A 55,405-nucleotide genomic window follows, 5' to 3' on the forward strand; every position below is an offset into this window, starting at 1 on the left:
CAGCCCCAGCCGATCGCCGCGAACAGGGCGCAGAGCCCGGCGGCCAGCGCGAGGCCCACCCCGACGAACGAGGCCGGTGTCGAGAACCCGTCCGGCCGTCCGTCCGTGCCCCAGTGGGAGGCGACCTCGGCGGGCAGCTCGTCGAACCAGGACCAGGCGACCGCCGCCGCGGCGAGGGCGAGCGCGATCCCGGCCGCCGACGCCCAGGCCACCGCCCTGCGCGCGCGGGGGCGCCAGGGTGTGGTGGTGGCGGTCGGGCGCGGGGGAGTCGTGGTCATCGGTGCATCGCCTCCTTGACGAGGGTGGTGGTGGTCTCGGGCGACAGGCCGGCGCGCCGGGCGGCGGCGACCAGGTCGGCCAGCGCCTGCTCCACGGGGCCGAGGTCCGGGCGTGCGCCGGTCACGACGGCGCCGCGGCCGCGGCGCAGCTCGATCAGCCCGTCGTCACGGAGCGCCTGGTACGCCTTGAGCACGGTGTGCACGTTGAGGTCGAGCGACGCGGCCAGCTCCCGGGCCGCGGGCAGCCGCTCGCCCGCGCGCAGCTCGCCGCGGGCCACCGCCAGGCTCACCTGGCCCACGAGCTGCGCGTAGAGCGGCTCGGCGGCGGCGGGGTCGATCCTCCAGAGCATGCCCTCATGCTAGTTGTTCTACGAGAACTAGAACAATCGACGCGACGGCCGGAACGACGACGGCCCGCGCCCCGCCGGAGCGGGGGCGCGGGCCGTCGGGCCACGGCGGGTGTCAGATGACGTACTCGAGGAGCTCGGAGGCGTCCTCGACGTGCTGCCCGTGGTCGGGCCGGTGCCCGGGGTGGCGCGCGTGGGCGGGCACGCCCACCGCCACCATCCCGGTGGGCACGTCGTGGGTGACGACGGCGTTCGCGCCGATCTGCGCGTCGTCGCCGATCCACAGCGGGCCGAGGATCTTCGCGCCGGCGCCCACCATGACACGGTCGCCCAGGGTGGGGTGCCGCTTGCCGCGCGTCATCGACCGCCCGCCCAGCGTGGAGCCGTGGAACAGCACGCAGTCGTTGCCGACCACCGCCGTCTGGCCGATGACCACGCCCATGCCGTGGTCGATGAAGAGCCGCCGCCCGATCCGCGCGCCCGGGTGGATCTCGATCCCCGTGATCCACCGCGCGGCCTGCGACAGGAGCCGGGCCGGCAGCCGCAGGCCCGGCCGGTGCCACATGCGGTGGGTCACCCGGTGCGCCCAGACGGCGTGCACGCCGGGGTACGCGAGCGCCACCTCGAAGCGCGAGCGGGCCGCCGGGTCGTGGGCGTGCGCCGCCTCGAGGTCCTCCGCGAGGATCTCGAGCAGGTGCCGCAGGCCCGGGCGGTGACCGTCCGGCATCGGGTGGTCGACCTCGCCGTCGACGTCGTGCACGTCGGCGGACGGGGCGGGAGCGGGGCGGTGGCTCGTCACGTCAGTCCAGCAGGTCCGAGTAGAGGATCGTGGACAGGTAGCGCTCGCCGAAGTCGGGGATGACCACGACGATCAGCTTCCCGGCGTTCTCGGGCCGCTTCGCGACCTCGAGCGCGCCCGCGATCGCGGCACCCGAGGAGATGCCGACCAGCAGCCCCTCCTCCTTCGCCGCGCGGCGCGCGAGCTCGACGGAGGTCTCGGCGTTGACGTCGACGACCTCGTCGTAGACGGAGGTGTCGAGGATCTCGGGCACGAAGTTCGCGCCGATGCCCTGGATCTTGTGCGGCCCGGGGGCGCCGCCGTTGAGGATCGGCGACTCCTCCGGCTCCACGGCGACGACCTGCACCGACGGCTTGCGCTCCTTGAGCACCTGGCCGACGCCCGTGATCGTGCCGCCGGTGCCGATGCCCGCCACCACGATGTCGACCGCGCCGTCGGTGTCGGCCCAGATCTCCTCGGCCGTCGTCTCGCGGTGGATCTTCGGGTTGGCCTCGTTGGCGAACTGCCGGGCGAGGATCGCGCCGGGGCGCTCGGTCGCGATCTTCTCCGCCGCGGCGACGGCGCCCTTCATGCCCTCCGCGCCCGGGGTGAGGACCAGCTCGGCGCCGTACGCGCGCAGCAGGGCGCGGCGCTCCTTCGACATCGTCTCCGGCATCGCGAGGACGACCTTGTAGCCGCGCGCGGCGCCGACCCAGGCGAGGGCGATGCCGGTGTTGCCCGACGTGCCCTCGACGATGGTGCCGCCGGGCTGGAGCTCGCCCGAGGCCTCGGCGGCGTCGATGATCGAGACGCCGATGCGGTCCTTCACGGAGTTGGCCGGGTTGTAGAACTCGAGCTTCGCGACGACCGTCGCGTCGAGGCCGGCGGCGAGACGGTTGAGCCGGACGAGCGGGGTGCGGCCGATGAGCTTCGTCGCGTCGTCGTAGATGCGTGCCATGGTGATCCTTCTCGAAGAGAGCGTGCGGGCGAGGGGTGCGGGTGTGCCGCGGCCTGCGGTCGTCGGCCCTCGGGGCCGGGGGTGCGCAGGGGTCTCGGCGGGTCGGTGCGAGCGCCGCACGATCGCCGGGGACCCGCCGTCAGGCGGGTCGGACGTGGCGTGGACGCTCTATCGACAGCATCGCGGCGTCGTCGCCGCGGCGCACGCCGGGGTGCGGAGCGTCGACACCGGCACCGTCCTGCGTGCGGACGAGGGGGCGACACGGGGGACGACGATCGTCATGCCCGGCCCTCCTCGTGATGCGTGCGGTCTGTCGCTGGGTGCGGCGCCGAGCCTAGCCAGGCGCCGACCGATCGACAAGACGCATCTCATCCATCGGCGCCGTCGATAGGTCGGGCGACGGGTGTGCCCGGGCATGGCGAGCGGGTCGGCACGGGCGCGCGCCGAGGGCGCCTCGGGAACGAGGGGAGGGTGGGGAGGGGGAGAAAGGGGAGCGGGCGACGGGAATCGAACCCGCGTAGCCAGTTTGGAAGACTGGGGCTCTACCATTGAGCTACGCCCGCACGGCCGTCCCGGGGCACTGCCGCCGGGGTCGGAACGCGGGGCTGACTCTAGCAAAAGGTGCCCGGTGCGCCGGACCTCCGTCCGTGCACGTCGTGGCGTTCCCTGGGTGGGGTCGCACTACACTGACCGAGGCCCCGCCCGGCGGGCGGGCCACGGGGTGTGGCGCAGCTTGGTAGCGCATCTGCTTTGGGAGCAGAGGGTCGCTGGTTCGAATCCAGTCACCCCGACCGTCGCCCATCTGGACCCGTCCGGTGCAGGTGGGCGGACCTGTGCCCGGCGGCGGGCGCCGCTCGCGTGCGGACCATGGTGTCGATCCCCCTGGAGGTCGAGCGCGACCCCGAGGACCCGCGGCAGGCGCTGCCCTGTCTCACGTTGTCGGTGGACGGGACGCCGTACCGTGCGCTCCTCGACTCCGGGGCGGCGCGGACCGCGCTCGCGGCTGGTCGACCATCCGCGCGCCCGGGCCGCGGTCGTCCCCCGTGAGGTGCGCGGCGCACGAGCCCGGCCCGGGGCCGGGGACGCCGCAGCGTTCAGGGGCAGCCGACGCGGTGGAAGTCGTCCGGCTCGTCGAGCGGGAACAGGTAGCAGACCGCTGCGCCGGCGTCGCCCGTGGGCTGGCCGAAGAAACCCAGCCCGGGCCTCGTGTAGCGGACGGTGACCGTCCCGGTGTCCTGCGCGACGACCGTGCCGTCCTCGACGTCGTCGACCCCACCGAGATGGAGCTCGTTGCGGTCCAGGTCCGCGAGGCGCCACGCCCAGCGCGGCGTCGCCTGCCAGACCTGGTGCGCGGCCGCCGCCACGACGACGCCGACCACCATCACGACCAGGGTCACCACCGCTACCGCGCCGCGCCTCGGCTTCGTCGACATCGGCCCAGGGTGCCACGAGCCGCGCCGGGTGGGGTGCCTCACGACGGTATCTCCGCGAGGGCCGGATGCCGTAGCATGAACGGGTTGCCCGTACGCCCGTCGTACGGTCCCCGCACCCCGCGCCGCAGCAACCAGGCCGGCTCGCGCCGGTGAGACGCGCGCGCAACGCACCCGAACCGTTGGAGACCATCGAAGTGAAGAGCGCCGTCGAGAACCTGGAGCCCACCAAGGTCAAGCTGACCGTCGAGGTGGAGTACGACGAGCTCAAGCCGAGCATCGACCACGCGTACAAGCACATCGCCGAGCAGGTGAACATCCCCGGCTTCCGCAAGGGCAAGGTTCCCCCGCGCATCATCGACCAGCGCGTCGGCTGGGGTGCGGTCGTCGAGCACGCGGTGAACGACGCGCTGTCGGGCTTCTACCGCGACGCCGTGACGTCGGAGTCGCTGCGCCCGCTGGGCCAGCCCGAGGTCGAGGTCACCGAGATCCCCGCCGCCGCCGGCGAGGGCCAGCTCGCGTTCACCGCCGAGGTCGAGGTCCGCCCGGAGATCACCCTCCCCGACCTGTCGGGCATCGAGATCACGGTCGACAGCACCGAGGTCACCGACGAGGACGTCACGGAGCGCCTGGACGCGCTGCGCGAGCGCTTCGGCACCCTCGTGGGCGTCGACCGCCCGGCCGCCGAGGGCGACTACGTCGTCATCGACCTCAAGGCCGTCATCGGCGACGAGGAGATCGACTCGGTCTCCGGCGTCTCCTACCAGATCGGCGCCGGCAACATGCTGGAGGGCCTCGACGAGGCGCTCACCGGCCTGTCGACGGACGAGACCACGACCTTCGCCACGAAGCTCGCAGGCGGCGAGCACGAGGGCGAGGAGGCGCAGGTCACCGTCACAGCCACCGCCGTCAAGGAGCGCGACCTGCCGACGCCGGACGACGACTTCGCCCAGCTCGCCTCGGAGTTCGACACCCTCGAGGAGCTGACGGCGGACCTGCGCGAGCAGGTCGCGTCGATCAAGACGTCGAACCAGGCCGTCGCCGCGCGCGACCTGCTCCTCGAGAAGCTTCTCGAGGCCGTCGAGGTCCCGGTGCCGTCGGGCGCCGTCGAGGCCGAGGTGCACCGTCACCTGGAGTCGGAGAGCCGCCTCGAGGACGACGAGCACCGCGCCGAGGTCACCGTGGACGCCACCAAGGCGCTCACGAACCAGATCCTGCTCGACACGCTGGCCGAGAAGCTCGAGGTGCAGGTCGGCCAGGGCGAGCTCGTCGAGTACCTGGTGCAGGCCTCGCAGCAGTACGGCATGGACCCGAACCAGTTCATCTCGAGCCTGGACCAGGGCGGCCAGATCCCCGCCATGGTCGGTGAGGTCGCGCGCTCGAAGGCCCTCGCGGTCGCGCTGCGCGAGATCGAGGTCAAGGACTCCGACGGCAACGTCGTCGACCTGACCGAGTTCATCGGCACCGAGGAGGAGGACGCCGCGGCCGCCGAGGTCGAGGGCTCCGTCGAGGCGGAGGCCGCCCCGGCCGAGGCGTCGGACGCGGCCGCCGAGGAGACCCCGGAGGAGACGGCCAAGGCCTGATCCCCGGAACCTCCGGACCTGACGTACCCCGACGGCCCGCATCGTCCTCACGGACGGTGCGGGCCGTCGTCGTGCGCGGTGCGTGACCGGGCGGGGGCGGGCCGGCGTGCCTCCCCGCGGATCACGGCGGCGACGCCCAGGCCGGCGAGGGCGAGGCCGGCGGACACGACGGGTCCCAGCGGCTCGCCGAAGAGCGCGGCGCCCGCCAGCGTCGTGGTCGGGACGACGAGGAACAGCAGGGCGTTGAGGGTCGTGACGTCCACGCGCCGCAGCAGCGACCAGTACAGCCGGTAGGCGGCCAGCGAGGGCACGAGCGCGAGGAAGAGGGTCGAGGCCCAGAACGCGGCGTCCGCCGGCGGCGCGGCCGTGCCCGTGGCGATCGCCAGCACGGCGAGCACGACGGCGGCGACGGACGCGTGCAGCGCGAGCATCGGACCGGGGGGCAGCGTCGCCGGCCGGCGCCGCTCCAGGAACGTCGCGGCCACGAGCGAGGCGACCGCGGCCGCGGGGAGCGCGTACGCCCACGCGGGCGCCGCCGTCACCCGCAGGTCGGCGGACACGAGCAGCGCGACGCCCGCGGACGCCGTGGCCAGCCCGGCCCACTGCAGGCGGCGCACGCGCTGCCCGAGCAGAGGCCCCACGAGCGTGGCGACCAGCACGGGCTGCACGGCGTCGACCAGCGACGTGGCGCCGGTGCTGACCCCGAGCGCGATCGCGCCGTAGACGGGGAGCACGTACCCGACCTGGGAGAGCAGCCCGACGACGACGTGGTGCCGGGCCTGGCGACCCTCGCGGCCCGGGCGGGCGAGGTGCGCGGCCACGCTGCCCGGGGAGGGTGCCGGGTCGCGGCCGCGACGCCGGGCGAGGCGCGCGCACCGTGCGACCCCGAGGACCGCCCCGAGCGCCACGACCACCACGACGTACCGCCACAGGAGCAGCGTGGGCACGGGCGCCTGCCCGGTGCCGAACCTGGCCCCCAGGAAGCCGGAGCTCCACGCGAGCACGAACGCGACCGAGGCGAGGGCGGTCACCGCCCCCGCGGGTATACCGATCTGTTTACTCATGCTCGCCAATATACAGATCTGTATAGTCGGTCGCATGACCGCGCAGACCACCCTCACCCCGGCCGCGCGCCGGATCCTCGACGCGGCCTCGCGCCTCTTCTACGCGCGGGGGCTGCACGCCGTCGGCGTCGACACCATCGCGGCCGAGGCCGGGGTCACGAAGAAGACGCTGTACGACCGCTTCGGGTCCAAGGAGGCCCTGGAGGTGGCGTACCTGCGCGAGCGCGACGCGCGCTGGGAAGCGCATCTGCGCCGGGTGCTCGACGGGCACCCCGCGGCGGGGGTCGACCGCGTGCTGGCCCTGTTCGAGGCCGCCGGGCTCTGGATGGCGGCCGAGGGCGGGCGCGGCTGCGCCGCCATCAACGCGCGCGCGGAGACCGAGGACCCGGGCCACCCGGTCGCCGTGGAGGTCGCCCGGGAGAAGGCGTGGGTGCTCGACCTGGTGGCGGGGGAGTGCCGCGCCGCCGGGCTGCGGCGCCCCGCGGACCTCGCGGCCGCCCTGGTGCTGCTCTACGACGGCGCCCTCGCGGCGTCCGGCCTCGGCGCCCCCGCGGAGCCGTTCCGCACGGCGCGGCGCGCGGCGCGCACCCTGTGCGAGGCCGCCCGGGCCTGAGCGGACGCCCCGGGCGGCCGGCGCGTGTGCGCCCGCAGCGAAAAGGGCCCGCTCCGGGACGTTTCGCCGCACCGGCGCACGTTAGGGTCGATCGACGGCGATGACGAAGGAGACGGACGTGAACGACTTGCTGCGGATGGACGGTTCGACGCCGGTGGCGCGTGCCGATGGCCCGGGCCTCGGCCTCAACGACTCCATCTACAACCGGCTCCTCAAGGAGCGCATCATCTGGCTCGGCTCGGAGGTGCGCGACGAGAACGCGAACGCCATCTGCGCCCAGATGATGCTGCTGGCCGCGGAGGACCCGGACAAGGACATCTGGCTGTACATCAACAGCCCCGGCGGCTCGATCACCGCCGGCATGGCGATCTACGACACGATGCAGTACATCCAGCCCGACGTCGCGACCATCGCGATGGGCATGGCGGCCTCGATGGGGCAGTTCCTGCTCTCGTCGGGCGCCAAGGGCAAGCGCTACATCACGCCGCACGCGCGCGTGCTGATGCACCAGCCGTCCGGCGGCGTCGGCGGGACCGCGACCGACGTGCGGATCGGCGCGCAGCTGATCATGCACATGAAGAAGGTGCTCGCGGAGCTCACGGCCGAGCAGACCGGCCAGCCGCTCGAGCAGGTCCTCAAGGACAACGACCGCGACAACTGGTTCACCGCCGAAGAGGCGCTCGAGTACGGGTTCGTCGACCACGTGGTCACCAACGCGTCCTCGGTCTCGGGCGGCGGCGGCACCGCGGCGTCCTGACGCCGCCCGCCCGCCCCGTCCCGCGAGGACATCACCGACCTTTACGTGAGGAGACCACAGTGAGCTACTCCGAGGAGTACCAGTTCGCCCTCCGGGCCCAGAACCTGGCCGGCGCCGCGGGCCGTCCCGGCGGCGTCGCGCTGCCGCACGGCGCCCCGTCGTCGCGGTACGTGCTGCCCCAGTTCGAGGAGCGCACGGCCTACGGGTTCAAGCGTCAGGACCCGTACACCAAGCTGTTCGAGGACCGCATCATCTTCATGGGCGTCCAGGTCGACGACGCGTCGGCCGACGACATCATGGCGCAGCTGCTGGTCCTGGAGAGCCAGGACCCCGACCGCGACATCATGATCTACATCAACTCCCCGGGCGGCTCGTTCACGGCGATGACCGCCCTGTACGACACGATGGAGTTCATCAAGCCGCAGATCCAGACGGTGTGCCTCGGCCAGGCCGCCTCGGCCGCGGCCGTGCTGCTGGCCGCCGGCCAGCCGGGCAAGCGCCTCGCGCTGCCGAACGCCCGCGTGCTGATCCACCAGCCCGCGATGGAGGGCGGCGGCTACGCCCAGGCGTCCGACATCGAGATCCACGCCAACGAGCTCATCCGCATGCGCGAGTGGCTCGAGGAGACGCTGGCCGTCCACACGGGCAAGTCGGTGGACCAGGTGCGCGAGGACATCGAGCGCGACAAGATCCTCACCGCCGCGCAGGCGAAGGACTACGGCCTGGTGGACCAGGTGCTCGAGAGCCGCAAGCCGGCCGCCCTCGCGGCGCGCTGACCTGCAACGTCACGGGGCCCGCGCCCTCTTCGAGGAGAGGATGCGGGCCCCGTGACACGACGCACCGGGGCACTCGGCTGACAACGACGCCCCCGTGGTGTGGAATGGACGCAGGACCAGCACTCAGGACATGGAGGCTCCCGGTGGCTCGGATCGGTGACGGCGCAGACCTGCTCAAGTGCTCGTTCTGCGGGAAGTCGCAGAAGCAGGTCAAGAAGCTGATCGCCGGACCCGGCGTGTACATCTGCGACGAGTGCATCGACCTGTGCAACGAGATCATCGAGGAGGAGCTCGGCGAGGCGGCCGAGCTGGGGCTCACCGAGCTGCCGAAGCCGCGCGAGATCTTCGACTTCCTCGAGCAGTACGTCATCGGGCAGGAGCCGGCCAAGCGGGCGCTCGCGGTGGCGGTCTACAACCACTACAAGCGGGTCCAGGCGGGCGAGGCCGCGCGCGACGGCGACGACGCCGTCGAGATCGCGAAGTCCAACATCCTGCTCATCGGCCCGACCGGCACCGGCAAGACGTACCTCGCGCAGACGCTCGCGAAGATGCTCAACGTGCCGTTCGCCATCGCCGACGCCACGGCCCTCACGGAGGCCGGCTACGTGGGCGAGGACGTCGAGAACATCCTCCTCAAGCTCATCCAGGCCGCGGACTACGACGTCAAGAAGGCCGAGACCGGGATCATCTACATCGACGAGGTCGACAAGGTGGCCCGCAAGGCCGAGAACCCGTCGATCACGCGCGACGTCTCCGGCGAGGGCGTGCAGCAGGCGCTCCTGAAGATCATCGAGGGCACGACGGCGTCGGTGCCCCCGCAGGGCGGGCGCAAGCACCCGCACCAGGAGTTCATCCAGATCGACACCACGAACGTCCTGTTCATCGTGGCGGGCGCGTTCGCCGGCCTCGACGACATCGTGGCGTCCCGCGCCCGCAAGCGCGGCATCGGGTTCAGCGCCCCCATGGAGACCGTCGCCGACGACGACCTGTTCGCCGAGGTGCGGCCCGAGGACCTGCAGAAGTACGGCCTGATCCCCGAGTTCATCGGCCGCCTGCCCGTCATCGCCTCCGTCTCGCCGCTGGACCGCGGCGCGCTGGTGCGGATCCTCACCGAGCCCCGCAACGCGCTCGTCAAGCAGTTCCAGCGGATGTTCGAGATCGACGGCGTCGAGCTCGAGTTCGAGCAGGAGGCCATCGAGGCGATCGCCGAGCAGGCGCTGCTGCGGGGCACGGGCGCGCGCGGTCTGCGGGCCATCATGGAGGAGGTCCTCCAGCAGGTGATGTTCGACGTGCCCAGCCGCGACGACGTGGAGCGGGTCGTCGTGACGCGCGAGGTCGTGCTGGAGAACGTCAACCCGACGCTGGTGCCGCGCACGTCGCCCGTGCGCCGCCGCCCCCCGCGGGAGAAGTCGGCCTGAGCCCCGCGGAGGGCGTCGGGGTCAGCGCGTGTAGAGCTCCTCGACCTCGCCCGCGAAGTCATGCAGCACGAGGTCCCGCTTCACCTTCAGCGAGGGCGTGAGGTACTCGTTCGCCTCGGTGAAGTCGCCCTCGAGCACCCGGAACTTGCGGATCGACTCCGCCCGGGAGACCGCGGTGTTCGCCTCCTCGACGGCGGCGTCCAGCGCCGCGAGCACCCGCGGGTCGGTGCGGGCGGCGCCCACGGACATCGGCGGGATGCCCTGCGTCGCCAGCCAGCCGGGCACCATCTCGGCGTCGAGGGTGATCAGGGCACCGATGAACGGGCGCGCGTCGCCGACCACCACGACCTGCGAGACCAGCGGGTGCGCGCGCACGCGGTCCTCCAGGGGCGCCGGCGCGACGTTCTTGCCGCCCGCGGTCACGATGATCTCCTTGGTGCGGCCCGTGATGCGCAGGTGCCCGTGGTCGATCGCGCCGATATCACCGGTGCGGAACCAGCCGTCCACCAGCGCCTCGGCCGTGAGGTCCGGGCGCCCGCGGTACCCGCGGAAGACGTGCGGCCCGGAGACCAGCACCGCGCCGTCGTCGTCCACGCGCACGGAGGTGCCCGGGAACGGCGGGCCCACCGTGCCGATGCGCAGGTCCGACGGCAGGTTGACCGCCGTGGGCGCCGTCGTCTCGGTGAGGCCGTAGCCCTCGAGCACGGTGAGCCCCGCCCCGCGGAAGAAGTGGCCGAGGCGGTCGCCCAGCGGGGCGCCGCCGGAGATCGCGTACCGCAGCGCGCCGCCCATCGCGGCGCGGAGCTTCGCGAGGACGAGCCGGTCCGCGACGGCGTGCTTCAGCCGCAGGCCCAGGGGGACGCGGCCGTCGTCGAGGGCGCGCGAGTACGCGCCGGACACGCGGGCGGACCAGGCGAAGACGCGGCGTCGCGAGCGGGAGCCGGCGCGCTGCTCGGCCGAGTTGTAGACCTTCTCGAACACCCGCGGGACGGCCAGGAGGAACGTCGGACGGAAGGTCCGCAGGTCGTCCGTGAGCGTCTTGACGTCCGGGAGGTGGCCGAGCACCGAGCTGCTGGCGATCACCGCGACCTGGATCAGCCGGGCGAAGACGTGCGCGAGCGGCAGGAAGAGGACCGTGCGGGCGCCGTCGGCCTCCAGCAGCTCGGGGAGCGCGAGACGGGCGTTCAGGGCGAGGTGCGCGAAGTTGCCGTGGGTGAGCTCGGCGCCCTTCGGACGGCCCGTCGAGCCGGACGTGTAGACGATGGTCGCGAGGTCGTCGCGGCGCACCGCGTCCCGGCGGGCGGCGACGTCGGCGGCGGGCACGGACGCCGCGGCCTCGCGCAGCGCGTCCACGGCACCCGTCGCGATCACCAGGACGTCCTCGAGGTCCGGCAGGTCGTCATGCACCTGCCGCACGGCGTCGGCGTGCGCCGGCGTCTCCACCACGACCAGCCGCGCACCGGAGTCGGCCAGGATCCACCGCACCTGGTCGGGGGAGGAGGTCTCGTACACGGGGACGACGACGGCGCCGACCGCCCAGGCCGCGAAGTCGAGCAGCGTCCACTCGTAGCGCGTGCGGGACATGATGGCGACGCGGTCGCCGGGCTCGATCCCGCGGGCGACGAGCCCGCGGGCCACCGTGAGCACGTCGGCCTGGAACTCGCCCGCCGTCACCGGCACCCAGGACCCGTCCGTCGCCGCGCGCCGCTCGACGAGGGGACGGTCGCCGGCCCGGGCCACCCGGTCCGCGAGGAGCGTGCTGATGCTCGTGCCCTCGGGCACCTCCACGAGGCTCGGCGTGGTCGCGACCGTCATCTGTTCTCTCTCCGTGCGTCGGGTCGGCCGTCTCAGGCCGAAGAGGGACCCTACACGCTCGCACGTCCGCGGGCTCGTAGGATCGACCCATGCCCGACACCCCCGACGAGACCACACCCGTGCCCGCGCCGGCCGGCCGCCCGGCCGACGACGGGATGCCGCAGGAGATCCTCGACCTGCGCGCGAGCATCGACAACATCGACGCCGCGCTGGTGCACCTGCTCGCCGAGCGGTTCAAGATGACCCGGCGCGTGGGAGAGCTCAAGGCCGTGGGCGGGCTCCCGCCGGCGGACCCGTCGCGCGACCGGCAGCAGGTCGACCGCCTGAAGGGGCTCGCGCAGGGCGCCGGCCTGGACCCCGAGTTCACGGAGCAGTTCCGCAACTTCATCGTCTCCGAGGTGATCCGCCACCACGAGCGCATCGCCGCGGAGCACGCCCAGGGGCGGCTCAAGGGTGAGCTGCCGCCCCTGGACACCTACGCTTGAAGGGGTGAGATCTGATCCCGGCCACGGGGTCGTGACCCTCCGGCCGACGCGGTGGCGTCGGCCGCGTTTCCGTCGCAGGCTGGAGGCCACAGCCGACGACGACATCAGGGGGATCACGGATGAAGATCGACTGGCTCAAGCCCCTCGTCGGCCGCCCCGGACCGTTCGCGACCGTCTACCTGGACGCGACGCCCTCGGCCGAGGCGGGCGACAGGGACGTCGCGAACCGTTGGCGGGCGGTACGACGTTCCCTCGAGCGGCAGTCGGCACCCACCGAGGTGCTCGACGAGCTCGAGGCCGCGGTGCTGCGGCCCACACGGGTGGCCGGCACGCACGGCAGGGTCCTCATCGCGGGGGACGGCGGCGTGGCCGTGGACCGCGTGCTGCGCAACCCGCCCGCCGTGGCGACCGGCGTCTGGCTCCCGGTGCCGGCGCTGCTGCAGGCCGCCCTCGCGGCGGACGAGACGGTCGACGCCCTCTGCGTCGCGGTCGACCGCAGCGGCGCGGACTTCTGGCCCTGCGACGCCGTCGGCCGACCCGGCGGCGCGCGGGAGACGTTCGAGGGCCCGAACGACGAGGTCAGCAAGACGTCCAGCACCGGCACGAAGCGCGCCATCATCGAGTCGCGTGCCGAGGACTCCTGGAAGCGCAACGCCGCCGCCGTGGCGGCCGAGATCGACCGGCGCGTGGCCGAGGGGCGCCCGGAGGTCGTGCTGCTCACCGGCGACGTGCGGGCGGTGAACCTCGTGCGCGCCGAGCTCGGGCAGGAGGCCGGGCGGCGGGCCGTCGAGGTGGCCGGCGGCGGGCGCGGCCCGGGGATCCGGGCGGACAGCTTCGAGGCGGGCGTCGAGGACGCCCTCGACTCCTACCGGGAGCGGCGGCGCGAGGTCGTGCTCGCCGAGTTCCGGCAGGACCAGGGGCGCGAGGAGGGAGCCGTGTCGTCGGTCGAGGACGTGGTCGCCGTCCTCGCCCGCGGGCAGGTGAAGGCGCTGGTGCTGTCCGAGCAGCTCGCCCTCGACGCCGCGGCGGTGCTCACCGCACCGAGCAACGGTGCCGGGGGAGCGGACCTGTCCGGCCTCCTCGGCGGCCGCACGTTGTGGATCGGGCCGGACCCGATGCACGTCGCCACCTCGCGCAGCGACCTGGAGGACCTCGGCGTCACGGACGGGCTCGAGGAGCTGCCCGCGCCTTCCGCCCTGCTGCGCGCCGCGATCGCGCAGGACGCCGCGCTGACGTTCGCGCCCGAGGGGTCCGTGGACCTCATGGACGGCGTCGGCGCGACGCTGCGGTGGCACGACGACGGGACGCCGAAGGAGGTCGCCGCCACGATGAGCGGTGACGGCGACCGGTTCACGACGCCGCGCTAGCACGCCGGGGGACGAGGTCGCCCGACCCGCCGGCGTGCCGGCGCGGCGTCGCGCCCGGTCAGGCCTTGGGCTTGCGCGCCGGGGGCTCGCCGAGCTCGGAGGCGGTGACGACGATGCCGCCCTGGACGTCCGGGTTGCCCTGGCCCTCGGCGGCCTCGACGACCTCGAGGGTCCCGGTGGCGCGGCCGGCGCCTCGGACGTCGTCGATCGCGGACCGGACGCCGTCGAGCAGCGCGGCTGGCACGGCCATCGACGCCGCGAGGATCGGCGTGCGCATGGAGACCTTGGCCTCCGACTTGATCTTGCGGAGCGCGGCGAGGGCGTGCCCGGCGGCCGTCAGCTGCACGGGGTCGCCGTCGCCGGCGGCCGTGCGCAGCGGGGCGGCGACGGGCCACGCGGCGTGGTGAACCGAGCCCGCGCGCCACCACGACCAGACCTCCTCGGTCGCGAACGGCAGGAACGGCGCCAGGAGGCGCAGCAGGGTGTCGACCGCGAGGGCGAGGGCCGTGCGCGCGGACTCGGTCTCGGCGGTGACCTCGGTGGCCGCGGCGCCCGCGCCGTACGCGCGGTCCTTGACCAGCTCGAGGTAGTCGTCGCAGAAGGTCCAGAAGAACGTCTCGGTGACCTCGAGCGCGCGGGTGTGGTCGTAGGCCTCGAACGCGGCCGTGGCCTGCTCGACGACCTCCGCCAGGCCCGCGAGCATCGCGCGGTCCAGCGCGACGGTGACGCGCGAGGGGTCGAGCACGATCTCGCCCGCGCCGGTCTCGGCGTCCACGCCGAAGGTCAGCGCGAACTTCGAGGCGTTGAGCACCTTGATCGCGAGGCGGCGCCCGATCTTCATCTGGCCGACCTCGAAGGCCGCGTCCGTGCCCAGGCGGGCGGCGGCGGCCCAGTAGCGCACCGCGTCCGCGCCGTGCTCCTCCAGGAGCGCCATCGGCGTGACGACGTTGCCCTTGGACTTGGACATCTTCTTGCGGTCCGGGTCGAGGATCCAGCCGCTGATCGCCGCGTGCTTCCACGGCAGCACCCCGCACTCGAGGTGCGACCGCACCACCGAGGAGAAGAGCCAGGTCCGGATGATGTCCTGGCCCTGGGGGCGCAGGTCCATCGGGTAGACGCGGGAGAACAGGTCGGCGTCCCGCTCCCAGCCGGACACGATGAGCGGCGAGAGGGACGACGTGGCCCAGGTGTCCATGACGTCGGCGTCGCCGACGAAGCCGCCGGGCGCGCCGCGCTGCGACTCGTCGAAGCCGGCCGGGGCCTGCGACGTCGGGTCGACGGGCAGCTCCGCCTCGGAGGGCACGATCGGGTGGTCGTGGTCGACGTCGCCGGCCTCGGTCACCGGGTACCAGAGCGGCACGGCCACGCCGAAGAAGCGCTGGCGCGAGATGAGCCAGTCGCCGTTGAGGCCGTTCACCCAGTTCTCGTACCGCACCCGCATGAAGTCGGGGTGGAAGTCGAGCTCCTTGCCCCGCGCGAGGAGCTCGGCCTTGAGGTCGCGGGCCTCCCAGTCGCGGCCCCCGTTGCGGATGTACCACTGGCGGGAGGTGACGATCTCGAGGGGCTTGTCGCCCTTCTCGTAGAAGTTCGTCATGCGCTGGGTGGCCGACGGCTCGCCGTCGAGGTCGCCCGACTCGCGGAGGGCGTCGACGACGGCCGTGCGGGCGGAGAACGCCGTCTTGCCGGCGAGCTCCTCGGTGTACAGGGCCTCGCCCGGGCCGCCCGCGATCCAGGCGGGCGTCTCGCGGGACAGGCGGCCGTCGCGCTGGATGACCGAGCGCGTGGCGAGCTGCAGCTCGCGCCACCACTGCACGTCGGTGAGGTCGCCGAAGGTGCAGCACATGGCGATGCCCGCGCCCTTGTCCATCGCGGCGGCCGGGTGCGCGAGCACCGGGACCTCGACGCCGAACAGGGGGGAGGCGACGGTGGTGCCGAACAGGCCCTGGTACCGCTCGTCGTCGGGGTGGGCGATGAGCGCCACCACGGCGGGGATGAGCTCGGGGCGGGTGGTCTCGATGTAGACCGGCTCGCCGCCGTCGGGGCGGTGGAACGCGACCCGGTGGTAGAACCCGGGGTACTCGCGCGCCTCGAGCTCGGCCTGCGCCACGGCGGTCTGGAACGTCACGTCCCACAGGCCGGGGGCCTCCGCCTGGTACGCCTCGCCGCGCGCGAGGTTGCGGAGGAAGGCGCGCTGCGAGGCGGCGCGGGAGGTGGCGTCGATGGTCTGGTAGTTCTGGGCCCAGTCCACGGACAGGCCGAGGCGGCGCCACAGCTCCTCGAACTGGCGCTCGTCGTCGGCGGTGAGCCGCTCGCACAGCTCGATGAAGTTGCGCCGGCTCACGGGCACCTGGTCCCCGGGCTTGACGTTCTTGCCGTCGGTGCCCTGGTGCGGCGGCTCGAAGCCCTCGACGTACGGCAGCGACGGGTCGCAGCGGACGCCGAAGTAGTTCTGCACGCGGCGCTCGGTGGGCAGGCCGTTGTCGTCCCAGCCCATCGGGTAGAAGACCTTCTTGCCGCGCATGCGCCAGAAGCGCGCGACGGTGTCGGTGTGGGTGTAGCTGAACACGTGGCCCACGTGCAGCGAGCCGGAGACCGTGGGCGGCGGGGTGTCGATCGAGTACACCTGCTCGCGCGTCGCGGTGCGGTCGAAGGCGTACGTGCCCTCGGCCGACCAGCGCTCGTCGAACCGCTGCTCCAGGCCGTCCAGGCTGACCTTGTCCGGTACCTCCCGGACCACCGCGCGCACGACGTCGCCGGCTACGGTGCCGGCGGTCGGGGTCGCTGCGGGGGTCTGCGCGGGCGCGGTCGGCGCCTCGGGGGTCGGGAAGTCGCTCATGGTCGCTCATTCTCCCAGATGCGAGGTGGCTCTCCGCCCACCCATATCTCACTTGCTGGATGCCTGTGTCATAGTATGGACGAGTGTCCGGAACGGGCCCCGAACCGTCGTATCGTGACGGCCGGCGCCCCTCGGGCGTCACCCTCGAACCGTCCGGCCGCCTCGTGCGGGCCGGACCGCACGAAGTCCCGGGAGGACGAGATGCAGGCGATGTGTTGTCGGTGTTGCCGCCACCGCTTCGCCCTGCCCGTCTGACACCCGAGGAGCTCCCATGACGCTCGACCACGCCGACGAGCTGGTCGTGCCCGAGGGGCAGCCCGCGCCCGCGGTCGGGCGCCGCACGTTCTGGCGCCGGTTCGCCCGGGACCGGTTCGCCGTCGCCGGCGCGGTCGTGGTGCTGCTGTACGTGCTGGTCGCCCTGCTCGCGCCGCTCATCATCCGCCTGGTCGGGGTCGACCCGTACACCTACGACCTGGGCGCCCTCGATGCGACGGGCGCCCCGGCGGGCTGGGGCGGCGGCGTCAGCGCCGAGCACTGGTTCGGCGTCGAGCCGCTGACGGGTCGCGACCTCTTCGCCGTCGTCCTCATGGGCTCGCGGACGTCGCTGGTCGTGGGGATCGGCGCCACGGTCGTCTCGATGCTCATCGGGACGGTCCTCGGCCTGCTGGCCGGCTACCTCGGCGGCTGGGTCGACTGGGTGGTCAGCCGCGGCGTCGACGTGATGCTGGGGCTGCCCGCGCTGATCTTCATGATCGCGATCGGCGCCGTCGTGCCCGACTCCTTCCCGCCGCTCCTGCTGCTGGTGCTCGTCATCGGGTTCTTCAGCTGGTCGTCGGTGGCGCGCGTCGTGCGCGGCCAGGCCCTCGGGCTGCGCTCGCGCGGCTTCGTGCGCGCCTCCCAGGCGCTCGGTGCCGGGCACGGGCACGTCCTGTTCCGCCAGGTGCTCCCCAACCTCGCCGCGACCGTCGTCGTCTTCGCGACCATCAGCATCCCGGGCGCGATCGGCGCCGAGGCCGCGCTGTCCTTCCTGGGCGTCGGCGTCCCGCCGCCGACGCCGTCGTGGGGCCGCTCGATCGGGGACGCCGTCACCTGGTTCAGCTCCGACCCGATGTACCTCGTCTTCCCCGGCATCGCGCTCTTCGGCATCACGCTCGCGTTCAACGCGTTCGGCGACGGCCTGCGCGACGCCCTCGACCCGCGCTCCGGAGGCCGCAAGTGAGCTCCCTGCGGTTCCTCGGCACGCGCCTCGCGAGCATGGTCTTCGTGCTGCTCGCGGTGTCCCTGCTGACCTACGCGATCTTCGTGCTGCTGCCGGCCGATCCTGCCCAGCTCGCCTGCGGGCGGCCGTGCACCCCCGAGCGGCTCGAGACGGCGCGGGCCTTCATGGGCCTCGACCAGAACTTCGTCGTGCAGTGGTGGAACTTCGTCACGGGGATCTTCACCGGCCGCACGTTCGGGTCCGCCGGCGCGCAGATCGACTGCCCGGCCCCCTGCCTCGGTTACTCCTTCGTGCTGCGCCAGCCCGTCACCGACCTCATCGTCGGGCGGCTGCCGGTCACCTTCTCGATCGCGATCGGCGCCGCCGTCCTGTGGCTGCTCGCCGGCGTGGCCGGCGGCGTGGTCGCGGCGGTGCGCCGCGGCACGGCGGTCGACCGCACCATCATGGTCGCGGCGATCACGGGCGTCTCGGCGCCCAGCTACCTCGTGGGGCTGCTCGGCATCCTGCTGTTCGGCTTCACGCTCGACATGGTGCCGGTGAACGGGTATGTCCCGTTCACCACGAGCCCCGTCGACTGGGCCTGGCACCTGGTGCTGCCGTGGTGCGTGCTCGCGTTCCTGTCCGCGGCGATCTACGCCCGGCTCACCCGCGCGCAGATGCTCGACGCCCTCGGGTCGGAGTACGTCCGGACGGCGCGGGCCAAGGGGATCACCGAGCGGCGCGTCGTGACGCGGCACGCCCTGCGCAACGTCATGGTGCCGGTCGTCACCCTCTTCGGCCTCGACCTGGGCGTGCTGCTCGGCGGCACCGTCATCACCGAGAAGGTGTTCTCGATGGCGGGGCTCGGCGCGCTGCTGCTCGACGCCGTCGGCAACACCGACGTGCCGCTCCTGGTGGGCGTCACCTTCTTCTCGGCGGCCCTCATCGTGGTCGCCAACCTGCTCGTCGACGTCGTCTACGGCGTCATGGACCCGAGGGTGCGCGCATGAGCGCCCGCCTGCACGCCGGGCGATGTCCCCGCGTGACGCGACACCCCGACCCCGACGAACTCCCCGAGAGGTACTGAGAAGACCATGACCCGCAACCTCGCCCGCCGACGCGCCGTCGGCGCCGTCTCCGCCGTCGCCGCGCTCGCGCTGGTGCTCACCGCGTGCGGCGCGAACGAGAAGGACGACAGCACCACCGGCAGCCCGACCGCCGTCCAGAAGGGCGGCACGCTGCACATCCTCACCTCGGCCCCGTCCATCAACTGGGACCCGGCGACGAGCCAGAACCTCGCCATCACGACGCTCGGCCTGGTCGAGCGCCGCCTCACGGCGTGGCAGACCAACCCGGACGGCAGCACGGAGGTCGTGCCCGACCTCGCCACCGACACCGGCACCGTGTCCGACGACGGCACGACCTGGACCTACACCCTCAAGGACGGCGTGACGTTCGAGGACGGCACCCCGATCACGTCCCAGGACGTCAAGTACTCGGTGGAGCGCTCGTTCGCCCCGGAGCTCTCGGGCGGCCTGAGCTACCACAAGAGCCTGCTCACCGGCGGCGACGACTACGCCGGACCGTACGACGGCAAGGAGCTCGCCTCGATCGAGACGCCCGACGAGAAGACCATCGTCTTCCACCTGGACAGCGCCTACGGCGACTGGCCGTGGATCGTCTCCATGCCGGCGTTCGGCGCCGTGCCCGAGGCCAAGGACGACGTCTCGACCTACACCACGACGCCGGTCGCGACCGGCCCGTACACGGTCGCCGAGACGAAGGAGGGGACCTCGGTCACCCTCGAGCGCAACGACAAGTGGGACGCGTCGACGGACGAGGTCCGCACGGCCGGCCCCGACTCCATCGTCTTCGAGCTGGGCCAGGACGAGACCGTCGTGGCGCAGCGCCTCATCGCGGACGCGGGCGACGACCAGAACGCCTTCGGCGCGACCTTCGTGCCCGCGGCGCAGCTCGCCCAGGTGCAGAACGACGCGTCCGCCAAGGAGCGCCTCGTGACCTCCGGCCCGGGGGCCCTGGCCTACCTCGCGATCAACACCGAGGCCGACGGCCTCGACGACGCGAAGGTGCGCGAGGCGATCGAGTACGCCGTCGACAAGCAGGCCTTCCTCGTCGCCTCCGGCGGCGAGATCTCCGGCGAGCTCGCCACCACCCTCATCACGCCCGGCATCCCGGGGCGCGAGGACTTCGACCTGTACCCGGCCGACGCCTCGGGCGACCCGGACAAGGCGAAGGCGCTGCTGGAGGAGGCCGGCTGGGCCGGCCGCACGCTGCGGCTCGTCGTCCCGGACGACTCGCCGACGCTGCCGAAGGCCCAGGCCATCGAGCAGGGCCTGAAGCGCGCCGGCATCACGGTGAAGATCGTGTCCCAGCCGTCGGACGTGTGGACGCAGACGGTGACGCAGGGCGACGGGTCGGACTACGACCTGACGCTCTCCTCGTGGCAGCCGGACTTCCCGAGCGCGAACGGCAACATCCAGCCGCTGTTCGCCACGTCCCAGATCGGCAACGGCGGGTACAACCTGTCGCGCTACTCGAACAAGGACGTGGACGCCCTCATCGAGCAGGCGACGCAGGAGACCGACGCCGACGCCGCTGCCGGCGTCTGGGCCCAGGCCGACAAGGCGATCCTCGAGGACGCCCCGGTGGTCCCGCTGATCTACACGAAGAACTCCTTCTTGCACGGCTCCAAGGTGCAGAACTTCGAGATCCCGGACTTCCCGGCCTACCCGAACTACCTGAAGGTCTCGCTGGCCCAGTGAGCACCGACACGCGCGACGGGCAGCCCCTCCTGCAGGTGGAGGGGCTGTCCGTCGTGTTCGAGGACGCCGCCACGCCCGCCGTCGACGGGTCGTCGTGGGTGCTGCGCCCGGGACGGGTGACCGCGCTGGTGGGCGAGTCCGGGTCCGGGAAGTCGGTCTCGGCGATGGCGGTGCTCGGGCTCCTGCCGCCCAGCGCCGACGTGACGGGGAGCATCCGGTACGCCGGGGACGAGCTGGTCGGCGCGGGCCCCGAGGAGTACCGGGCCGTGCGCGGCGCGGTCTTCTCCCTGGTCTCGCAGGAGCCGATGAGCGCCTGGAACCCCGTGGTCACCATCGGCGACCAGGTGGCCGAGGCCGTGCGGGCCCACGCCCGAATGACCCGGGGCGTCGCGCGCGACCGGGTCCTGGCCCTGCTGCGCGAGGCCGGGCTGCCGGAGCCGGAGCGGATCGCGCGCTCCTACCCGCACCAGCTCTCCGGCGGGCAGCTGCAGCGCGCGCTCATCGCGATGGCGCTGTCGCAGGACCCGGTGGCGATCGTCGCCGACGAGCCCACGACGGCCCTGGACGTCACGGTGCAGGCCGACATCCTCGACCTGCTGCGCCGGCTCCGGGACACCCGCGGGACGGCGGTGCTGCTCATCACGCACGACATGGGCGTGGTCGCGGACCTCGCGGACGACGTCGTGGTGATGCGCGACGGGCGCGTCGTCGAGCACGCGCCCGTGCGCGAGCTCTTCGCCGCGCCCCGCGAGGAGTACACGCGGACCCTGCTGGACGCCGTCCCGCACCTCGGGCGGCAGCTCGCCCGCCAGGTCGGCGGCGAGCGCGTCTCCGCCACCGACCGGGCGGCGGCGCCGGACGTCGGTGCCCCCGCGGGCGCCCGGGACGTCGTCGTGCTCGAGGACGTCGACGTCGTGTATCCCGGCGGTCGTCGCCGCGCGCCCGTGCGTGCCGCCGACGACGTGAGCCTGCGGATCGCCGCGGGCGAGGTGCTCGGGCTGGTGGGGGAGTCGGGCTCCGGCAAGTCCACGCTGGGCCAGGTGGTGTCCGGGCTGCTGGTGCCGGACCGCGGCCGGGTCGTCGTGGACGGCCTCGAGCTGGCCGGCGCCCGGCGGGCGGACCTGCGGGCGGTGCGCCGCCGCACCGGGATCGTCTTCCAGGACCCGGCGTCCACCCTGAACCCCCGCTGGTCGGTGGGGGCGTGCGTCGCCGAGCCGCTGCGGCTGCACGGCGACGGCAGCGAGGCGGAGGACCGGGCCCGGGTGCTGGAGCTCCTGGGCATGGTGGGGCTCGGCGCGGAGCATGCCGTGCGGTACCCGCACGAGCTCTCGGGCGGGCAGCGGCAGCGCGTCGCCATCGCGCGCGCGGTCGCCCTCGACCCGGCGGTCCTCGTGGCCGACGAGCCGACGAGCGCGCTCGACGTGTCCGTCCAGGCCCGCGTCCTCGAGGTGTTCGCCGAGCTGCAGGCGCGGCTCGGGTTCGCGTGCCTCTTCGTCTCGCACAACCTGGCCGTCGTGGAGCGCGTCAGCGACCGGGTGGCCGTCATGCAGGCGGGCCGCATCGTCGAGTCGGGGCCGACCGCCCGCGTGCTCGGCGACCCGCAGGAGGAGTACACCCGGATGCTCGTCGGGGCCGCGCCCGTCGCCGACCCGGAGCTCCAGGCGCGACGCCGGCGGGAGCGGCAGGGCGCCTGACCTCCCGCCGGGCGCCGCGCTCAGCGCAGGGCGTGGCGGTCCATCCAGCCGCCGAGGGCGCGGCCGATCTCGCCCGGCCGGTCCTCGGTCGCGTGGTGGCCCGCCGCGCCGAGGTGCTCGACCTCGAGGGCCACCATGTGCTCGCGCGCCCAGGCCACGGCGCGCTCGTCGATCAGGAGCGTCGGGGACCCCTCGAAGGTGAGCAGCAGCTTCGGCACGCCAGCCGAGTCCTCCAACCAGGCGCCCGCCCGCTCGAGGCGCTCGACGAGCTCCGCGGGCGGCGCGCCGAGCTGCCGCGCCCAGGAGAGCAGCGGACGACGGCTCTCGCGCGTCGGGTAGGGCTCGAGGTACGCGGCGAGCTCCGCCTCGGGGACCGGGTTCAGCACGCCCCCGGTGTAGGCCTGGCGGACGGCGGTGACCTCGTCGAGGAACATCACCTCGCCCTGGGGCGAGGCGACGAGCTCGCGCCGCGCGCGGGCGGCGGGGGACAGGTGCTCGGGCCGCACCGGCCGGAGCACGGCCTCGAACAGCGCCGTGCCCAGGACCCGTCCGGGATGCCGTGCCGCGCGGTCGATCGCCAGGGCGCCGCCCCAGTCGTGCCCGACGAGGACGGCCGGTTCGTCGCCCAGCACGGCGTCGAACCAGCCGTCGAGGTAGCGGGCGTGGTCGGCGAACGTGTACGCGAGGTCCGGCTTGCCGGAGGCGCCCATGCCGACCAGGTCGGGGGCCAGCAGGCGGCCGTGCCCGACGGCCGGCAGCACCCGGCGCCACGTGTGCGACGACGACGGGTTGCCGTGCAGGAAGACGACGGGCGTCGCGTGGCCCTCGGTCGGGGACTCCGTGTAGCGGATCGTCGAGTCGAGGACGGACAGCTCAGGCATCGGTGGCTCCTGGGTCGAGGGGTGCGTCGAGCAGGGCGGTGAGGACGGCGACGAGCTCGGCGCTGCGGGCGCTGTCGCGGCCGCCGAGCGGTGCGAGCAGCCGGTCGAGCAGCGCCTGGACCGTGCGCATCGCCGGGTGGACGACGGCCGAGCCCCGGTCGGTCAGCGCCAGGCGCACCACGCGGGTGTCGCGGTCGTCGCGGGTGCGGGCCACCAGGCCGTCGGCCTCCAGCGTGCGGATGAGCCGCGAGACGTACATGGGCTCCAGCCCCGACGCGTCGGCGAGGGCGCGCTGGCTCGGCGGGGCCGCGGCCCGCTGCAGGGCGAAGAGCGTGGTGAGCACCACGTACGTGGCATGGGTGAGGCCGTGGGGGGCCACGGCGCGGTCGACGGCGGTGCGCCACCGGGTCGACAGGCGCCAGACGAGGGCGCCGGCCATGGCTCCGGGTGTCGCTCCGGGTGCGGGCATACCGGCACCCTAGGGCGAGATGATAAACATGACAAGTATTCCTGTCGTCCGGCTCGGACCCGTCGGGATCTTCCCTGGAGCCATGTTCTCTGACTAAAGTCAGAGATATGGACGACGAGCAGGTGGCCAGGGGCACGGGCGACGAGGTCGCGGTCGTGCGGCGGTTCAACCGCAGCTACACCCAGCGCGTGGGTGCGCTCGAGGACTCGTTCCTGGGCACGGGGATGCCGCTGGGCACGGCCCGGCTGCTGTTCGAGATCGGCACCGAGCCCGGGACCACGCGCGACCTGCGCGCCCGGCTCGGCCTGGACTCCGGGTACCTCAGCCGGCTGCTGCGCCGGCTGGAGACCGACGGCCTCGTCGCCGTCGTGCCCGACCCGGACGACCGGCGGCGCCGGCGCGTCGACCTCACCGCCGCGGGCCGTCGCGCGTGGGCGGACCTCGAGCGCCGGTCCGTCGACCGGGCGCGCGACCTCGTCGCGCCCCTCACGGCGCGCCAGCGGGCCCGGCTCGCGGCGGCGCTCGCCGAGGCCGACCTGCTGGTGCGGGCCGCGACCGTCGCCCTGGAACGCGTGGACCCGACGTCCGACCTGGCGCGGACGGCCGTGGCGGCGTACGTGGCCGAGCTCGACGAGCGGTTCCCCGGCGGGTTCGACCCGGGCCCCGCCGGGACGGCGTCCGACCCCGACGCGGCGGGCCTCGCCGCGCCGTCGGGCGCGTTCGTCGTGGCGACGAGCGACGGCGAGGCCGTCGCCTGCGGCGGCGTGCGCACCCTGTCCTCCGGCGCCGGGGGCGGCGTCGGGGAGATCAAGCGGATGTGGGTGCACCCCGGCTGGCGCGGCGCCGGCCTCGGTTCCCGGCTGCTGCGTCACCTGGAGGGGGTCAGCCGCGACCTCGGGCACCGCGAGGTGCGGCTCGACACGAACGGGACCCTCGCGGAGGCCGTCGCCATGTACGAGCGCGCGGGCTACCGGCGCATCCCGCGGTACAACGACAACCCGTACGCCGAGCACTTCTTCGCCAAGCGGCTGGGGTGAGCGCCCGGCGTGAGCGGGGCGGTACCACGTACCTGGTCCGTGGTCGGGGATAGGGTCGGGGACATGCCTTCCGCTCTCACCATCGGCTATGCCGCGATGCTCGAGCAGTTCCATCCCACCGAGGTGGTCGAGTACTCCGCCTACGCGGAGGAGCACGGCTTCTCCGGCGTCATGGCCGCCGACCACTTCCAGCCCTGGGTGCCGCAGCAGGGCGAGGCCGCGTTCGTGTGGAACGTGCTCACCGCGCTCGGCGAGCGCACCCGCGGCGACCTCGGCCCCGGCGTGACCGCACCGACGTTCCGCTGGCACCCCGCGATGGTCGCGCAGGCCTCCGCCACGCTGGCCGCGATGTACCCGGGCCGGCACTGGCTGGGGCTGGGCTCGGGCGAGGCCCTCAACGAGCACGTCGTCGCCGGCTACTGGCCCGAGGCCCCCGAGCGGATCAACCGCATGTTCGAGGCCATCGACATCATCAAGAAGCTCTTCGCGTCGGGCCTCGACGGCAAGGACGTCAAGCACTCCGGGCAGTACTACAAGATGGAGTCCACGCGCCTGTGGACGATGCCCGAGGTGCCGCCGGAGATCCTCGTGGCCACCGCCGGCCCGATCACCGCCAAGCGTGCCGGCAAGCACGCCGACGGCCTCATCACGGTCGGGGCGCCGCTCGAGAAGATCGAGATGCTGTTCGGCAAGTTCGACGACGGCGTGCGCGAGTCGGGCCGCGACCCGCAGGGGATGCCGAAGGTGCTGCAGGTGCACATGTCGTGGGCGGCCACCGACGAGGAGGCGCTCGCCAACGCGATGACCGAGTGGCCCAACGGCGGCATGAAGTTCCCCAAGGCCGACATCCGCTCCCCGCACGACTTCGCGCAGATGGCCAAGCTGGTGCGCCCGGAGGACTTCGAGGGCCGCATGGTCATCAGCTCCGACCCGGACGAGCACCGCGCCGCCATCCAGAAGTACGTCGACCTCGGCTTCGACCGCATCTACCTGCACAACGTCGGCCGGAACCAGAAGGAGTGGATCGAGGTCTTCGGCCGCGAGGTGCTCCCGAAGCTCGCCCGGTGACCGGCGCCGCTGCCGGCGCGCCGCGGCTGGTCGTCTGGGCCCCGGCCGGCGTGCCCGAGGTGCGCCCGGGCGACGACCTCGCCCGGCTCGTCGGGGACGCGCTCGCCGCCGACGGTGCCGCGTCGGGCGACCCCCTCGCGGAGGGCGACGTCGTCGTCGTGACGTCCAAGATCGTCTCCAAGGCCGAGGGGCGCGTGGTGCGCGCCGCCGACCGCGAGCAGGCCATCTCCGACGAGACCGTGCGGGTGGTCGCGACGCGCGAGCGCCCCGGGGGCCTGCCTCCGCTGCGGATCGTCGAGAACCGGCTGGGCCTCGTGATGGCCGCGGCGGGGGTCGACGCGTCGAACACGCCCGACGGCACGGTGCTGCTGCTCCCCGTGGACCCGGACGCGTCCGCCCGCGCGCTGCGCGCCGCGCTGCGCGAGCGGTTCGGGCTCGACCGCCTCGGCGTCGTCGTCACCGACACCGCCGGCCGCCCGTGGCGCGACGGGCTCACCGACATCGCGATCGGCGCGGCCGGGGTGGACGTCGTCGACGACCTGCGCGGCGGCGTCGACGCGCACGGCCGCCCGCTGTCGGTGACGGTGACGGCCGTGGCCGACGAGGTGGCCGCGGCGTCCGAGCTGGTGCGCGGCAAGGCCGACGGCCGCCCGGTGGCCGTGGTGCGCGGGCTCGCGCGGCACGTGCGCGCGGGGGAGGGCGCCGAGGCCGACGGCCCCGGCGCGCGCACCCTGGTGCGGCCCAGCGCCGACGACCTCTTCCGCGAGGGCAGCGCGGAGGCGTACGCCCGCGGCCTCGCCGCCGGCCGAGCGGAGGCGGCACGATGACGGTCCCCGCCGACTGGATCGAGCACCGGCGCCCCGAGGACCGCGAGGCCGTCGGCTGGCTGCGCCCCGAGGGCGACGACTGGGTGGCGGTGTCGCTGCTCGGGCGCGACGTGAGCGGGCCCCTCGACTGGACCGGCGCCGAGGAGGCGCTGGAGGAGACGGGGCTGCGGTGGATGGCCGACGCGTGGGTGCTCGAGCGTGCCGGCGACGAGCCGCTGCGGGTGCGGCTCGTCGAGGTCACGCCCTCCCGGGTGGTGGTGCAGACCGACGACTTCGGCGCGATCGACGCCGCCGTGACCCGGTACGAGCTGCCCTGGCCCGCCCCGCGGGCGCTGCGCCCGCGCCGGGAGGACGACCCCGACGGCCGCGTCCTCTTCGCCCGCTGACCCGTCGGCTCGCGCGTCGCGGGGTCAGCCGGCGTCGGTGGTGCCCTCGTAGAGGCCGATCCGGTTGCCGTCCGGGTCCTGCAGCACGGCCCACCAGCTGGTGGGGCTGATCTCCCTCTTCTCCATGAGCACCGTGCCGCCCAGGTCGGTCACCTTGGCGAGCGTGTCGTCGATCGAGTCCACCTCGACGTAGCTGCGGGGCTGGTCGAACCCGCCGTCGCGGGGCGCGAGGCCGCCGCCGCTGATCTGGTTGGGGGCGCGCCACATCGGGTAGTCCTCGAACCCGGGGGGCGCCTGGATCTGCCAGCCGAACAGGCCGGCGTAGAACCCCTTGGCCCGGTCCAGGTCCGTCACGGGGATGTCGATGTGGGTGATGTCGCCGTGAGCCATCGTCGTGCTCCTTCGCGGATGGGGGGCGGGGTCGCCCCACTCCACGCTAGGCACGACGCGCCGCACCTGCGAGCCTGCTGCCATGACGACGACGCCCCCGCCCGGTACGCCGCCCACGACCGCCGCGACGACCTCGACCGCGCGGCCCGCGCCCGTCGACCTGTCGACGCCCCACGGGCTGCGCGCCGCCGAGCGGCTGCGCACCGAGGAGGTCGTGTGGCTGACCACCGTGGACCCCTCGGGGACGCCGCAGCCCACGCCCGTGTGGTTCCTCTGGCAGCCGGGCGACGACGGCGTCGGCGAGGTCCTCCTGCTGTCCCGGCCCGGGACGGCGAAGCTGCGCAACGTGCGGCGGTCCCCGCGCGTCGCCCTGCACTTCGGCACCGACGAGGTGGGCGACGACGTCGTCGTCCTGGTGGGCCGCGCGGCCGTCGACGACGGCGGCCTCACCGCGCACCAGGCGGCCGCGTTCGACGCCCGGTACGCCGGGCCGATCCGGCGCCTGGGCATGACGCCGGACCAGTTCCGCGCCGAGTACGCGGTGCTGCTGCGGGTGGTGCCCGACCGGCTGCGCGGCTGGTAGCGGCCGCGCGGCGGCCGCCGATGCCGGGGGCAAGGATCGTCGGCGCGTCGCGCAGTGGACGGCGTCGCACCTCGTGATACTCGGTCTCGGCGTTCGACGAGGAGCGCCTGCGGACACACGAGGGAGTGGTCTCATGCAGCAGCACGCACGACACAGCCACCGCACCACCCGCACCACCCGCACCACCCGCACCGCCCGCGCCGCGCTCGCGGCGCTCTCGGCCGCAGCAGTCGCCGCGGCCGCCCTGGTCGCCGCCGCGGCCCCCGCCGGCGCGACGCCCGCCCCCGACCGGTACGTCGCGCTCGGCGACTCGTACTCGGCCGGCTCCGGCATCCTGCCGGCGGACCTGCGCGCCCCGCTCGCGTGCCTCCGCAGCACGCTCAGTTATCCGCACGTCGTGGCAGACCGGCTCGACGCCGGCGTGGTGGACGTGACGTGCGGCGGCGCGCAGACCGCCGACCTCACGTCGCGGCAGTACCCCGGCGTGGCGCCGCAGCTCGACGCCGTCACCGCGGACACCGACCTGGTGACGCTCACCATCGGGGGCAACGACAACAGCACGTTCATCGGGGCCCTGCTGGCCTGCGGCTCGATCGGCGCGCTGACCGCCGGCCACGGGAACCCGTGCGAACGTACCTACGGCGACCGGTTCACCCGCCAGGTCGAGGAGTCCACGTACCCCGCCGTGCGGCAGGCGCTGGAGGACATCAGGGCCCGCGCCCCGCACGCGCGCGTCGCGATCCTCGGCTACCCGTGGATCGTGCCCCAGGAGAAGGGCTGCTTCGCCAAGCTCCCGGTCGCCGCCGGGGACGTGCCCTACCTGCGCGACCTGCAGGCCACGCTGAACCGGGTCGTCGAGCGCGCCGCCGACGAGACGGGCGCGACGTTCGTCGACCTGGCGGAGCGCAGCGAGGGGCGCGACGCGTGCGCACCGGCCGGGGAGCGCTGGGTGGAGCCGCTGCTGTTCGGCACCAACGTGGTGCCGGTGCACCCCAACGCCCGCGGCGAGAGCGCGATGGCCGACGCCGCCCTGGACGCGCTCGGCTACTGACCCGGGCGGGGCGCCCGGCGGGTCACTCCGCGGGCGGCACGACCGGCGTCGGCGTGCCGCCCGTGATCCGCACCAGCTCGTCGAACGACGTCGGGAAGACGGTGCGGGCGTGCCCCGCGGCCGCCCACACGACGTCGTGGTCGCGCAGCCCGACGTCGACCAGGGTGCGCACGGGCGCGGGGTGCCCGACCGGCGCGACGCCGCCGATCACCTGGCCGGTGGCGTCGCGCACGGTGTCCTTGTCGGCGCGGGCGAGCCGCCCGCCGAGGCGGGCGCCGAGGAAGTCGGTGTCGACGCGGTGCGCGCCGCTGGTCATGACGAGCACGGGCTCGTCGTCGAGCGTGAAGACCAGGGAGTTCGCGATCGCCCCGACGGGCACGCCGAGGGCCTCCGCCGCCCGGGCGGCGGTGGTGGCGTGGTCGTCGAGCCAGCGGACCTCGCCGTCGGCGCCCGCGGCGTCGAGCGCGGCGCGCACCCGGTCGACCGCGGGGTGCGAGGGGTCGGGGGTGTGGTTGCCGCCCCGGGCCGCGGCGGCCGCCGTCGTCCCGGGCGACGCAGGCGCGGTGCCAGACCCGGAGGCGGCGACCGCGGCGACGGGGGCGGCCGCGAGGGCGGGCACGGCCGCGGCGGGCAGCTCGTCGGCCGGGGTCACGTCGTCGCCGGACAGCCAGCGCAGCCACACCGTGCGCGGGTCGCCCTCGAGCACCAGCGCGCGGACCAGCAGGGTCAGCGGGATGGCGAGGATGGCGCCGAGCGGGCCGATGACGAAGGTCCAGAAGACCACGGACACGAAGCTCAGCGTGAGGCTGAGGCTCACGGCGTCGGAGACGAACTTGGGCTGCACCAGCACCTGCAGCACCACGTTGACGACGCAGTAGACCGCGATCACCCCGAGGGCCAGGGGCCAGCCCCCGACGACGAACGCCATGATGACCGGGGGGATGAGGCCGAGCACGAAGCCGATGTTCGGGATGAAGTTGGTGACGAACGCGAGGATCGCCCACACGACGGGCGCCGGCACCCCGAGGAGCGCGAGGGCGAAGCCGTCCACGACCGCGACGACCGCACCGAACGTCGCGTTGACCACGAAGTAGCGCCGCACCCCGGAGCTGAACTTGGTGGCCCGCCCGATCTGCGCGCCGTGCGTGGCGCCGAACACGCGGGACGCGGTGGCGTAGCGGGCGGCGTCGGCGGCCATGAAGATCGCGTAGGCGAGGACGAAGAAGAGCGCGGTGGCGATCGACAGGGCGACGCTGCTCACGCTGCCCGCCAGGGCGAGGACGCGCGACGGCTCGAGGAACGACGACGCGGCATCGGCGAGCTGCGCGTCGAAGCCCAGGGCGGACAGTTGCGTCGCGATCTCGTCGATGGACTGCTGGAGCTGCCCGACGTACTCGCGGACGAGGCCCGCGAACTGGTAGCCGGCGAAGAAGAGCATCGCGATGAGCGCCGCGAGGATCAGGTAGGCGACGACGATGACCGCCGTCGTCGCCAGCCACCGCGGCCATCCTCGCGCCTCGAGCGGCCTCCGGACCGGGTGGCAGATGATCACGATCACCGCGGCGAGGAACACCGGCGCGAGGACGTCCCTCGCCCAGTACATGCCCGCGAGGACCAGGACGGCGGCGCCGAGGGACAGGAGGGTGCGGGTCGCGGGGTTGAGCCCCCCGTGGTCGGTCGTCGGGGTGCCGGGGGCGGGCGCCGGGGTCGAGGTCACCCCGTGACCCTAGCGACCGCGACCGGCGGCGGCGCGCGCGACCACCGTGCGGCTCAGATCCATCGCTTCCAGCGGAACACCGCGAAGAGCGCCACGCTCACGCCGAGCATCGCGACGAGCGCGGCCGGGTACCCCCACGACCAGTGCGTCTCGGGCATGATGTCGAAGTTCATCCCGTAGATCGTCCCGACCAGCGTCGGGGCGAAGAGGATGGCCGCCCAGCCGGAGATCTTCTTGACCTCCTCGCCCTGGCGGATGCTCACCTCGGTGAGGTGGGTCATCTCCTCGTTCTGCCGCTGCGCGACGAGCGTGGCGTTCACCGTGAGGATGTCGCGCAGCGCGGCGCGGAACGACTCGACGCGGTCGGCCACCTCGGTGAGGTGGTCGGCGACGTCGCGTAGGTACGCCTGCATCTCCTCGGTGACGCCGTACTTCTCCGCGCCCTTGGCGAGGGAGCCGCAGACGCGCTGCAGGGGCCGCACGGCGCGCTGGAACTCGACCACCTCGCGGGACAGCTCGTAGATGCGCCGCGACACGGCCGCGTCGCCGCCGAACACCTCGGACTCGATCTCGTCGATGTCGGCGTCCAGGCCGGCGACGACCGGGGCGTAGTCGTCGACGACGCGGTCCACGATCGCGTACAGCACGGACTCCGGGCCGCGGGCCAGCATGCCCGGGTGCGCCTCGAGGTGGGTGCGCACGGCGGCGAGGTCGGGGCACGCCCCGTGCCGCACGGTGACGACGAAGTCGGGGCCGACGAACACGTGCAGCTCGGAGAACTCGACCTCCTCGGTCGCGTCCACGTACCGCGCGGCGTGCAGGACGACGAACAGGGTCTCGCCGTAGCGCTCGATCTTGGGGCGCTGGTGCGCCACGATCGCGTCCTCCACGGCGAGCGGGTGCAGGTCGAACTCGCGCGCGAGCTGGGCCAGCTCGGTCTCGTCGGGCCGCTCCAGGCCGATCCACGCCATCCCGCCGGGGCGGGAGCGCAGCTCGCGGAACACCTCGGCGAGGCGCGTGAAGCTGGCGACCCGGCGGCCGTCCGCGTCGTAGAGGGCGGCCTCGACGATCGAGGACCGGCCGGGCAGGTCGCGCCGGTCGAGGCGGTCGGCGTCGGGGCGGTCCGTGTCGCGGCGGGCGCTGCCGAGGCGGCCGCCCGCGCCGCTCGCCGGGGTGGCGCGGCGCGGGCGCAGGGCGCCGAGCAGGGGGCGGGTGCGGACGGTACGGGTGCTGGAGGTGAGGGCCATGGCGGACTCCGAGGGCGTGCAGGGGCGAGGCGGCGTGCATCGGTCCCGCGACTGCGGCTCGGCCGAGGGCGCCCCGACGTCGTCCCGGGGCGTGCCACGGGGGAGCGGGGGAGCTCGGAGGGGGGTGACGCGGACGGTGCGCGCGTCACGGCCGCCCGGACGGACCGGGCGGGGGAGCCGTCAGTCGCGGCTCGGACTACTGGGAGGCTCGCTACGGGTCATGTGCGTGCACCTCCCTCGTCGTGTGCGGCGGTCGCCGCTGCTGCTCAGGCCGCCGCCCAGCATATCCGCGGCGCCGCCGGGAAGCCACGCCCGCCCGCCGGCCGCGGGGGTGATCTCCGCGACGTCGGTCCGCGCCGTCGCGGCCGGGTCGCTCAGCGCCGCGGGTCGACCAGGACCATCCCGGCGCGCGGGGTGTCGTGCAGCCCGGGCAGGAGGCGCGCGCCCTCCTCCAGCCCGACGACGCGGTCGACCAGGGCAGCGGGGCGCAGCGTGCCGTCGGCGACGCGGGCCAGCATCTCCGGGTAGTCGGCGGCTGCCATGCCGTGGCTGCCGAGCACGTCGAGCTCCCGGCCGATCACGCGCGACATCGGCACGCGGGGGTGGCCGTCGACCGGCGGCAGCAGGCCCACCTGCACGTGCCGGCCCTGCCGCCGCAGGCTCCCGATCGCGTCCGCGCAGGTGCGCTCGCTGCCGACGGCGTCGACGCTCACGTGGCACCCGCCCGTGAGCTCCTGGACCGCGGCGGGCACGTCCAGGCCCTCGGCGGCGAGCACCGTGCGCGCGGCCCCCGCCCGGCGGGCCGCCTCGAGGGCGCCGTCGTGCCGGTCGACGGCGACGACCTCCGCGCCCAGCGCGGCCGCGACCATCACGGCGCTGAGGCCCACCCCGCCCGCGCCCACGACGACGACGCGCTCGCCGGCACGCACGCGGGCGCGGCCGGCGACGGCGCGGTACGCCGTCGCGAAGCGGCAGCCGAGGCTCGCGGCGGTGGCGTCGTCGACGTCGTCGGGCAGCGCCACCAGGTTCGTGTCGGCGGCGTGCAGCACGACGAGCTCCGCGAACGACCCGGCGTGCGTGAAGCCCGGCTGGGTCTGGTCGGGGCAGACCTGCGCCTGGCCGGACCTGCACCAGCCGCAGCGCCCGCAGCCGCAGACGAAGGGCGAGGTCACCCGGTCGCCGACCCGCCATCGGGTCACGCCCTCGCCCACGGCGGCGACGACGCCCGCGAGCTCGTGGCCCGGCACGTGGGGGAAGGCGGTGATGTCGGTGTCGTGGCCCGCCCACCCGTGCCAGTCGCTGAGGCACAGCCCGCTGGCGTGCACCCGCACCACCACGCCGCCGGGCGGTGCCATGGGCTCGGGCAGGTCGCGGACCGTCACGGGGCCGCCGAACCGGTCGAACGTCATCGCGCGCACGGGCCGATCCAACCACGGTCGGCGCGACCGTCTCGGCGCGGTCCGCCCGGCCCCTCGGATCGTGGCTATTTCGTGGATGTCCGATGGAATTACTCGGGAATTCCGCCGGGGTCTAGCCGGAGGAATTCGGCGCCCCCTAACGTCGCCGCCATGTCGAGAACGGGGGCCGGTGGGCCCGGCAGGGGGACACGTCCCGCGGATTCTGCCAACACCGCCGACGTGCGGAGATTGGATTCTGCCGGGTCGTTGACGGAAAAATCCGGGCTTCGTAGCGTCGCCCGCATGTCGACGACGACAGGGGTGCACGCGCTGGTGCGGCGCACCCACGAGGAGCGGGTCCTCGCCGCCCTGCGCTCCGGGGGAGCCCTGAGCCGGTCGGAGCTCGCGAGCCGGGTGGGGCTGTCCCGCACGACGCTGTCCGAGATCGCCGCCAGCCTGCTGGAGCGCGGGGCCGTCGTGGTCATCGACACCGACGCGGCGACCCGCAGCGGCAGCGGCCGACCCGCGGAACGGCTCGCGCTCGACCCCGCCGCCGGCCAGTACCTGGGCGTCGACTTCGGCCACCGGCGCGTGCACGTGGCGGTCGCGGACGCCTCCCACGAGATCATCGCGTCCGGGGTGCAGCCCTACGACGACGAGCCCTGGCCGGCGCGCGTGGACCTGGCGTTCGCCCTGATCGACGGGCTCGTGGCCGAGCACGGCCTGCACTTCGGCGCGCTGCAGGCCGTGGGCATCGGCGTGCCGGGGCCGTACGCCGGCGGCCCCGGCAGCGTGCCCGTCTCCTGGCACCGCCACGCCGCGCCCGGCGAGGTGGAGGACGCCTTCGCCCGGCGCTTCGGCACGCCCGTGGTCCTCGACAACAACACGCGCCTGGCCGCCCTCGCGGAGGCCGTCTCCCGCCCCGACGGGCCGAGCGACCTCGTGTACGTCCGGCTGTCCGACGGCGTCGGCGGCGGCCTGGTGGTCTCCGGGCGGCTGGTGCGCGGCGCCCGCGGATTCTCCGGGGAGCTGGGCCACGTCACCGCCGACCCCACGGGCGTCGTGTGCCGCTGCGGCAAGCGGGGCTGCCTGGAGACCGTCGCGTCCGTGCCCGCCATCCTCGCCGCCTGCCGCGACCGCGGCGCGGACGTCCGCGACCTCGACGACCTCGCCGTCGCCGTCGAGCGCGCCGACCCCGTGGTCGACGCGGTGCTGCGGGAGGCGGGCACCGCCCTGGGGCGCGTGCTCGGCGCCGCGGCCATGGTGCTCGACCCGGTCGAGGTCGTGGTCGGCGGCGAGGTCGCCCACGTGGCGCCGGCCCTCGTCGAGCAGGCGGCCGCGACCCTGCGCTACGAGCTCTACTCCGTCCCGACCGAGCTGCCCCGCGTGCTGCGGGCCAGCCAGCTCGGCGACCGCGGGGGCGCGCTGGGCGCGCTCGCCGCGCTGTTCCACTCCTCACCCCTGCTCGCCGGCTACCCCGCACCCGCGGCGGCCGACCGTCCCCCGCTGCGAAGGAGCGCACCGTGACCGCGTCGTCTCCCGGGCTGTCGCCCGGCCCCACGCAGGACGTCCCGGCCGGCGCCGTGCCGGGACCGTCCCCGCACCTCGCGGGCGCGCCCGCCGCGGGGAGCCCCGCGCCGGGCAGGCCCCGGCGGCGGCTGTCCCGCCGCGCCTCCCTGCGCCTGCTCAACGCCGTCTCCATCGTGGGCGGCATCGGCGTCTGGTGGCTGCTCGCCCTGAACGGCTTCCAGTTCCCCACGCCGCCCGAGGTGGTGGCCAAGGCCGCCGAGCTGTGGTCGAACGGCACCCTCGCCGAGGACGTGCTGGCCAGCCTCGGCCGCGTCCTGTCGGGGTTCCTCCTCGGCTCCCTCGTGGCCGTGCCCGTCGGCTTCCTCATGGGCTGGTACACCGTGGCGCGCGGGCTGCTCGAGCCGTGGATCCAGTTCTTCCGGACGATCCCGCCGCTGGCGCTGCTGCCCCTGGTGCTGGTGCTGATGGGCATCGGCGAGCTGCCGAAGGTGTTCGTCATCTTCCTCGCGGCGTTCCTCGCCTGCGTGATCTCCACCTACCAGGGCGTGGTGAGCGTCGACCGCACCCTCATCAACGCCGCCCGGGTGCTCGGGGCGAAGGACGGCACGATCTTCCTGCGGGTGGTCGTGCCGGCGTCGACCCCGTTCATCCTCGTCGGCATGCGGGTGGGCCTCGGGTCCGCCTGGGCGACCCTCGTCGCCGCCGAGCTCCTGGCCGCCCAGGCCGGGCTCGGATACCGGATGCAGCAGGCGCAGCTCTACTACGACATCGCGACGATCTTCGTCGGCATCGTGGTGATCGGCGTCCTCGGACTCGTCATGGACCGGCTCCTGCTCCTCGCGGAGACCCGGCTCACCGGATGGCAGGAGCGGCGATGACCACCACCACCCCCGCGACCCCCGGCGCGGCGCCCGCGTCGACCGCGAAGATCTCGGTCCGGGACGTCCGCAAGACGTTCGCCCTGAGGAACGAGGAGTTCGTCGCGCTCGACGGGGTGTCCCTCGACATCGCCGACAACGAGTTCGTCACCGTCGTCGGGCCGTCCGGCTGCGGCAAGTCGACGCTCCTGAACATCCTCGCCGGGCTGGAGGAGCCGTCGTCGGGCCACGCCCTCGTCGACGGCGCCGAGGTCGCCGGCCCGGGCCCGGAGCGCGGCGTGATCTTCCAGCAGTACGCGCTCTTCCCCTGGCTCACGGTGCGCAAGAACATCGAGTTCGGGCTCAAGGTGGCCGGCCTCGGCCGGGCGGAGCGGCGCGAGCGCGCCGAGCACTTCATCCGCCTCGTCGGGCTCGAGCAGTTCGCCGACGCCCTGCCCAAGATGCTCTCCGGCGGCATGAAGCAGCGGTGCGCGATCGCGCGCGCCTACGCGGTGAACCCGTCGATCCTGCTGATGGACGAGCCCTTCGGCGCCCTGGACGCCCTCACACGCGTGAACCTCCAGGAGCAGCTCCTGGAGACGTGGAGCCGCGAGAAGCGGACCGTCATGTTCATCACGCACGACGTCGACGAGGCGGTCTTCCTGGCCCGCCGCGTCGTCGTGATGGCCGCCCGCCCCGGGCGCGTCTACGACGTCGTCGACGTCGACCTGCCGTACCCGCGCACCGAGGACGTGCGCCTCAGCCCCGAGTTCGCCGCGCTGCGCAACCGCGTGTGGCACTCCGTGTACCACCAGACCTCGGCGTCCGCCGCGCGCTGACCCGACCACCGACCCGACCCGAAGGACATCCCATGCGACTCACCCGTACCGCGCGCCGCGCGGCCGCCCTGTCGGCCCTCGTCGCCGCCACCCTCGTCGCGACCGCCGCCTGCTCGGGCGACGACGGCGCGGGCGGCGGCACGGCCGACGACGCGACCGTCGAGGTCAACTTCGGGTACATCCCCGACTTCAACGGCACCAGCCTGCTCGCCGTCGCCGAGGACCAGGGGCTGTGGGAGAAGCACGGCGTCGAGGTCAAGACGTCGTCCTTCACCAACGGCCCGCTGCAGATCCAGGCCCTCGGCACCGGGGACCTCGACTTCGGGTACATCGGGCCCGGTGCGTTCTGGCTGCCGGCTTCCGGCCAGGCCAAGATCGTCGCGATGAACTCGCTCGGCCAGGCCGACCGCGTCGTCGCCCAGCCCGGCATCGACTCGATCCAGGACCTCGCGGGCAAGAAGGTCGCCATCCCCGAGGGCACCTCCGGGGACATGATCCTCACGCTCGCCCTGGAGGCCGCGGGCATGACGAAGGACGACGTCGAGATCGTCCCGATGGAGCCGGCGGCGATCGTGGCGGCGCTCTCGTCGGGCAAGGTGGACGGCGCCGGGCTCTGGTACCCGGCGCTCGCCACCGTGAAGAAGCAGGTGCCGGACCTCGTGGAGCTCGCCAAGAACAGCGACTTCAAGGACACGGTGGCGTTCCCGACGGCGTTCGTGGCCGGCAACGACGTCGTCGCGAAGGAGCAGGACAAGGTGGACCGCGTGCTCGGGGCGCTGCGTGACGCCATCGCCTACCGGGCCGACCACCTGGACGAGACCATCCAGCTCACCGCCGACTTCAACGACCTGCCGGTGGAGGACGTGAAGGCCGACGCTGCGAACGTGCAGGTGCTGAGCCTCGACGAGCTCGACGGGTACACGCAGGACGGCACGTTCGACACCTGGCTGTCGGGCATGGAGGACTACTTCGTGCAGGCGGGCCAGCTGCCCGAGGCGGTGGAGCCGAGCGAGTTCTACACCGGGGACCTCTTCGTCGGGGCGGGGAAGTGACGCCGGTGGCCGACGGCGCCGCGGGGCCGGCCAACGTCCTGTTCCTCATGACCGACCAGCACCGCGCGGACACGCTCGGCGCCTACGGGAACGCGCTGGCGCACACCCCGGTGCTGGACGCGCTCGCGGCCGGCGGCACGCGGTTCGACCGGTGGTACACGCCCACCGCGATCTGCACGCCGGCGCGGGCGAGCCTGCTCACGGGGCAGGCGCCGTTCCGGCACCGGGTGCTGGCCAACCACGAGCGCAACGTGGGCTACCTCGAGGACCTCGCCGAGGGCACCTTCACGTTCGTGGAGGCGCTGCGCGCCCACGGCTACCACACGGGCCTCGTGGGCAAGTGGCACGCGGGCACCCAGAAGGACGCGGGGGCGTTCGGGTTCGACGGGCCGGAGCTGCCGGGGTGGCACAACCCGGTGGACCACCCGGACTACCTGGCGTACCTGGACGAGCACGGGCTCCCGCCGTACGCGATCAGCGACCGCGTGCGCGGCACGCTGCCCAACGGCGGGCCGGGGAACCTGCTGGCCGCGCGCCTGCACCAGCCGGTGGAGGCGACCTTCGAGCACTACCTCGCCACGCGGACGATCGAGCTGCTGGAGCGGTACGCCGAGGACTTCCGCTCGGGGGCGCGGCCCTTCTTCCTGGAGCTGAGCTTCTTCGGGCCGCACCTGCCGTACATCCTGCCCGACGAGTACTTCGACCTCGTCGACCCGGCGGACGTCGAGCTGCCGCGCTCGATCGCGGAGACGTTCGCGGGCAAGCCCCCGGTGCAGGCGAACTACAGCGCGCACTGGACGTTCGACACGATGCCGATCGAGACGACCCGCAAGCTCATCGCCGTCTACTGGGGCTACGTGGCGCTCATCGACCGGGAGATCGGCCGCGTCATGGACGCCCTGGAGCGGCTGGGGCTGGTCGACTCCACGGCCGTGTTCTTCACGAGCGACCACGGCGAGTTCACCGGCGCGCACCGCCTGCACGACAAGGGCCCGGCGATGTACGAGGACATCTACCGCACCGCGGGGCTGCTGCGCGTCCCGGGCGGGCCCCAGGGCCAGGTGCGCACCGAGTTCGTCAGCCTGCTGGACTGCACGGCCACGATCCTCGAGCTGGCGGGCATCGACCCGGCCCCCGCGGTGGACTCGCGCAGCCTGCTCCCGCTGGTGCGCGGCGAGCAGCCGGACGGGCAGGCGGGCTGGGCCGAGGACATCGTGTGCGAGTTCCACGGCCACCACTTCCCGTACCCGCAGCGGATGCTGCGCACCGACCGGTACAAGCTGGTGGTGAACCCCGACTCGACGAACGAGCTGTACGACCTGGCCACGGACCCCGACGAGCTGTCGAACGTCTACCGGCACCCGGAGATGACGCCCGTGCGCCGGGCGCTCATGCGGCGGCTGTACCAGGTGCTGCGGGAGCGCGGCGACAACTTCTACCACTGGATGACGACGATGTACGACGTCGGCGACGTGGACCACGACCCCACGCAGTCCGGGCTGGACGAGACCACGTACGCGGGGGAGGTGCCGGCGTGAGGCGGCCGAACGTCGTCCTGCTCCTCACCGACGACCACGCGGCGCACGCCATCGGCGCGTACGGGTCGGTGGTGAACACGACGCCCCGGATCGACGAGATCGCGGCGCTCGGGCGCCGGCTCGACCGCTGCTACGCGACGAACTCGCTCTGCACGCCGTCGCGGGCGTCGATCCTCACCGGCACGTACTCGCACGTCAACGGCGTGACGACGCTCTCCACGCCGATCGACGCGAGCCAGCCCACGTTCGTGTCCCGGCTGCGCGAGGCCGGCTACCGCACCGCCGTCGTCGGCAAGTGGCACATGGGCGACGGGACGGGGCACGACCCGCAGGGCTTCGACTACTGGGACGTCCTCGTCGACCAGGGGGAGTACCACGACCCGACGTTCCTGTCGGCGGGCGGGCTGCGGACCGAGCCGGGGTACGCGACGGACGTCATCACGGACCTGGCGCTGCGCTGGGTCGAGTCGCTGGAGGGCGACGACCCGTGGTGCGTGCTGATCTGGCACAAGGCGCCGCACCGCCCGTGGGAGCCCGACGCCCGGCACGCGGACCTGTACGCCGACCCGATCCCCGTGCCCGCGACGTTCACGGACGACTACGCGACCCGCACGTCGTCGGCGCGGCGGGCCGCGATGCGGATCGCGGACCACCTCAGCTCCACCGACCTCAAGGTGGACCCGCCGGCGGGGCTCTCCTACGACGAGCTGGCGCTGTGGAAGTACCAGCGGTACATGGAGGACTACCTGCGCTGCGTGGCGTCGGTCGACGACAACGTCGGGCGCGTCACCGACTGGCTGCGCGCGCGGGGCGACCTCGACGACACGCTGCTCATGTACTCCTCCGACCAGGGGTTCTTCCTCGGCGACCACGGGTGGTTCGACAAGCGGTTCATGTACGAGGAGTCGATCCGCATGCCGTTCGTGCTGTCCTACCCCCGCCGCCTGCCCGCGGGCGGCGGGTTCGACGGGATCGTCACGAACGTCGACCTCGCGCGCACCCTGCTGGACGCCGTGGGCGTCGACCCGCACCCGCGGATGCAGGGCCGGTCGTTCTGGGGAGACCTCGGCGGGGGCCGTGAGCCGGGCCGCGAGCCCGAGGCGACGCCGCCGCCGCGCGGCTTCTACTACCGGTACTGGGAGCACGACGACGGGAACCACAAGGCCCCGGCCCACTACGGCTACCGCGACGAGCGCCACAAGCTCGTCTACTACTACAACGACGGGCTCGGGCTGCCGGGCACCGGGTCGGCGACCTACCCCGGCGAGTGGGAGCTCTTCGACCTCGTGGCGGACCCGGACGAGCTGCGCAACGTCGCCGACGACCCCGCGTACGCGCGGGTCCGTGCGCGCCTCGAGGTGGACCTGTGGCACGCCCAGGCCGCCGTCGACGACGTCCCGCACCCGAGCCAGCCCGTCCCCGCCGGCCTCGCCGGGCCGGGCAGGACCGACCGCACGACCGACCGCACGACCGACCGCACGACCGAGGGAACAGGAGCGCAGGCATGAAGCGACGCGAGTTCATGGGGGCGGCAGCCGTCGGGGCGCTCTCGGCGGTGACGCTGAGCGGCGAGGCCGCGGCCGCCGCGCCGCACGCGCCGGGGCCCGCCGCGCCCGCGGCGGGCGGGGGAGCGCCCGGCGGCCCGTTCCCGCCGGCCTGGCCCGACCCGCGGCCGTACGGCGCCGCCGACGGCCGGTCCGAGCTGTGGCTCCGGGACGACAACTCCTTCGTGCTCGACCTCGAGCTGCGGCCCCAGGACGCCGACCTCGGCCGCGTCTGGATGCGTGACACGTACGTCAACCGGTTCGACGTCGACGGCCGGTCCGTCTACGTCGCGACCGGCACCACGCGCGCGGCCGGGCGGCCCAACGCCTCGCCCTGGAACGACGGGCTCTACCTGTGGACGGCGCCCGCCCTCGAGGGCCCGTGGACCCTGGTCGACACCACCGGGGTGCGGCCCGGCGCCGCGCGGGGCAAGGTGTGGTCGCCCGAGTTCGTGGGCGAGAACGCGCCGGGGCGCACCGTCGTCGCGCCGTGGCAGGAGTACTGGACCGACGACGGCCGGTTCGGCAAGCGCGGCAACGTGTGGGCGCCCGAGGTGCACCGCTTCCGCGACACCTGGTACATCGTCGCGTGCATGGGCGACCACTCGACCAAGGTCGGGTCGTTCCTGCTGGTGAGCGAGGGCGGGCTCGAGGGCCCGTACCGGCTGGCGGAGGGCAACGTCGACAAGCCGTTCGGCGAGCCGTTCGTCGGGGGCCCGGCGTTCATCGCGCCGGGCGCGTACCACCACATCGACGGCAGCATGTTCAGCGAGGGCGACGCCGCGTGGCTCGTGCTGCACAACGACCTCTACGCGCGGTTCACCGACGACATGGAGGACATCACCACGCCCACGGACCTGCCCGAGTTCCGGCAGACGCCGTACGCGCCCGAGCCGTACCTCGAGGGCGCCTACGTGCAGAAGTACCGCGGGCGCTACTACCTCATGCACGCCGCGTGGGCGTGGCGGTCCGGCGACGCCGACCCCCGCTGGTCGTACCTCGAGGGCACCGGGGCCAAGGACCAGTACGACGCCGTGGTGGCCGTCGCCGACCACTTCGTGGGGCCGTACTCCGAGCGCTGGACCGCGGGGGTGGGCGCCGGACACAACAACATGTTCGTCGACGAGCACGGCGACGTCTGGGCCACGTTCTTCCGCAACCCGGCGAACGGCTACTGGGCGGACCCGGCGCGCGTCGCCGACGGCGCGGTGGCCGGCGTGGTGCGCCTGGAGTGGACCGGCCCGCACACGCGCCGGCTGCAGGTCGCGCGCCCGTGACGAGGGCGGGGAGCGCGCGGCGGCGGGTCACGATTGGGCCACGGGAGGGGCGCAGGGCTAGGTTGCGCGCGTGATCCAGACCCGGTCGTGGGCGACGTCGCTCGCGTGCTCCCTGTTCCTCCTCGTCCTCGCGGCGCTCGCCGTGTGGTCGGTGCTGCCGCCGTCGCCGCGGTCCGCCGACGCGGCCGCGGACGAGTTCAGCGCCGAGCGCGCGTTCGCCACCGTCGAGGCGATCGGCACCGAGGTGCACCCGCACGGCACGGCCGCCGCGGCCGACGTCCGCCAGCGGATCGTCGCCGACCTGGAGGACCTCGGGCTCGACCCCGACGTCACCGAAGGGGTGGGCATGTCGGGGCGCCTGGGCGACCAGAGCCGCGTCGCCGCGACCACCAACGTGGTCGCCACGATCAAGGGCACCGACTCCACCGGGCCGGTCTTCTTCGTCGCGCACTACGACTCGGCGGAGGTGTCGCACGGCGCCAACGACGACGGGGCCGGGGTCGCCACCCTGCTGGAGACCGCCCGGGCGCTCGGCGCCGGCGAGCCGCTGCGCAACGACGTCGTCCTCGTCTTCACCGACGCCGAGGAGGCCTGCCTCTGCGGGGCCGAGGCGTTCGCGCACGCCGACCCGCGGGCGGCCGACGGCGGCGTCGTGGTCAACGTCGAGGCCCGTGGCTCGTCCGGCCCGGCCATCATGTTCGAGACGTCCGACGGCAACGCCGCCCTCGTCGACGCCTACGCGAAGGTGCCCTACCCGGTGGGCAGCTCGCTCGCCGTCGAGGTGTACCGGATCCTGCCCAACGACACGGACTTCTCGCCGTTCCTCGACGACCCGGACGGCCGCTTCACCGGCCTGAACTCCGCGTACATCGACGGCTCCGCCACCTACCACGCGCCCCAGGACACCCCCGACCGGATGTCCCTGGCGAGCCTGCAGCACCACGGGTCGAACGCCCTGGCCCTCGCGCGCGAGCTCGGGAACGGCGACGCCGCGGCCCTCGCGCGGCCCGCGTCGGACGACGCCACCTACTTCCCGCTGCCGGGCGGCGTGCTCGCGCGCTACCCCGGCTGGCTCGTGTGGCCGCTCGCCGTGGCGGCCGTGGTCGCCGTCGGCGCCCTCGCCGTCGTCCTCGCCCGCCGCGGCGAGGTCCGCGGCGAGCGGACCTCCGCCGGCCGCCTCGCCCTCGGCTTCGCGTCGGCCCTGGTCCCGCTCGTCGGTGCCGTCGTCGGCTCGATGGGCCTGTGGTGGCTGATGGTCGCCGTGCGGCCGGGCTACGGCGAGATGCTCGACCCGTGGCGGCCGTGGGGCTTCCGCGTCGCCCTGCTGGGCATCGTCGCGACGGTCCTCGTCGCCTGGTTCGTCGGGCTGCGCCGCTCGCTCGGCGGGCCCGCGCTCGCCGTCGGGGCGCTCGGCTGGCTCGCCGTCCTCGGCGTCGTGCTCGCCGCCGTCACCCCCGGCGGCTCCTACCTCGCCGCGATCCCGGCCCTCGCGGGCGCCGTGGCCGGCCTCGTCGCCGTGACGGCGGCGCCCGGGACGGTCGGCCGCCGGGTCGCCGTGACGCTCGGGGCGGGCGTCGGCGTGGTCGTCCTCGTGCCGATCGTGCTCCTCTTCTTCCCGGCGCTCGGGCTGGCCACGGGGGCCGCCCCCGCGGTGGTCGCGGCGCTCCTCGGGCTGGCCCTCGCGCCGGTGCTCGCGGTGCTGCTGCCGCGCGGTCGTCGCGTCGGGCTCGGCCTGGTGGGCTCGTGCGCCGCCGTCGCGGTCGGCGCGCTCGTCGTGGGCTTCGTCGCGGACCCGTTCGACGCCGAGCACCCCGAGCCCACCCGCCTCGCGTACGCCCTCGACGCCGACACCGGGACCGCGCACTGGGTCTCCGACGAGGAGGACCCGAGCGACTGGACCGCGCAGTACGTGGACACCGAGACCGACCTGTCGGAGCCGTTCCCGATGTTCGCCGACGAGGTCCACGCGGGTCCCGCCGAGGCCACCGACCTGCCCGCCCCCGTCGTCGACGTGGTGGACACCGAGCCCGCCGGCGACGCGCGCCGCCTCACCCTGCGCGTGACGCCCGGCGAGGGCGCGCGGATCGGCACCAGCGACGCCCTGCGGTACGTGCAGCTCAACGCCCGCGGGGTGGGGTCGGCGGCGGTGGCCGGCCGCGAGGTCCCGGTCGACGCGGGCGCCCTCGACACCCGCTTCTACGCCCCGGGCGCCGACGGGTTCGAGGTCGTCCTCACCGTCCCGGCGGGCCAGCCGCTCGACCTGCGGGTCGTGGCCGCCGGCGGCGGGCTCGAGGGGCTGCCCGGGTTCGTGGAGCGTCCTGCGAACGTCGGCGTCGCCGGCTCGCACACGTCCGAGCTGGTGCTGGTCGGCACGTCCGTCACGCTCTGACGGCGGCGGTCACCCGGCCGGCCCCGGCAGGGCGACCGCGTCGGCCAGCACCTGCGGCGCCTGGATGCAGTAGGAGTCGGTGAGCAGCTCGGCCATCTCGTCCCAGTCGGTGCGCGCGTCGAGGAGGACGCCGACCACGTTGCTGCCCCAGCCGGTGCGGAAGTACGGGCCGCCGAGGTGCTCGAACGCCTGCACCTCCTGAGGGTCCGCGCGGAACGTCACGCGGAACAGCTGGTCCTCGCCGCCGAAGACGTGCGCCACCGTGGCGCGGCGCACCCGCCACCGCACGCCCGTCCAGGCGTCCTCCTCGGCGCACTCCGGGAAGCGCAGCAGGCCGCGGAGGCGGTCGACGAGCTCGGGCGGGACGTCGGGTCTGTCGGGCACACCACGAATCTGCCACGGCCCGCCGACACCGGCCGGGCCGGTCAGCCCAGGCGGGCGGTGATCACCAGGTCCTCGCCGACGTCCAGGCGCACGTCGGAGAGGTGGATGCCGGGAGGCAGGGCCGCGGCCAGGTCGTGGCGCTGGTTCGCGGCGGCCTCGACGCGGCCGCGGACGGCGCCGAGCAGCGCGGCGACCAGCGGGTTGCCGCTGGAGATGCGCACGTCGCCGACGGTGAGCACCATCTGCGCGTCGATCGACGCCGACGCCGTCGCCGACACCCCCGCGGACAGGAAGCCCTTGCGGATCTTCGCCTCGATCCGCAGGCCGGCCGCGCGCGGGCCGTGCGAGTCGATCTGCACGTCCAGGTCGCTCAGCGTGATGCCCTGCGACTGCAGCGAGACGGCGAGCAGGCCGTGCACGGTCGCGACGAGGCCCGCGCGCGAGACGGCGACGCTGGCCTGCCCGGTGACCGGGTGCGCGTCGTCGGGCTCCACCGGCTCGAACCCGACCTGGCCGTCCGACCCCTCGACCCACGCGAACCGCAGGCCCGCGGCCTCGACGAGCACGTCGACGGGGAGGTCGACGGCGGTGAGCGGGTGGGCGTCCACCCGCAGCCGCCGCACCGTGCCCTCCTCGCGCGACACGACCGTCGCGGGCGACCACTCGACGCCCGGCGCCTTCGGCTGGGCGCCGAACGCGACCCCGGTGAGGTCCAGCTCGAGCGAGGCGACGTCCGCGCCGTCGAGCTCCGCCCGCACCTGGGCCCGGTCCAGGCCCGTGACGCCGGGGCCGGCCGCGCGGACGGCGAGGGCGCGCAGCCGGGCGGCGAGGTCGTCGCCCGACGTCGGGCGCGGGGCAGGGCCGAGCGGCAGCAGCTGCGGTGAGGTCATGCGGCGAGCCTAGTGGGCGGCCGCCAGGTGGCCCGTCGCGCCGAGCTCGACGAGCGTCCGGTTGCGCCAGCCGTCGTCGTGGGTGAGGTGGGTGATCGCGCCGGGCGACGTCGCGAAGGTGGCGAGGCCAGCAGCCTCGACGGGGACGTGCAGCCACGTGGTCACGACGAACGTGTGCGCGAAGCCGTGCGTCACCACCACGTGGTCGTGGCCCTCGTCCGCCATGAGGCCGGTGACGCACGCGCCGACCCGTGCGGCCACCTCGCGGCGCGTCTCCGCGCCGGGCACCGGGCCGCGGTGGTCGAGCCGGTCGTCGTCGGCGGGGGCCGGTCCCCGGCGTGCGTCGAGCCACGCGTTCGGGCGGCCCTCGGCGGCACCGAAGCTGATCTCGCGCAGCCGCCGGTCGCGCTCCGCGGCGACCCCGAGCGCCGCGCCGACGACGTCCGCGGCCTCGGCGGCCCGGGCGAGGTCGGAGGTCGTGACGCGCACCGGGCGGGACGGCTCGCGACGCGCGTCGAGCCGCCGCCGGAGCTCCGCGGCCACGCGGTGCGCGTCGGCGCGGCCCCGGTCGGTGAGGCGCGAGTCGTACCACCCGCCGACGAGGCCGGCGGCGGTGTGCTCCGCGTGCGGGTGGGCGACGACGAACAGGTGCCGGTTCATGCCCGCCATCCTGCCCGTCGCGGGGACCGGGTCCTCGTCAGCGCGCGAGGCCGAGCAGGTCGGAGTCGATGGACGCGGCCGCGAGCTGGCCCGTCGCCATCGCCGCGGTCACGGAGCTCACCGGCATCGGGAAGTCGGCGGTGTGCGCCAGGTCGCCGGCGGCGAGGACGCCGGGCAGGCTCGTGCGGGCCATGGCGTCCACGGCCACGCAGCCGGAGTCGCGCAGGTCCAGACCGAGCTGCTCCGCGAAGGGCGCCGACTGGTGCAGCGCCGGGGCGACCATGACGCCGCCGAGCTCCTCCGCCTCGCCGCCGTCCAGCACGGCCCGCGCGCCGGGGTGGCCGCCGGGCAGGGTCAGGGGCTCGAGGCGGAGCACGCGCTCGGGGCGGACCGCGACGCCGCGGGCGTCCAGCGCCGCGCGGACCTGCGCGTCGACGTCCGCGCCGTCGGCGAGCACGACGACGCGGCTCGCGATGCGCTCGACCAGGCCCGCCACGCGCGGGGAGTGCGGGCCCGCCCCGAGGATCGCCACCGGCGTGCCCGAGAACTCGTGGCCGTGGCAGTACGGGCAGTGCGCGGCGACGGTGCCGAAGAGGGCGTCCAGGCCGGGCGTCGCGGGGAGCTCGTCGCGCACCCCCGTCGCGAGCAGCAGGCGATGGGCGGCGACGTCGCCGGCGTCGGTGCGCACGACGAAGCCGCCCGCCGGGTCCGCCGGGTCGAGCGGCGCGACCTCGCGCGCCGTGGTGCGCCGCAGCTCGACCGTCTCGTACGCGGCCAGGGTGCGGTGCGCGGCGGCGCGGAACTCCGCGGGCGCCGCGCCGTCGAACCCGAGCACGTTGTGCATCGCGTCGGTGGGGTCGTTGCGGTAGGCGCCCGAGTCGAGGACGACGACGTCCCGGTGCGTGCGGCCGAGCATCAGCGCGGCGGCGAGGCCGGCGGGGCCGGCGCCGACGATCACGGCGTCGTGCAGGGTGGGTCGGGGGTCGCTCACGGTGGCTCCTTCGGGGTTCGGGTTGCGTGCCGACCCCAGGCTGTGACTTCATGTCGACATGAAGTCAAGCGGTGCGGCGGAGGCGACGTCGTGGGGCGTCGGGGAGCTCGCGGAGCGGTTCGGCCTGGAGACCCACGTGCTGCGGTACTGGGAGGAGGTCGGCCTGCTCGACCCGGCGCGCGACGGCGCGGGGCGGCGGCGCTACGGGCCCGACGACGTGGTGCGCGTCGCGACGATCCTCAGCTCCAAGGTGGCGGGCATGAGCCTGGAGCAGATCCAGGTGCTGCTCGACGCCGGGGCGTCCGGCCAGGGCGCGCGCGAGCGGCACGAGGTCCTCGTGGCCCACCTCGCCGAGCTCGACCGGCGCCAGGAGGAGATCGACCGCTCCCGGCACATGACGGAGCACGCCCTGTCGTGCCGGGCCCACGACATCGCCACCTGCCCCCGCTTCCGGGAGCACGTGCAGGACCTCGTGGACGGCACCCGCACCTGGCGCGACGTGCACCCGGTGGCCCTCGTCCCGGCCGGGGCCCGCTCGTGAGCGCGCGGCCGACGGGTGCGCGGCCCGGCCCGCGCGAGCTCGGCGTCGTCGTCGGCGACCTGCCCACCGGGCCGGCGAACGCCATCACCGACGTCGCCGGCGTCCGCGTCGGGCACACGACCCTGCACGAGGGCGAGCGCCTGCACACCGGCGTCACCGCCGTCGTGCCCGACGCGCTGGGGGCCGGGCCGGGGCGGCGCCGGTCGCTGCCGTGCGGGCTGTTCGTGGGCAACGGGTTCGGCAAGCTGGTCGGCGCCACGCAGCTGGAGCAGCTGGGCACGATCGAGACGCCGGTCGTGCTCACCGCGACGCTGTCGGCGTTCCGCGCCGCGGACGCCCTCGTCACGCACGTGCTGGCTCTGCCCGGCTACGAGGAGGTGCGCTCCCTGAACCCCCTCGTGGGGGAGACGAACGACGGGTACCTCTCCGACATCCGCGCGCGCCCGATCACCGAGGACCACGTGCTGGCCGCCCTCGACGGCGCGACGGCCGGCCCGGTGGCGCAGGGCTGCGTCGGCGCGGGGGCGGGCACCTCCGCCCTCGGCTACAAGGGCGGCATCGGGACGTCGTCGCGCCGCGTCGAGGTGGCGGGGGCGACCCGCACCGTGGGCGCGCTGGTGCAGTCGAACTTCTCCGGCACGCTCACCGTGCAGGGCGTGCCGATGCCCGCGGCGGATCTGCTCGGCACGCCGTCGATCTCCTCGGCAGGGCCGCGTGCCGAGGAGATCGACGAGGTGCCGAAGGGATCGGGGGTGCCCGAGGGCAACTCCTGCATGATCGTCGTGGCCACGGATGCGCCGCTGGACGCGCGCCGGCTGGAGCGCGTGGCACGGCGCGCGGTGTTCGCGATGGGCCGCGTGGGCTCCGACTTCTCCCACGGCAGCGGCGACTACGGCCTGGCGTTCACCACGGCCGACCCGGCCGACCGGCTGCTCCTGCCGGACGACGCCCTGAACCCGCTCTTCGCCGCCACCATGGACGCCGTCGAGGAGGCGCTGCTCGCCTCCGTGCTCACGGCCGTCACGACCGTCGGGCACCGTGGCACGGAGCACGGCGTCCCGCACGACGCGCTGCTGGCACGACTCCGCGCGGCAGGCGCCCTGCCCGGCCGCTGACGGCCGCGGTCAGCCCTGCTTGGCGGCCTTGGCGGCCGCCTTCTGCGCCTTCTTGAACGTGCGCACCTCGGCGAGCGACTCCGCGCTGGTGACGTCCGCGATCGACCGCCGCGACCCCTCGTCGCCGTAGTGGCCCGCCGCCTCCTGCCAGCCGGAGGGCCGGATGCCGCGCTGCTTGCCCAGCAGCGCGAGGAAGATCTTGGCCTTCTGCTCGCCGAAGCCGGGCAGCGCCCGCAGGCGCGCCAGCACCTCGGCGCCGGTCGCCGGCCCGTCCGCGCCCGGCAGGGTCCACAGGTTCGCGACGTCGCCGTCGTAGTCGTCCACGATCGCGCGGGCCAGCGCCTGCACGCGCGCGGCCATCGACCGCCCGTACCGGTGGATCGCCGGGGGAGTGGTCGCCAGCGTCACGAACTCGTCCGGGTCGGCGTCCGCCACCGCGTGCGGGTCGATGCTGCCCAGCCGGTCGCGGATCTTGCGCGGCCCCGCGAACGCGTGCTCCATCGGGTACTGCTGGTCGAGCAGCATGCCCACGAGCAGGGCGAACATGTCGTCGCTCAGCAGTGCGTCCGTGTCGGGGTCGCCGGTGATCCAGAGCTGCGCAGTCATGCGTCCATAGTGCCCGGCCGCGTCCGCGGACGCAGGATCCCCGCCGTCGCGGGCATCATGGTCCCCGTGCCCGGCAGGAAGACGACGAAGCCGCCGTTCGACAGGGACGCCGTCGTCGCACGGCTGGAGCGGGCGCGGGACGAGCGGCTGGTCGTGGGCGTGCGCCGGTGGATCCGCGGGGCGGACCACGTCGAAGGACTCGTGGTGGGGGTCGGCGCCGGATGGGTGGCCCTGGCGCACCTGGCGGAGCGCGTCAGGTTCGACGGCTGGACGCTCCTCCGGCTCGAGGACGTCCGGGCGGTGACCATCGACCCGGACCCGGACTGCTTCAGCGTGACGGCGCTCCGTGCCCGCGGGGAGTGGCCGCCGCCGATCGACGTCGAGCTCGACGACGTCCGGGCCGCCGTGACCACGGCGGCCGCCGCGGCGCCGGCGACGTCGGTCTACCGGGAGCTCGACCGGCCCGACGTCTGCTTCATCGGTGCGGTCGTCTCCGTCGACGAGGGCACGGTGCGGCTGCTGGAGATCGACCTCCAGGGGCAGTGGCACCGTGCGCCGCGGCCGATGGACCTCGGCGACGTCACGCGGATCGGCTTCGGTGGCGCGTACGAGGAGGCGCTCGCCCTGGTGGCGGGCCCCCCGCCCCGGGACTGAGGCGGGCCGGGGCGCCGGTCAGGTGGCGCGCCGCAGGTCCGCGTCCAGGAGCGACATCAGCGCGGCGACGCGGCTGCGGCCGGTGGGTGCGGGCGGGTAGCGGCGGAGCACGTCGACGAGCGCGGGGGTCGCGCGGGCCCGCGCCTCGTCGATCGCGCGCAGGCCGGCCTCCGGGTCGTCGCCGGCTCGCAGCTCGGCGACCCGCGCCGCGCTCGCCGCCGCCCGCAGGATGTGGCCCACCTGCGTGGCGCGCGCGATCGGGTGGAGGTACGCGGCGGCCGCGGCGTCGCCCGCCGCGCGGGCCGCGAGCCGGGCCGCCTCGGTGGTCGCCTCCCGTGCCGCGCGGTGCGCGTCGAGGGCGGTGACGCGCTGCAGGCGCGTGCGCGGGGCGCCGCCGACGAACTCCCACGCGGCGGCGAGCGCGGCGCCGGGGCGCGGGTCGTCGGGGCGGTCCAGCGCGAACAGCGGGAGGACGGGCTCGGCGCTCTCGGCCACGTAGCGGGCCACGACGCGCAACTCGTCCAGGGTCAGGTCGAAGTCCCCGGCGACGGTCGTCATGGCCCCATCGTCCCGGACCGGCGGCGACCCTAGGCCGACGCGCCGGAGGGCAGGCGCCGCAGCCGCCCCACCAGGAAGCTCTCGACGCCGCTCGCGCCGGTGAGCGAGGCGAACAGGCCGCTCAGCAGCCCGCGCGCGTGCTCGGCGTCGACGACGCGCAGCTGGTCGACGCGGTAGTCCACGCCCTTGCGGGTCAGCCGGTACGAGCCCGCGGCGCGGACGTTCCGGCACCAGTCGACGTCGGCGCCCCAGGGCAGCGGGTGCAGCACGAGGATGTCGCGGTACTCGCCGATCTCGACGGGGTCGCCCGGGCGCGACACCTGCGTGTCGATCGGCGCGCGGGCGGCGAACGCGACGACGGGGGTGCGGTACTCGCGGCCGCTCGTGCGCCCCACGTGGTGCAGCGTGGCCCAGGGCGGCACGCGCGAGCTCACCTTCAGGGCGTAGGGATTGAACCGCTTGGTGGCCTTGACGACCGAAGGAGGGGCGGGCATGACTCCATCCTGCTGCGCTCCGGCGGGTCCCGCTGGTTGACTGGGCCCATGAACCTCTGGGACGTGCTCCTCGTACTGACGACGCTGGTCACCGGCCTGGCGGGCGGGGTGTTCGCCGCGTTCTCGACCTTCGTCGTCGCGGGCCTGCGGCGAGTCGCCCCGGACGACGCCGCGGCGGCCATGGCCGGGATCAACGCCGACGCCGTGCGGCCCCCGTTCATGACGCTGTTCGGCGCGGCCGTCGTCGTGCCGGTCGTGACCGGGGTGATCGGGCTCGTCGGCGGGTACGACGGCGCGTGGCTGGTGGTGGCGTGCGCCGTGGTGGTGCTGGTGGGCATGCTCGGGGTCACGGCGGCCGCGAACGTCCCGCTGAACGACCGGCTGGCGGCGAGCCCCGACGCCGCGGGCTGGGCCGCGTTCGACCGGCCGTGGAGCCGGTGGAACCACGTGCGCACGGTCGCGTGCGCGGCGGCCTGCGCGCTCTCGGGCGCGGCGCTGGCGGTCGCGTGAGCGCGAGGACGACGGGACGGACGAGGAGGGCACGAGCATGCGGATGAGGGACCCGAAGGACTGGAACAGGCCGCTCGACGCCAGGGTTGTGCCCGGTATGAGCGCACCGGACACGACGAGCGGCCCCGACACCGGGACGGACGACGCCGACGCCACGATCGACCGGGTCCTGGCCGGCACGACGACCTGGGCCGTCGTCGGGCTGTCGACCAACACCGCCCGCGCCGCGTACGGCGTCGCGGGCGTGCTGCAGCGGGCCGGCAAGCGGATCGTGCCGGTCCACCCGAGCGCCGAGACGGTGCACGGGGAGCAGGGCTACGCGACCCTCGCCGACATCCCGTTCCCCGTCGACGTCGTGGACGTGTTCGTCCGCTCCGACCTCGCGGGCGCCGTCGCCGACGAGGCGGTCGCGATCGGCGCGCAGGCCGTCTGGTTCCAGCTCGACGTCGTCGACGAGGCCGCCGCCGCCCGGGTGCGCGCCGCCGGCCTCGACATGGTCATGGACCGCTGCCCCGCCATCGAGCTGGGCCTGCGCCGCTGACGCGCGACACGGGGCCCGCCCGCGCCGTGCGCGGACGGGGCCCCGTGGCCGCTCGCCTCAGCCCCGCAGGCCGAGGATCGAGGTGTAGCTGCGGCGGGCGTTGCCGAGCGAGTCGACCGGGTTCGGCGGGACGGCGGTCGTGGGGGCGTTGTCCTGCTCCCAGATGCCCCAGCGGGTGCCGCGCGCCTTCGTGGCGCGCAGGAACTCGCGGTAGGGCAGGTCGCCGGCGTCGAACTCGATGATGTCGAACCCGTTGGGGTTCGCCTCGTTGCGCGCCCCGTCCTTGAGGTGCAGGAGCGGGTAGCGGTGGGCGTGGCCGCGCACGTAGTCGATCGGCTCGAACCCCGGGTAGAGGTGCTGGCCGACGAAGGCCCAGTAGACGTCCATCTCGAGGAACACGGCGTCCGGGTCGGTGTGGTCGAAGAAGACGTCGTAGAGGCGGACGTCGGGCTGGTCGCTCGCGAACGCGAACTCGCCCGCGTGGTTGTGCTGGTAGAGCTTGAGCCCGGCGGCGTTCGCCTGGGCGCCCCAGGCGTTGAACTCGTCCGCGGCCGCGCGGTACCCGGCCACGGTGGCGACGTTCGACGGGGCGTTCGCCGTCCCGACGTGCGGCATGCCGAGGATGTTCGCGATCTCGAGCTGGCGCGCCAGGTCCGTGCGCAGGGCGCCGATGCCGACGTGGGACCCGACGGCCCGCAGGCCGTTGTCGTCGAGGAGCCGGCGGATCTCCTCCGGGGTGATCGCCCCGACCTGGCCCTGGGTGTACCCGGCGAACTCGATCTCGGTGTACCCGATGTCGGCGAGCTGCTCGAACACCGTGCGGAACCCGAGGCTCGAGACCTTGTCGCGGATCGAGTAGAGCTGGATGCCGATCTTGCCCGGGGGACCAGGCGGCCGTTGCCGGCGGTCGCGGCGCTCGCGGCCGCCGTGGAGGTGGCGGCCGCGGCCCCCGGGGCGGCGGCACCGAGGCCGACGGCCACGGTCGACGTCGCGAGCGCCTTGATCAGGCTGCGGCGCGTCATCTGGGACTTGCTGCTCATCGTCTCTCTCCTTCAGGGGATGGAGCGGTGCGGCTCGGGCGAGCCGCACCGCGGTGGTGCGGGCCGGTGCCGCGGGCACGCCCGCGGCACCGGCCCCGCCGTCATCGCGCGGTGCCGGCTCCCGTGCCACGGAAGGTCAGCGTGTCGACGACGGCCCCCGTGTTCGTCGTCACGTAGAGCGTCCCGCTGCCCTTCGGCGCCGAGGCGAGCGGCACGACGACGTCCGTCAGCGTCCCGGCCGAGGGGAGGGAGACCTTGGCGAACGACGGGCCCGTCGCGGAGCCCCAGCGCAGCCAGAGCTGGCCCTTGCCGGACGCGCGGACGACGACGTCGTCGATGCCGTCGAACGCGACCGGCCCGAGCTCCAGGGAGCCCTTCTTGCCGAGGCTGACGGCCTTCCCGCCGTTCGCGGCCGCGTCGTCCACGACCTCGCCGCCGGTGACCGGGTGGAACTCGGCCTCCTGGACGAACGGGTTCAGCCGCACCGTGGCCTCGCCCGACGCCGGGGGCTGCCCGTTGGCGCCGCCGTCCGTGTAGGTCACGACGACCGCGCCGTAGAGGTTGGCGCCGGCGCCGTGCTCGGGCGAGTTCGGGTCGGTCTGCCACACGCCCTCGCAGCCGGTGCCCGAGGTCTCGGGGTGGGCGTGCTCGTCGTGGCCGAGGCCGTACGTCCACTTCACGCGCTCGCACACGGTCGCGTCGCCGTCCTCGGCGTCCTTCGTGGTGACCTTGAACGGGATCGCGTCGCCCCAGGCGAAGAACGCGCCGTTCTCCGGGAACTCGACGGTCACCTCCGGCGCCTGGTTGCCGACCGAGACCACCGTCGAGGTGAGCGACCGCTTGCCGCTCGCGTCGGTGACCCGCAGGCGCGCGGTGTACTGGCCGAGCTCCGTGTAGGTGTACGTGGCCGTGACCCCGGTGAGGTCGAAGGTGCCGTCACCGTCGACGTCCCAGTCGTACGTCAGCGCGTCGCCGTCCGGGTCGGACGAGCCGCTCGCGTCGAACGTGACCTCCAGCGGTGCCGAGGACGACGAGTCGGGCGTGGTGGTGAAGCGGGCCTGCGGCGCCTTGTTCCCGGCGGCGTAGTCGATCCGGTACAGCCCGGCGTCCGGGTTGGCCCGGAAGAAGCCGTCGCCGTAGTCGAGGACGTACAGCGACCCGTCGGGCCCGAACTCGAGGTCCATCGGGTTGTCGTTGATCGGCTGGCCGGCCGGCCCGATGACCGAGTTCGGCATGAAGTCCTCGATGTGGGTGACGCCGAGGGTGGCCGGGTCCACGGTGAACGCGGCCAGGTAGTCCTGCGAGAACTCGCCGAAGAAGTACTTGCCGTCCCAGTACTCGGGCAGCTTGCCCGGGGCGGTGCTGTCCGCGTCGTAGTGGTAGACCGGGCCGCCCATGGGCGCCTGGCCCGAGCCCGTGCCGAAGCTCACCAGCTCGTCCCACGGCTGGTCGCCGACGTTGTCGCCGTACCAGAGGGTCGCCGGGCGGGCCGGGGGGAGGTCGACGAGGCCGGTGTTCCAGCGCGAGGTGTTCGTGAGGTTCTCCGGGTCGAAGAACTCCCGCGGCGTGCCCGTGGCGAAGTCCCACTCGTTGTAGGCGAAGTTGTCGCCGGTGGCGTAGGGCCACCCGGAGTTGTGCGGGTCGTCGAGGGAGACGACGTTCCACTCCACGAGGCCCATGGGGCCGCGGTCGTTCGCCTCCGCGACGGCGCGCGTGGCGTCCGGGCCGTAGTCGCCCCAGGACAGCGTGCTCGTCTCGGGGTCGACCTCGAAGCGGTACGGGTTGCGCACGCCCATGACGAAGATCTCGGGGCGCGTCTTCTCGGTGCCGGGCGGGAACAGGTTGCCCTCGGGGATCGTAAACGAGCCGTCCGCCTCGACGTGGATCCGCAGGATCTTGCCGCGCAGGTCGTTCGTGTTCCCCGCGCCGCGGCGCGAGTCGAAGCCCGGGTTCATGCCGGGGGCGTCGTTGTTCGGGGCGAAGCCGTTCGCGCCCGGGGTGCCCGCGGGCGTGTTGTCGCCGGTCGTGAGGTAGAGGTTGCCGTCGCCGTCGAAGTCGATGTCGGCGCCGACGTGGCAGCACTGGCCGCGCTGCGTGCCCACGTCGAGGATCTTCTGCTCGGACGTGAGGTCGAGCTCGTCACCGGTCCACTCGAACCGCGC

General features: G+C 74.3%; 53 protein-coding genes, 2 tRNA genes and 1 pseudogene (2 of these 56 cut by a window edge). 31 read left to right on the plus strand and 25 right to left on the minus strand.

Translation table 11 applies throughout. The features are described 5' to 3' along the window. From ACFU9A_RS09875 to ACFU9A_RS09895, 5 genes are all read right to left on the minus strand, one after another. Positions 1 to 278, minus strand: partial view of a DUF1648 domain-containing protein gene (locus tag ACFU9A_RS09875; protein WP_430575043.1) — the beginning only. Its footprint begins 733 nt before the window's first position; the window shows 278 of its 1,011 coding nt (coding positions 1-278); the start codon lies at positions 276 to 278; its stop codon lies beyond the left edge, outside the window. Beyond that, a complete protein-coding gene (locus ACFU9A_RS09880; RefSeq protein WP_430575044.1) occupies positions 275 to 628 on the minus strand; it encodes a GntR family transcriptional regulator in 354 nt (117 codons plus the stop codon). The genes ACFU9A_RS09875 and ACFU9A_RS09880 overlap by 4 nt, the downstream gene beginning before the upstream one ends. Before the next feature lie 112 nt (positions 629 to 740). Continuing rightward, entirely contained in the window at positions 741 to 1,352 is a 612-nt protein-coding gene (gene epsC / locus ACFU9A_RS09885; protein WP_430575372.1) for a serine O-acetyltransferase EpsC, read from the minus strand. 73 nt (positions 1,353 to 1,425) lie between these two features. Beyond that, complete coding sequence (gene cysK, locus ACFU9A_RS09890) at positions 1,426 to 2,361, minus strand: cysteine synthase A (protein WP_430575045.1); 936 nt, start codon at positions 2,359 to 2,361, stop codon at positions 1,426 to 1,428. Between the two features lie 492 nt (positions 2,362 to 2,853). Further along, positions 2,854 to 2,924, minus strand: a tRNA-Gly gene (locus tag ACFU9A_RS09895). A 154-nt stretch (positions 2,925 to 3,078) separates the two neighbouring features. On the opposite strand from ACFU9A_RS09895, the gene ACFU9A_RS09900 reads away from it, so the two are divergent. Next, positions 3,079 to 3,152: transfer RNA gene (locus ACFU9A_RS09900), tRNA-Pro, on the plus strand. A 303-nt stretch (positions 3,153 to 3,455) separates the two neighbouring features. On the opposite strand, the gene ACFU9A_RS09905 is transcribed toward ACFU9A_RS09900, so the two are convergent. Beyond that, positions 3,456 to 3,794: a hypothetical protein gene (locus ACFU9A_RS09905; RefSeq protein WP_430575046.1), complete on the minus strand. Its 339-nt coding sequence runs from the start codon at positions 3,792 to 3,794 to the stop codon at positions 3,456 to 3,458. Between the two features lie 194 nt (positions 3,795 to 3,988). Here ACFU9A_RS09905 and tig point away from each other — a divergent pair, with 194 nt between their 5' ends. Continuing rightward, positions 3,989 to 5,374, plus strand: coding sequence for a trigger factor (gene tig / locus ACFU9A_RS09910; protein WP_430575373.1), 1,386 nt, complete (start codon positions 3,989 to 3,991; stop codon positions 5,372 to 5,374). 47 nt (positions 5,375 to 5,421) lie between these two features. On the opposite strand, the gene ACFU9A_RS09915 is transcribed toward tig, so the two are convergent. Continuing rightward, a complete protein-coding gene (locus ACFU9A_RS09915; RefSeq protein ID WP_430575047.1) occupies positions 5,422 to 6,438 on the minus strand; it encodes a DMT family transporter in 1,017 nt (338 codons plus the stop codon). A 34-nt stretch (positions 6,439 to 6,472) separates the two neighbouring features. Between ACFU9A_RS09915 and ACFU9A_RS09920 the strand changes: the two genes are divergently transcribed. From ACFU9A_RS09920 to clpX, 4 genes are all read left to right on the plus strand, one after another. Then, positions 6,473 to 7,051 carry a TetR/AcrR family transcriptional regulator gene (locus ACFU9A_RS09920; protein WP_430575048.1) on the plus strand — a complete coding sequence of 193 codons (579 nt, stop codon included), beginning with the start codon at positions 6,473 to 6,475 and terminating at the stop codon, positions 7,049 to 7,051. A gap of 136 nt (positions 7,052 to 7,187) precedes the next feature. Further along, the gene (locus ACFU9A_RS09925; protein WP_430575374.1) at positions 7,188 to 7,808 is read left to right on the plus strand and encodes an ATP-dependent Clp protease proteolytic subunit; all 621 of its coding nucleotides are present in this window, start codon (positions 7,188 to 7,190) and stop codon (positions 7,806 to 7,808) included. Positions 7,809 to 7,867: 59 nt separating this feature from the next. Beyond that, positions 7,868 to 8,584: an ATP-dependent Clp protease proteolytic subunit gene (locus ACFU9A_RS09930; RefSeq protein WP_430575049.1), complete on the plus strand. Its 717-nt coding sequence runs from the start codon at positions 7,868 to 7,870 to the stop codon at positions 8,582 to 8,584. A 143-nt stretch (positions 8,585 to 8,727) separates the two neighbouring features. Next, a complete protein-coding gene (clpX, locus tag ACFU9A_RS09935; protein ID WP_430575050.1) occupies positions 8,728 to 10,002 on the plus strand; it encodes an ATP-dependent Clp protease ATP-binding subunit ClpX in 1,275 nt (424 codons plus the stop codon). A 21-nt stretch (positions 10,003 to 10,023) separates the two neighbouring features. On the opposite strand, the gene ACFU9A_RS09940 is transcribed toward clpX, so the two are convergent. After that, entirely contained in the window at positions 10,024 to 11,817 is a 1,794-nt protein-coding gene (locus tag ACFU9A_RS09940) for an AMP-dependent synthetase/ligase (RefSeq protein ID WP_430575051.1), read from the minus strand. Positions 11,818 to 11,906: 89 nt separating this feature from the next. Between ACFU9A_RS09940 and ACFU9A_RS09945 the strand changes: the two genes are divergently transcribed. Next, positions 11,907 to 12,302: a chorismate mutase gene (locus ACFU9A_RS09945; protein ID WP_430575052.1), complete on the plus strand. Its 396-nt coding sequence runs from the start codon at positions 11,907 to 11,909 to the stop codon at positions 12,300 to 12,302. A 119-nt stretch (positions 12,303 to 12,421) separates the two neighbouring features. Then, positions 12,422 to 13,669 (plus strand): hypothetical protein, encoded by a 1,248-nt coding sequence (locus ACFU9A_RS09950; protein WP_430575053.1) that lies wholly within the window; start codon positions 12,422 to 12,424, stop codon positions 13,667 to 13,669. 58 nt (positions 13,670 to 13,727) lie between these two features. Here the strand turns inward: ACFU9A_RS09950 and valS are convergent, their stop codons facing one another. Continuing rightward, entirely contained in the window at positions 13,728 to 16,505 is a 2,778-nt protein-coding gene (gene valS / locus ACFU9A_RS09955; RefSeq protein WP_430575054.1) for a valine--tRNA ligase, read from the minus strand. A 271-nt stretch (positions 16,506 to 16,776) separates the two neighbouring features. Between valS and ACFU9A_RS09960 the strand changes: the two genes are divergently transcribed. The 4 genes from ACFU9A_RS09960 to ACFU9A_RS09975 all read left to right on the plus strand — a co-directional run bounded on the left by ACFU9A_RS09960 (position 16,777) and on the right by ACFU9A_RS09975 (position 22,180). Next, positions 16,777 to 17,724: an ABC transporter permease gene (locus ACFU9A_RS09960; protein WP_430575055.1), complete on the plus strand. Its 948-nt coding sequence runs from the start codon at positions 16,777 to 16,779 to the stop codon at positions 17,722 to 17,724. Continuing rightward, entirely contained in the window at positions 17,721 to 18,713 is a 993-nt protein-coding gene (locus ACFU9A_RS09965; protein WP_430575056.1) for an ABC transporter permease, read from the plus strand. The genes ACFU9A_RS09960 and ACFU9A_RS09965 overlap by 4 nt, the downstream gene beginning before the upstream one ends. An 84-nt stretch (positions 18,714 to 18,797) precedes the next feature. Continuing rightward, a complete protein-coding gene (locus ACFU9A_RS09970) occupies positions 18,798 to 20,486 on the plus strand; it encodes an ABC transporter substrate-binding protein (protein ID WP_430575057.1) in 1,689 nt (562 codons plus the stop codon). Beyond that, complete coding sequence (locus ACFU9A_RS09975) at positions 20,483 to 22,180, plus strand: dipeptide ABC transporter ATP-binding protein (protein ID WP_430575058.1); 1,698 nt, start codon at positions 20,483 to 20,485, stop codon at positions 22,178 to 22,180. Before ACFU9A_RS09970 ends, ACFU9A_RS09975 begins: the two co-directional genes overlap by 4 nt. A 20-nt stretch (positions 22,181 to 22,200) precedes the next feature. Here the strand turns inward: ACFU9A_RS09975 and ACFU9A_RS09980 are convergent, their stop codons facing one another. Next, on the minus strand, positions 22,201 to 23,061 hold the full coding sequence (locus tag ACFU9A_RS09980; RefSeq protein WP_430575059.1) for a haloalkane dehalogenase: 861 nt from the start codon (positions 23,059 to 23,061) through the stop codon (positions 22,201 to 22,203). After that, a complete protein-coding gene (locus ACFU9A_RS09985; RefSeq protein ID WP_430575060.1) occupies positions 23,054 to 23,530 on the minus strand; it encodes a MarR family winged helix-turn-helix transcriptional regulator in 477 nt (158 codons plus the stop codon). Before ACFU9A_RS09985 ends, ACFU9A_RS09980 begins: the two co-directional genes overlap by 8 nt. Positions 23,531 to 23,637: 107 nt before the next feature. Between ACFU9A_RS09985 and ACFU9A_RS09990 the strand changes: the two genes are divergently transcribed. The 4 genes from ACFU9A_RS09990 (at position 23,638) to ACFU9A_RS10005 (ending at position 26,848) form a co-directional block, all read left to right on the plus strand. Next, the gene (locus tag ACFU9A_RS09990; RefSeq protein WP_430575061.1) at positions 23,638 to 24,567 is read left to right on the plus strand and encodes a GNAT family N-acetyltransferase; all 930 of its coding nucleotides are present in this window, start codon (positions 23,638 to 23,640) and stop codon (positions 24,565 to 24,567) included. 63 nt (positions 24,568 to 24,630) lie between these two features. Then, positions 24,631 to 25,635 (plus strand): TIGR03557 family F420-dependent LLM class oxidoreductase, encoded by a 1,005-nt coding sequence (locus tag ACFU9A_RS09995; RefSeq protein ID WP_430575062.1) that lies wholly within the window; start codon positions 24,631 to 24,633, stop codon positions 25,633 to 25,635. Next, positions 25,632 to 26,462 (plus strand): coenzyme F420-0:L-glutamate ligase, encoded by an 831-nt coding sequence (cofE, locus tag ACFU9A_RS10000; protein ID WP_430575063.1) that lies wholly within the window; start codon positions 25,632 to 25,634, stop codon positions 26,460 to 26,462. The genes ACFU9A_RS09995 and cofE overlap by 4 nt, the downstream gene beginning before the upstream one ends. After that, positions 26,459 to 26,848 carry a hypothetical protein gene (locus ACFU9A_RS10005; protein WP_430575064.1) on the plus strand — a complete coding sequence of 130 codons (390 nt, stop codon included), beginning with the start codon at positions 26,459 to 26,461 and terminating at the stop codon, positions 26,846 to 26,848. The genes cofE and ACFU9A_RS10005 overlap by 4 nt, the downstream gene beginning before the upstream one ends. 24 nt (positions 26,849 to 26,872) lie before the next feature. Here ACFU9A_RS10005 and ACFU9A_RS10010 read toward each other — a convergent pair whose 3' ends face one another. Beyond that, positions 26,873 to 27,238: a VOC family protein gene (locus ACFU9A_RS10010; protein ID WP_430575065.1), complete on the minus strand. Its 366-nt coding sequence runs from the start codon at positions 27,236 to 27,238 to the stop codon at positions 26,873 to 26,875. A gap of 82 nt (positions 27,239 to 27,320) precedes the next feature. Between ACFU9A_RS10010 and ACFU9A_RS10015 the strand changes: the two genes are divergently transcribed. Both ACFU9A_RS10015 and ACFU9A_RS10020 read left to right on the plus strand, forming a co-directional pair. Beyond that, positions 27,321 to 27,821 carry a TIGR03667 family PPOX class F420-dependent oxidoreductase gene (locus ACFU9A_RS10015; protein WP_430575066.1) on the plus strand — a complete coding sequence of 167 codons (501 nt, stop codon included), beginning with the start codon at positions 27,321 to 27,323 and terminating at the stop codon, positions 27,819 to 27,821. 133 nt (positions 27,822 to 27,954) lie between these two features. Further along, entirely contained in the window at positions 27,955 to 28,872 is a 918-nt protein-coding gene (locus ACFU9A_RS10020) for an SGNH/GDSL hydrolase family protein (protein ID WP_430575067.1), read from the plus strand. Between the two features lie 22 nt (positions 28,873 to 28,894). Here the strand turns inward: ACFU9A_RS10020 and ACFU9A_RS10025 are convergent, their stop codons facing one another. From ACFU9A_RS10025 to ACFU9A_RS10040, 4 genes and pseudogenes are all read right to left on the minus strand, one after another. Next, the gene (locus tag ACFU9A_RS10025; RefSeq protein WP_430575375.1) at positions 28,895 to 29,347 is read right to left on the minus strand and encodes a YbaK/EbsC family protein; all 453 of its coding nucleotides are present in this window, start codon (positions 29,345 to 29,347) and stop codon (positions 28,895 to 28,897) included. Positions 29,348 to 29,635: 288 nt separating this feature from the next. After that, positions 29,636 to 30,475 (minus strand): annotated as a pseudogene (locus ACFU9A_RS10030) (AI-2E family transporter); the annotation flags it as partial. Between the two features lie 167 nt (positions 30,476 to 30,642). Continuing rightward, complete coding sequence (locus tag ACFU9A_RS10035; protein WP_430575068.1) at positions 30,643 to 31,836, minus strand: magnesium and cobalt transport protein CorA; 1,194 nt, start codon at positions 31,834 to 31,836, stop codon at positions 30,643 to 30,645. Positions 31,837 to 32,210: 374 nt separating this feature from the next. Continuing rightward, positions 32,211 to 33,254 carry an alcohol dehydrogenase catalytic domain-containing protein gene (locus ACFU9A_RS10040; protein WP_430575069.1) on the minus strand — a complete coding sequence of 348 codons (1,044 nt, stop codon included), beginning with the start codon at positions 33,252 to 33,254 and terminating at the stop codon, positions 32,211 to 32,213. Positions 33,255 to 33,536: 282 nt separating this feature from the next. Here ACFU9A_RS10040 and ACFU9A_RS10045 point away from each other — a divergent pair, with 282 nt between their 5' ends. From ACFU9A_RS10045 to ACFU9A_RS10080, 8 genes are all read left to right on the plus strand, one after another. Continuing rightward, positions 33,537 to 34,760, plus strand: coding sequence for an ROK family protein (locus tag ACFU9A_RS10045; RefSeq protein ID WP_430575070.1), 1,224 nt, complete (start codon positions 33,537 to 33,539; stop codon positions 34,758 to 34,760). Next, the gene (locus ACFU9A_RS10050; RefSeq protein WP_430575071.1) at positions 34,757 to 35,641 is read left to right on the plus strand and encodes an ABC transporter permease; all 885 of its coding nucleotides are present in this window, start codon (positions 34,757 to 34,759) and stop codon (positions 35,639 to 35,641) included. The genes ACFU9A_RS10045 and ACFU9A_RS10050 overlap by 4 nt, the downstream gene beginning before the upstream one ends. After that, a complete protein-coding gene (locus tag ACFU9A_RS10055) occupies positions 35,638 to 36,459 on the plus strand; it encodes an ABC transporter ATP-binding protein (protein ID WP_430575072.1) in 822 nt (273 codons plus the stop codon). Before ACFU9A_RS10050 ends, ACFU9A_RS10055 begins: the two co-directional genes overlap by 4 nt. A gap of 32 nt (positions 36,460 to 36,491) precedes the next feature. Further along, positions 36,492 to 37,511: an aliphatic sulfonate ABC transporter substrate-binding protein gene (locus ACFU9A_RS10060; protein ID WP_430575073.1), complete on the plus strand. Its 1,020-nt coding sequence runs from the start codon at positions 36,492 to 36,494 to the stop codon at positions 37,509 to 37,511. 5 nt (positions 37,512 to 37,516) lie between these two features. Continuing rightward, a complete protein-coding gene (locus tag ACFU9A_RS10065; RefSeq protein WP_430575074.1) occupies positions 37,517 to 39,049 on the plus strand; it encodes a sulfatase-like hydrolase/transferase in 1,533 nt (510 codons plus the stop codon). Beyond that, positions 39,046 to 40,557 carry a sulfatase gene (locus ACFU9A_RS10070; protein WP_430575075.1) on the plus strand — a complete coding sequence of 504 codons (1,512 nt, stop codon included), beginning with the start codon at positions 39,046 to 39,048 and terminating at the stop codon, positions 40,555 to 40,557. Before ACFU9A_RS10065 ends, ACFU9A_RS10070 begins: the two co-directional genes overlap by 4 nt. Further along, positions 40,554 to 41,870, plus strand: coding sequence for a family 43 glycosylhydrolase (locus ACFU9A_RS10075; protein WP_430575076.1), 1,317 nt, complete (start codon positions 40,554 to 40,556; stop codon positions 41,868 to 41,870). Before ACFU9A_RS10070 ends, ACFU9A_RS10075 begins: the two co-directional genes overlap by 4 nt. Positions 41,871 to 41,940: 70 nt before the next feature. Further along, positions 41,941 to 44,259, plus strand: a complete 2,319-nt coding sequence (locus tag ACFU9A_RS10080) for a M28 family peptidase (protein ID WP_430575077.1) — start codon at positions 41,941 to 41,943, stop codon at positions 44,257 to 44,259. Positions 44,260 to 44,268: 9 nt separating this feature from the next. Here the strand turns inward: ACFU9A_RS10080 and ACFU9A_RS10085 are convergent, their stop codons facing one another. The 4 genes from ACFU9A_RS10085 to ACFU9A_RS10100 are packed head-to-tail and all read right to left on the minus strand — an operon-like array spanning position 44,269 to position 47,184. Then, positions 44,269 to 44,643, minus strand: coding sequence for an MmcQ/YjbR family DNA-binding protein (locus ACFU9A_RS10085; RefSeq protein ID WP_430575078.1), 375 nt, complete (start codon positions 44,641 to 44,643; stop codon positions 44,269 to 44,271). Between the two features lie 41 nt (positions 44,644 to 44,684). After that, the gene (locus ACFU9A_RS10090; RefSeq protein WP_430575079.1) at positions 44,685 to 45,533 is read right to left on the minus strand and encodes a hypothetical protein; all 849 of its coding nucleotides are present in this window, start codon (positions 45,531 to 45,533) and stop codon (positions 44,685 to 44,687) included. A 9-nt stretch (positions 45,534 to 45,542) separates the two neighbouring features. Then, a complete protein-coding gene (locus ACFU9A_RS10095; protein ID WP_430575080.1) occupies positions 45,543 to 46,193 on the minus strand; it encodes a histidine phosphatase family protein in 651 nt (216 codons plus the stop codon). A 37-nt stretch (positions 46,194 to 46,230) separates the two neighbouring features. Further along, positions 46,231 to 47,184 carry an NAD(P)/FAD-dependent oxidoreductase gene (locus ACFU9A_RS10100; protein ID WP_430575081.1) on the minus strand — a complete coding sequence of 318 codons (954 nt, stop codon included), beginning with the start codon at positions 47,182 to 47,184 and terminating at the stop codon, positions 46,231 to 46,233. Between the two features lie 58 nt (positions 47,185 to 47,242). On the opposite strand from ACFU9A_RS10100, the gene ACFU9A_RS10105 reads away from it, so the two are divergent. Continuing rightward, on the plus strand, positions 47,243 to 47,725 hold the full coding sequence (locus ACFU9A_RS10105) for a MerR family transcriptional regulator (RefSeq protein WP_430575082.1): 483 nt from the start codon (positions 47,243 to 47,245) through the stop codon (positions 47,723 to 47,725). Continuing rightward, positions 47,722 to 48,840, plus strand: coding sequence for a P1 family peptidase (locus tag ACFU9A_RS10110; RefSeq protein ID WP_430575083.1), 1,119 nt, complete (start codon positions 47,722 to 47,724; stop codon positions 48,838 to 48,840). Before ACFU9A_RS10105 ends, ACFU9A_RS10110 begins: the two co-directional genes overlap by 4 nt. A 9-nt stretch (positions 48,841 to 48,849) precedes the next feature. On the opposite strand, the gene ACFU9A_RS10115 is transcribed toward ACFU9A_RS10110, so the two are convergent. Further along, positions 48,850 to 49,446, minus strand: coding sequence for an HhH-GPD-type base excision DNA repair protein (locus ACFU9A_RS10115; RefSeq protein WP_430575084.1), 597 nt, complete (start codon positions 49,444 to 49,446; stop codon positions 48,850 to 48,852). A 66-nt stretch (positions 49,447 to 49,512) separates the two neighbouring features. Between ACFU9A_RS10115 and ACFU9A_RS10120 the strand changes: the two genes are divergently transcribed. Beyond that, a complete protein-coding gene (locus tag ACFU9A_RS10120; RefSeq protein WP_430575085.1) occupies positions 49,513 to 50,100 on the plus strand; it encodes a hypothetical protein in 588 nt (195 codons plus the stop codon). 18 nt (positions 50,101 to 50,118) lie between these two features. Here the strand turns inward: ACFU9A_RS10120 and ACFU9A_RS10125 are convergent, their stop codons facing one another. Together ACFU9A_RS10125 and ACFU9A_RS10130 are read right to left on the minus strand one after the other, a co-directional pair. Then, a complete protein-coding gene (locus tag ACFU9A_RS10125; RefSeq protein ID WP_430575086.1) occupies positions 50,119 to 50,658 on the minus strand; it encodes a putative immunity protein in 540 nt (179 codons plus the stop codon). 29 nt (positions 50,659 to 50,687) lie between these two features. After that, positions 50,688 to 51,152, minus strand: coding sequence for a hypothetical protein (locus ACFU9A_RS10130; protein ID WP_430575087.1), 465 nt, complete (start codon positions 51,150 to 51,152; stop codon positions 50,688 to 50,690). A gap of 48 nt (positions 51,153 to 51,200) precedes the next feature. Between ACFU9A_RS10130 and ACFU9A_RS10135 the strand changes: the two genes are divergently transcribed. Both ACFU9A_RS10135 and ACFU9A_RS10140 read left to right on the plus strand, forming a co-directional pair. After that, positions 51,201 to 51,662, plus strand: a complete 462-nt coding sequence (locus tag ACFU9A_RS10135) for an anthrone oxygenase family protein (RefSeq protein WP_430575088.1) — start codon at positions 51,201 to 51,203, stop codon at positions 51,660 to 51,662. Between the two features lie 97 nt (positions 51,663 to 51,759). After that, the gene (locus tag ACFU9A_RS10140) at positions 51,760 to 52,203 is read left to right on the plus strand and encodes a CoA-binding protein (RefSeq protein ID WP_430575089.1); all 444 of its coding nucleotides are present in this window, start codon (positions 51,760 to 51,762) and stop codon (positions 52,201 to 52,203) included. A gap of 57 nt (positions 52,204 to 52,260) precedes the next feature. Here the strand turns inward: ACFU9A_RS10140 and ACFU9A_RS10145 are convergent, their stop codons facing one another. Beyond that, complete coding sequence (locus ACFU9A_RS10145) at positions 52,261 to 53,019, minus strand: sugar phosphate isomerase/epimerase family protein (protein WP_430575090.1); 759 nt, start codon at positions 53,017 to 53,019, stop codon at positions 52,261 to 52,263. A 325-nt stretch (positions 53,020 to 53,344) separates the two neighbouring features. Then, on the minus strand, positions 53,345 to 55,405 hold the 3' portion of the coding sequence (locus tag ACFU9A_RS10150) for a PQQ-dependent sugar dehydrogenase (RefSeq protein WP_430575091.1). The gene runs 525 nt beyond the window's last position; the window shows 2,061 of its 2,586 coding nt (coding positions 526-2,586); its start codon lies off the right edge, out of view; it ends in the stop codon at positions 53,345 to 53,347.

Origin of the sequence: Isoptericola sp. NPDC057653, assembly GCF_042799955.1 — a bacterium.
GTDB lineage: Bacteria > Actinomycetota > Actinomycetes > Actinomycetales > Cellulomonadaceae > Isoptericola.

Coding starts and splice junctions, on each gene's coding strand:
- ACFU9A_RS09985 (WP_430575060.1), bottom strand. CDS start 23,530: ATGCCCGCACCCGGAGCGACACCCGGAGCCATGGCCGGCGCCCTCGTC.
- ACFU9A_RS10035 (WP_430575068.1), bottom strand. CDS start 31,836: ATGGCCCTCACCTCCAGCACCCGTACCGTCCGCACCCGCCCCCTGCTC.
- ACFU9A_RS10045 (WP_430575070.1), top strand. CDS start 33,537: ATGTCGACGACGACAGGGGTGCACGCGCTGGTGCGGCGCACCCACGAG.
- ACFU9A_RS10060 (WP_430575073.1), top strand. CDS start 36,492: ATGCGACTCACCCGTACCGCGCGCCGCGCGGCCGCCCTGTCGGCCCTC.
- ACFU9A_RS09950 (WP_430575053.1), top strand. CDS start 12,422: ATGAAGATCGACTGGCTCAAGCCCCTCGTCGGCCGCCCCGGACCGTTC.
- ACFU9A_RS09980 (WP_430575059.1), bottom strand. CDS start 23,061: ATGCCTGAGCTGTCCGTCCTCGACTCGACGATCCGCTACACGGAGTCC.
- ACFU9A_RS09970 (WP_430575057.1), top strand. CDS start 18,798: ATGACCCGCAACCTCGCCCGCCGACGCGCCGTCGGCGCCGTCTCCGCC.
- cysK (WP_430575045.1), bottom strand. CDS start 2,361: ATGGCACGCATCTACGACGACGCGACGAAGCTCATCGGCCGCACCCCG.
- ACFU9A_RS10125 (WP_430575086.1), bottom strand. CDS start 50,658: ATGACGACCGTCGCCGGGGACTTCGACCTGACCCTGGACGAGTTGCGC.
- ACFU9A_RS10055 (WP_430575072.1), top strand. CDS start 35,638: ATGACCACCACCACCCCCGCGACCCCCGGCGCGGCGCCCGCGTCGACC.
- ACFU9A_RS10095 (WP_430575080.1), bottom strand. CDS start 46,193: ATGAACCGGCACCTGTTCGTCGTCGCCCACCCGCACGCGGAGCACACC.
- ACFU9A_RS10015 (WP_430575066.1), top strand. CDS start 27,321: ATGACGACGACGCCCCCGCCCGGTACGCCGCCCACGACCGCCGCGACG.
- ACFU9A_RS10075 (WP_430575076.1), top strand. CDS start 40,554: ATGAAGCGACGCGAGTTCATGGGGGCGGCAGCCGTCGGGGCGCTCTCG.
- ACFU9A_RS09960 (WP_430575055.1), top strand. CDS start 16,777: ATGACGCTCGACCACGCCGACGAGCTGGTCGTGCCCGAGGGGCAGCCC.
- ACFU9A_RS10130 (WP_430575087.1), bottom strand. CDS start 51,152: ATGCCCGCCCCTCCTTCGGTCGTCAAGGCCACCAAGCGGTTCAATCCC.
- ACFU9A_RS09920 (WP_430575048.1), top strand. CDS start 6,473: ATGACCGCGCAGACCACCCTCACCCCGGCCGCGCGCCGGATCCTCGAC.
- ACFU9A_RS09940 (WP_430575051.1), bottom strand. CDS start 11,817: ATGACGGTCGCGACCACGCCGAGCCTCGTGGAGGTGCCCGAGGGCACG.
- ACFU9A_RS10115 (WP_430575084.1), bottom strand. CDS start 49,446: ATGACTGCGCAGCTCTGGATCACCGGCGACCCCGACACGGACGCACTG.
- ACFU9A_RS09995 (WP_430575062.1), top strand. CDS start 24,631: ATGCCTTCCGCTCTCACCATCGGCTATGCCGCGATGCTCGAGCAGTTC.
- ACFU9A_RS10135 (WP_430575088.1), top strand. CDS start 51,201: ATGAACCTCTGGGACGTGCTCCTCGTACTGACGACGCTGGTCACCGGC.
- ACFU9A_RS10005 (WP_430575064.1), top strand. CDS start 26,459: ATGACGGTCCCCGCCGACTGGATCGAGCACCGGCGCCCCGAGGACCGC.
- ACFU9A_RS10105 (WP_430575082.1), top strand. CDS start 47,243: ATGAAGTCAAGCGGTGCGGCGGAGGCGACGTCGTGGGGCGTCGGGGAG.
- ACFU9A_RS09905 (WP_430575046.1), bottom strand. CDS start 3,794: ATGTCGACGAAGCCGAGGCGCGGCGCGGTAGCGGTGGTGACCCTGGTC.
- ACFU9A_RS10010 (WP_430575065.1), bottom strand. CDS start 27,238: ATGGCTCACGGCGACATCACCCACATCGACATCCCCGTGACGGACCTG.
- ACFU9A_RS09925 (WP_430575374.1), top strand. CDS start 7,188: ATGGACGGTTCGACGCCGGTGGCGCGTGCCGATGGCCCGGGCCTCGGC.
- ACFU9A_RS09990 (WP_430575061.1), top strand. CDS start 23,638: ATGGACGACGAGCAGGTGGCCAGGGGCACGGGCGACGAGGTCGCGGTC.
- ACFU9A_RS09880 (WP_430575044.1), bottom strand. CDS start 628: ATGCTCTGGAGGATCGACCCCGCCGCCGCCGAGCCGCTCTACGCGCAG.
- ACFU9A_RS09915 (WP_430575047.1), bottom strand. CDS start 6,438: ATGAGTAAACAGATCGGTATACCCGCGGGGGCGGTGACCGCCCTCGCC.
- ACFU9A_RS09945 (WP_430575052.1), top strand. CDS start 11,907: ATGCCCGACACCCCCGACGAGACCACACCCGTGCCCGCGCCGGCCGGC.
- valS (WP_430575054.1), bottom strand. CDS start 16,505: ATGAGCGACTTCCCGACCCCCGAGGCGCCGACCGCGCCCGCGCAGACC.
- ACFU9A_RS10140 (WP_430575089.1), top strand. CDS start 51,760: ATGAGCGCACCGGACACGACGAGCGGCCCCGACACCGGGACGGACGAC.
- ACFU9A_RS10020 (WP_430575067.1), top strand. CDS start 27,955: ATGCAGCAGCACGCACGACACAGCCACCGCACCACCCGCACCACCCGC.
- epsC (WP_430575372.1), bottom strand. CDS start 1,352: ATGCCGGACGGTCACCGCCCGGGCCTGCGGCACCTGCTCGAGATCCTC.
- ACFU9A_RS10090 (WP_430575079.1), bottom strand. CDS start 45,533: ATGACCTCACCGCAGCTGCTGCCGCTCGGCCCTGCCCCGCGCCCGACG.